Source organism: Azospirillum sp. UENF 111221, from assembly GCF_058780625.1.
On sequence record NZ_JBSNCH010000005.1, the window covers coordinates 1074691 to 1130085 of the forward strand.

Sequence of the window (55395 nt, forward strand, 5' to 3'; positions counted from 1 at the left end):
ATCGCCGCCTTCAGCACCAGGAACTCGCCGATCTTGTCCGGCAGATTGTAATGCCATTTCTGCAAACAGTCGGAGGTCACACCCGGCTTCGCCTGTTCGGGCTCGGGCAGATAAAACTCCTGGTGGTGGTATTGCGAGATTTCCTTCCACGCCTGCGCCACACGGCCCGGCTTCAGGCGCGGCAGCGCCTTCAGGATGCGGACATCGTCATGGAACAGGGGCAGGAAGCCGCGCTTTTCCGCCAGTTCGGTCAGCATCGTGTGAAGACCGGCCATCACGCCGCCCTCCGCACCGCCGCCGCCGCCGTCGCTGCCCGTCTTTTCCTCCCGCCTTCGGCCGAACAAGGCGCTGAAAAAGCCCTTCTTCGGCTTTGACTGGCTGCTGTTGCCGCCATCCTGCCCGATCTTGCGCTCGTCCCACAGCGAGTCCCAGGCAAATTCCCAGGCCGTGAAGATGGCGTTGGAGCGGTCGTCGAGAACGGTCAGCAGATACTCCCGCCCTTCCCGCGCCCAGTCGACGTCGCCGACGATGGCGCGCACCGGACGGCGGCTGAGCACGACCGGCAGAATCCCGACGCGCACCAGTTCCTGATAGAATTCGACAAAGGACGGAGTCTGGATGAAGGGCAAGACCGAGCATGGCTGCTGCTCAGGCGCCAGCAGCTCCATGCTTTTCTTGGTGCGCTCCAACAGTTCGGCTGCCACAACCGCCGCGAACTGATTGAACCGTTCGTTTTCATTCGCGGCCATCGGCGCCTCGACTGTCGTCCCTTTCCTGCCGCCCGCCGGAGCGGGCAAAGGTCCAGCTGGATAAGCGAGCAAAGCGGAAAGCCCCCGGACGGCACAGCCCCCCGGTGGCGATCTGAAAACCCGGCTGAGCGCCCGCACTGGGGAACCCCCGCCACAGGAACTAAGCCGAGCAACGCTACCAAGTAAACCGTTAACGTTTTCTGGACCATCGGCGGAAATTTTCTGTCCCCGCCGCACCGCCCGGTTCCAACCCGCATCGAATGGAAAAGAAAAGGCCGCGCGGCGAATGCGGCGCGGCCTATCGAGTTTAGGGAGGAATCGCCACCAGGCGTCGGAAAGGGGGGAGTATCCCCCCTCGTCACCATAAAAGAGTGGACCCGAGCCGCGATCATGGCAAGCCTAAAACAGAGGCAGAACCCCCTCCTGCACAAAATACTTGCATTTTTGCCCAGCCTTTCAGCGTTTGCCGAGGTTCTGGGCGTACATTTGCTTATTCCTTGGGCTGATAACCATCGTAACCGGCGTCCACTGCGGCTTTCCATGGTGGATTTAGCCCGAGCACCACAGTTTGCACCGGACAGTCGGCCTGATGGGCACCCGGCAGGTACCCCAGGCTCATCAGGAACTCCCCGACGATCTCGCCGCCGGTGAAGCGGAAAGTGCGGCCGAACAACTTCACCCATTCCGCCTTGGACAGCGGATGATGGGCACGCAGCCAGCCGTCGAAGGATCCGTGGGTTTCCCGCAGTGCGACGATGCGCCGGGCATTGTCGATCACCGCATCCACCTTCAGGCGGTTGCGGATGATCCCGGCATCGGCCAGCAGCCGCACCCGCTCCGCCTCGCCATAGGCGGCAACCCGGTCGATGTCGAACCCGTCGAAGGCGGCACGGAAAGCGTCCCGCTTCTTCAGGATGGTCAGCCAGGACAGGCCGGCCTGGTTGATCTCCAGCACCAGACGCTCGAACAGCACCCGGTCATCGCTGCTGGGAAAGCCGTATTCGCCGTCGTGGTAGGGACCGTGGTGGGGATGGCCGGGTGCGGCCGCGCAATAGGTCAGGCTCACCCGCCCTGCTCCTCTGTGTCGTCAGAACATGTCCCGCGCCATGTCGCGGAAGGAAACGATGCCGGATCGCTCGACGCCGAAGATCACCAGCCACACCAGCAGAGCGACCAGCGACGTGATGATGAATTTGCGCAGAATGCGCGGCTCGACCGGTGCGGAGGAGGCCATGCCGGGTTCCGGCGTCTCCGGGGTCCTGACGCCCCAGGGCAGCACCGCGAACAGCACCACCCACCACACGACGATGTAGACGAAGGCCGCAGTCACCCAGTTGTCCATCGCCCTCTCCGCATTTCAGTCGATCAAGCCCGCAGCTGGCCCCTGGCCGGCCAGGATCAGGCCTGTTCCAACTCCACCAGCGTCCCGCAGAAATCCTTCGGATGCAGGAACAGCACCGGCTTGTCATGGGCGCCGATCTTCGGCTCGCCGTCACCCAGCACGCGGGCTCCCTGCTCCTTCATCCGGTCGCGGGCGGCCAGGATGTCCTCCACCTCGTAGCAGATGTGGTGGATACCGCCGGACGGATTCTTTTCCAGAAATCCTGCAATCGGCGATTTCTCCCCGAAGGGATGCAGCAGCTCGATCTTGGTGTTGGGCAGAGTGACGAAGACGACGGTGACGCCGTGCGGTGGCAGGTCCACCGGCTGAGACACCGCGGCGCCCAGCGTATCGCGGTAGAGCGCGGTCGCCGCCGACAGGTCCGGAACGACGATGGCGACGTGGTTGAGCTTCCCGATCATGCGTGTCCTCTCGATGGCTGTCCCTGGCCCGTTGGCGGGCTCTGATAAGCCTGTTATACCGTGTTTCACTCAGACGCGGACCAGATGGACCTCCGTCACCGGCTTCTTGCCGTGGGACGCATTGAAGCAGCGGCGCACGGCAATCCGTGCCGCCTCCTTCACCTGGGCGTCGTCGGCCCGCGCCGATTTGGGCAGCATCGCCACCGACTCGCGCACCGCATCGACCACGTCCAGCAGCAGGTCGCGGTCGGTCGCCTCGTCGATCAGCCCCATCACCGCCACCTGCGGCGCGGTCATCAGTTCACCCGTCGCGCTCATCACCAGCGTCACCACGGCGGCACCGTTGTTCACCATCCGGTTGCGCGCCCGCATCATGCCGGTGTCGAGCGGCACCAGACGCTTGCCGTCGACCGCCATGCGACCGGCCCGGACATGGGCCACCACACGGGCGCCCTCCGGCCCGTCCAGGCGGAGGATCTCGCCATTGGCAGGCACGATGCTGTGGGCGACTTGGCAATCCTCCGCCAGGGCGGCGTGCGCCTGCTGGTGGCGCTGCTCGCCATGGACCGGCACGGCGATGCTCGGACGCACCCACTGGTACATGCGCACCAGCTCGTCCCGCGCCGGGTGGCCGGACACATGGACCGGCGCCTCGTCCGCTGTCACCAGCTCCACGCCCTGGGTGACGAGCTGGTTCTGCATGCGGCCGATGGCGCGCTCGTTGCCCGGAATCTCGCGAGAGGAGAAGATCACCACGTCGCCGCGCGACAGCGTCACCTGCGGATGGTCGTTGGCGGCGATGCGGGCAAGGGCGGAGCGCGGCTCGCCCTGGCTGCCGGTGCAGATCAGCACCAGCTTTTCCCGCGGCAGATAGCTGGCGTCATGCTCCGACAGGAATTTCGGGACGTCCGCCAGATAGCCGGTGGCCCGCGCCGCTTCGTTGATGCGCCACAGTGACCGGCCGACCAGCGCAACATGGCGGTCATGCGCGGCGGCGGCGGCGGCGATGCTCTCCAGCCGCGCCACGTTGGTGGCGAAGCAGCTGACGGCGATGCGGCGGTCGCGGTAGCGGCCGAACAGCTCCATCAGCGCGGCACGGACGGTCGCCTCCGAACCGGACGCGCCGGGCACCAGCGCGTTGGTGCTGTCGCCGACCAGCGCCAGTACCCCCTCGTCGCCGATTGCGCGCAGCCGTTCCTCATCCGCCGTCTCGCCGACCAGCGGATCGGGATCGAGCTTCCAGTCGCCGGTGTGCAGGATGGTCCCGGCGGACGTGCGGATGGCGAGCGCGTTCGGCTCCGGGATCGAATGCGTCATGGTGACATATTCGACGGAGAAGGGACCGACCCCCACCGTACCGCCCAGCGGGATCTCGTGGATCGGCACCGTGCTGCTCAGGCCCTTCTCATGCAGCTTGGCGCGCAGGAAGGCCGCGGTGAAGGGCGTGCAATAGACGGGGCAGCGCAACTCCGGCCACAGATACTGGACGGCGCCCAGATGATCCTCATGCGCGTGGGTCAGCACGAGCCCAACCAGATCGTTGCGCCGCGCCGCGATGAAGGCCGGATCGGGCATGATGACGTCGAGCCCGGGCATGGTGTCGTCGGCGAAGGAGATGCCGAGATCCACCATCAGCCATTTACCCTGATGGCAGTAGAGGTTGAGGTTCATCCCGATCTCGCCGGAACCGCCGAGCGGGAGGAAATACAATGCGCCATCCTCCGGAACGAAGGTGTCCGCCGGGGCTTCGGACGTTCCGGCGGCGGTCTTGGAGGATTGTGTCATTGGACCGTGTTGCGCTTGTGGATCAGGAGGAGACCGCGGAGCGTCAGCTCGTTGTCGGTGTGTTCGATGACATGGGTGGCCTTGGCGAAAAGAACAGCCAATCCGCCGGTGGCGACCACCCGCATCGGCTCGCCGTACTCCGCCCGGATGCGGGAGACCAGCCCTTCGATCAGGCCGACATAGCCCCAGAAGATGCCGGACTGCATGCAGGCGATGGTGTTCCTGCCGATCACCTGGGCCGGCGGCTGGATTTCGACGCGCGGCAGCTTGGAGGCCGCCATCTGCAGCGCCTCCAGCGACAGGTTCAGCCCCGGCGCGATCACGCCGCCGCGGTAATTGCCCTCCGCATCCACCACGTCGAAGGTGGTCGCCGTGCCGAAATCGATGACGATCAGCGGCGTCTTGTAGGTCGTGGCAGCCGCCACCGTGTTCACGAGCCGGTCGGCACCGACCTCCTCCGGCCGGTCGACCAAGGCCTTGGCCCCCAGATCGACGCCGGGTTGGCCGACGATCACCGGCTCGCAGCCGAAATGGTCCTTGCACAGCCGCTTCAGATTAAAGGTGGCGCCGGGCACCACGCTGGCGATGATCGCGCCATGGATGTCGACCGGCTTCAGCCCCTTCAGCGCCATCAGGTGGGTCAGCCACACCATGTATTCGTCGGAAGTGCGCTTGGGATCCGTCGCCGTGCGCCAGATGCCGCGCTGGCGGTCGCCGTCATAGATGGCGAACACCACATTCGTGTTTCCGGCGTCAATCGCGAGCAGCATGGCAAAGTCCTGAAGGCGGTGAGCGTTTGAAATCGGTGATGAACGATCAAGGGTCGGTGTGTGGCGGCGCAAAGAACACGTCGCCGGCAGCGATCCGCTGGCGCGGTCCGCCGTCCGTTGGATCAAGCAACAGAACGCCGTCGCTGTCCAGATCGGCGAAGGTGCCGGGGATCGTCCGATCGGCCAGCCTGACCAGGATCGGCCCGCCCAACCCCTTGGCCCGCGACATCCATGCATCGCGCACGGGACCGAAACCATGGACACGCCAGCGGCCGTACCAAGCCGCCAGATGCTCCGCATAGACCTCGAGCAGCGCTCCGGGGCCCATCGGCGGGGCGCCTTCGGCGATCAGGGAGGTCGCACCGTAATCGGCTGTGGGGGGAAAATGCCGCAGGTTGATGCCAACACCCAGCACCACCCAGGCGACCTTGCCGTCCGGCGCCGGCTCCGACTCGAGAAGGATGCCGGACAGCTTGCGGTCATGCACCAGCACGTCGTTCGGCCATTTGCATCGGACGCCGCCGGGATCGGGCAGCACCGATTCGGCGGTTTCGGCAATGGCGAGCGCGGCGACGAAGGAAACCTGGGCGGCTTCCGCGGGAGGCAGGCCGGGCCGCAGGATGGTCGTGCTGTAGAGGTTGCCTTCCGGGGAGGTCCAGGCCCGGCCCCGGCGGCCTCGACCGCTCTCCTGCCGGCGGGCCCAGACAATGGTGCCTTCCGGTTCCCCGGAACGCGACAAGGCCTTCGCCTCGTCGTTCGTGCTGCCGACGGAGTCGAAGGCCTTGATCTGGAAGCCCGGAGGCAGGCGCAGACGCGCCGCCTCCGCTTCGAGCGATACCATCATCGGTCGGATATTACCCGGCGAACAGGGCCGCCGCGGCAGCCGCCGCACCGTTCAGGATCGGCGCCGGAGCGACGAAGAACAGCAGGGTGAACAGGCTGGTCAGCACCAGGACGCCGGTCATGCCGTCGTCATCGACCTTGTCGACCACCACCGCGGGCTCATCGAAATACATGATCTTGATGATGCGCAGATAGTAGAAGGCACCGACGACGCTGGTCAGTACACCGACCACGGCCAGCGTGTATTCCTGGGCGGCCACGGCAGCCAGGAAGACGTAGAGCTTACCGAAGAAACCGGCCATCGGCGGGATGCCGGCCATGGAGAACATGAAGATCGCCATGGTGGCGGCCAGCATCGGGTTGGTCTTGGACAGGCCGGAGAAGTCCTTGATCTCCTCCAGCATCTGGCCCTTGGCCTTCATGCTGAGGATGACGGCGAAGGCACCGATGTTCATGGCGATGTAGAGCGCCATATAGATCAGCACGCCGCGCACGCCGTCCTGCGTGCCGGTGGTCAGGCCCACCAGCGCGTAGCCGACATGGCCGATGGAGCTGTAGGCCATCAGGCGCTTGATGTTGGTCTGCATGATGGCGACGAAGGAGCCGATCACCATCGACAGGATGGCGGTCGCCACCAGAACCTGATGCCACTGGGCGGCGAGATGGCCGAACGGCTCCATCACCACGCGGGTCAGCAGGGCGATGGCCGCAACCTTCGGCGCCGCCGCGAAGAAGGCGGTCACCGGGGTCGGCGCACCTTCATACACGTCGGGCGTCCACATGTGGAACGGAGCGGCCGAGACCTTGAAGGCCAGACCGGCCATCACGAACACCAGACCGATCACCAGGCCCGGCGAAACATGGGCGCCGCCGGCGAACAGGGCGGCCACCTTGTCGAAGGAGGTCGTGCCGGCGAAGCCGTAGACCAGCGAAGCGCCGTACAGCAGCATGCCCGAGGAGAGCGAGCCGAGGACGAAGTACTTCAGGCCGGCCTCCGACGACTTGGCGCTGTCGCGGCGGAAGGCGGCGATGACGTAGAGCGCGAGGCTCTGCGTCTCCAGCCCGACATACAGCGAGATGAAGTCGTTGGCCGAGATCATCATCAGCATGCCGAGCGTGGCGAAGATCATCAGCACCGGGAACTCGAAGCGGGCCATCTGCTCCCGCTCGTTGAAGCCCAGCCCGAGGATCACCGCGAAGGCCGCGGAGACCAGCACCAGCACCTTCATGAAGACGCCGAAGGCATCCATCACGAACATGCCGTTGAAGGTGACGACGCGGCCGCTGCCATAGCCCATCGCCAGTACGGCGGCGAGCAGCATGCAAACGATCGACAGGTAGGAGACGGGACGGGTGAAGCCGTCGCCACGGAACACGCCCAGCATCAGCAGGGCAACGCCCGAGAGCGCCAGGAAGATCTCCGGCAGGGCCGGCCAGATGTCGGGAAACACTGCGGTCATGTCGAAGAACCCCTTACCGAGCGGCGACCGAGACACCGGACGCGGCGTGCGACGCGGCCAGCTTGGTCTGGTAGGTCTGGATCAGCTGCTCGACCGATGCCGAGGTGACGTTCAGGAAGCTGCTGGGATAGATGCCCATCCACAGGACGACGATGATCAGCGGCACGAACACCGCGATCTCGCGCGGGGTCATGTCGAACATCGCCTTGACGTCCGGCTTGGTCAGCTTGCCATAGACGACGCGGCGGTACAGCCACAGCGCATAGGCCGCACCGAGAACCATGCCGGTGGCGGCCAGGGCGGCAACCCAGGTGTTGTCGCGGAAGACGCCCATCAGCACCAGGAACTCGCCGACGAAGCCGGCAGTGCCCGGCAGGCCGACCGAGGCCATGGTCATGAACAGGAAGACCACGGCGTATTTCGGCATGTTCTTCACGAGGCCGCCATAGCGGGCGATCTCGCGGGTGTGCAGCCGGTCATAGACGACGCCGACGCACAGGAACAGTGCGCCCGACACCACGCCGTGCGACAGCATCTGGAACACCGAACCCTCGATGCCCTGCTGGTTCAGCGCGAACATGCCGATGGTTACGAAGCCCATATGGGCGACCGACGAGTAGGCGATCAGCTTCTTCATGTCCTCCTGGGCCAGGGCGACCAGCGAGGTGTAGATCACGGCGACGACCGACAGGGTGTAGATCAGCGGCGCGAAATACTCGGTCGCTTCCGGCAGGATCGGAATGTTGAAGCGCAGGAAGCCGTACCCGCCCATCTTCAGCAGCACGCCGGCCAGGATGACCGAACCGGCGGTCGGCGCCTCGACGTGGGCGTCCGGCAGCCAGGTGTGGACCGGCCACATCGGCACCTTCACCGCGAAGGAGGCGAAGAAGGCCAGCCACAGCCACAGCTGCATGTTGCGCGGGAACTGGGTGGCGGTGATGGTCGGGATGTCGGTGGTGCCGGCCACGTAATACATGGCCAGGATCGCCAGCAGCATCAGCACCGAGCCGAGCAGCGTGTAGAGGAAAAACTTGAAGGCGGCATAGACGCGACGCGGACCGCCCCAGATGCCGATGATCAGGAACATCGGGATCAGGACGCCTTCGAAGAACATGTAGAACAGCACGAAGTCCAGCGCGCAGAACATCCCGATCATCAGGGTTTCCAGCGCGAGGAAGGCGATCATGTATTCCTTGAGGCGGACCTGCACCGACTCCCAGCTCGCCAGGATGCACAGCGGCATCAGGAAGCCGGCCAGGACGACGAACAGCACCGAGATGCCGTCGACGCCCATGTGGTAGTTGATGCCGAACTCAGGGATCCAGCCCGCCTTCTCGACCATTTGGTAGCCGGGATTGCGCGGATCGAAGTTGGCCCAGACCAGCAGGGTCAGGACGAAAGTGACGAGGGTCGTCCACAGCGAGATGTACCGCACGTTCCGCAGCACGTCCGGGGTGTTGCCCCGGCAGAACAGCAGGATCAGCGCGACGCCCACGAGCGGCAGGAAGGTCGCGAACGACAGGATCGGCCAGCTAGCCATTGTTGTTGTTCTCCTTCGAAACCGCTCAGCCGAAGACCGACAGCCAGGCGACGAACAGGACGACCCCGATCACCATGGCAAAGGCGTAGTGATAGACGTACCCCGACTGCAGCCGGCTGGTGCGTGCCGCGATGTCGCGGGTGGCGGCGGCGATGCCGTCCGGACCCACACCGTCGATCACCGCCCCGTCGCCCGACTTCCACAGGCCGTAGCCCAGGGCCTTGGCCGGACGGGTGAACAGCGCATCGTACAGCTCGTCGAAATACCACTTGTTGTAGAGGAACTTGTGGATGCCGCTGAAGGTGCTGGCGATCCGGCCTGGCAGGCGCGGCATCATCACATAGCCGATGTAGGCCATGGCGATGCCGATCAGGCCGACGACCAGCGGAGCGATCGCGACCCAGCCCGGGGTGTGGTGGTGCGCAGCCTCGATGGCGTCGTGGCCGTGCAAGGTCATGATCGCCTTGCCCCAGAACTCCGCACGGTCGTGACCGATGAAATACTCGTGGAAGCCGACACCGGCGAACAGGGCGCCCAGCGTCAGGACCGCCAGCGGGACCAGCATGACGACCGGCGACTCATGGGCGTGGTCGTAGACTTCCTTGTCCATCCGCGGCGTGCCGTGGAAGGTCATGAACAGCAGGCGCCAGGAGTAGAAGGCAGTCAGCAGAGCTGCGGCGATGCCGAGCGCGAAGGCAAAGCGCCCAACGCCACTGCCGGAGGCGAAGGCCGCCTCCAGGATCATGTCCTTGGAATAGTAGCCGGCGAAGAAGGGCAGACCGGCAAGTGCCAGGTTGCCGATCCACATCACCGCGTAGGTGAAGGGGATCTTGCGCCAGACGCCACCCATCTTGCGCATGTCCTGCTCATGGTGCAGGGCATGGATGACCGAGCCGGCGCCGAGGAACAGCAGGGCCTTGAAGAAGGCGTGCGTGAACAGGTGGAACATGGCGGCGCCGTAGGCGGAAACGCCAGCGGCGAAGAACATGTAGCCGAGCTGGGACATCGTCGAATAGGCGATGACCCGCTTGATGTCGAACTGGGTGAAGCCGATGGTCGCCGCGACGAAGGCGGTCAGGCCACCGACCACCGTCACCACTTCGAGCGCCGTCGGGGCGTATTCGAAGACCGGGGACAGGCGGCAGACCATGAAGACGCCGGCGGTGACCATGGTGGCGGCGTGGATGAGCGCCGACACCGGGGTCGGGCCTTCCATCGCGTCCGGCAGCCAGGTGTGCAGGCCGAGCTGCGCCGACTTGCCCATCGCGCCCATGAACAGCAGCAGGCAGGCGATGGTCAGGCCGTTGAAGTCCCAGCTGAGGAAATGCAGCGTCTGGCCGGTCAGCGTCGGGGCCTTGGCGAAGATCGTGTCGAACTGGACGGAGCCGGTCAGCACGAAGATCGCGAAGATGCCGAGCGCGAAGCCGAAGTCACCGACGCGGTTGACCAGGAAGGCCTTCATCGCGGCGGCGTTGGCCGAGGGCTTCTCGTACCAGAAGTTGATCAGCAGGTAGGAAGCCAGACCGACGCCCTCCCAGCCGAAGAACAGCTGGACCAAGTTGTCCGCCGTCACCAGCATCAGCATGGCGAAGGTGAACAGCGACAGGTAGCCCATGAAGCGCGGCTTCTGCGGATCCTCGGCCATGTAGCCGACGGAATAGACGTGCACGCAGGCCGAGACGGTGTTGACGACGATCAGCATCACCGCGGTGAGCTGGTCGACGCGCAGCGCCCACTTCACGTCGAGCGTTCCGCTCTGGATCCAGGTCATCAGCTCGATCGTGCGCGGATGGCCGTGCACGGCGACGTCGAAGAACAGGGTCCAGGACAGGATCGCCGAGACGATGACGGCGCCCGCGGTCACGAACTGCGCGACGCGGTCGCCCACGGTCGGCGGGCCGGCGACGACATGGTGGTCGTCGTGGGCATCGTCGTGCGCGTGGTTCAACTCGTCGTGCGAGATGTGGTGGGCATGATTGTCATGGGCATGGGCGATCTGGGCATGCCCGTGATCGTCATGGCCATGACCGTGGCTTCCGTGACCCGCGGCAGCCGGCTCGGCCTTCGGCCCGCCGAACAGCGCGATCGATCCGGCGACGAGGAACGCCAGGAGCGGAAGGAATACGACTAGCACTTCCATGGCGCCGCCTCAGCCCTTCATCATGTTGATGTCTTCGACTCGGATCGAGCCGCGGTTGCGGAAGTAGACCACCAGGATGGCGAGGCCGATGGCCGCCTCGGCGGCGGCGACGGTCAGGATGATCATGGCGAAGATCTGGCCAACCAGATCGTGCAGGAAGGTCGAGAAGGCGACGAGGTTGAGGTTCACCGCCAGCAGCATCATCTCGATCGACATCAGGATGATGATGACGTTCTTCCGGTTCAGGAAGATGCCCAGCACACCCAGCGTGAAGATGATGGCCGAGACCGTCAGGTAATGTCCGAGACCGATCTCCATGATCACACGCCCTCCCCGGTCGAAACCTTGCGGATGGCGACCACGTCTTCCCGGCGACGGGCGATCTGGGCGCCGACATTCTGTTTGCGCACGCCAGGACGGTGCCGCAGCGTCAGTACGATCGCACCGATCATGGCGATCAGCAGGACGATGCCCGATGCCTGGAACAGGTAGACGTACTGCGTGTACATCAGCCGTCCCAGCGCCTGGGTGTTCGACACCTGATCGAAGGCCGGGGTCGGCGCGCCGGCGATGGCGGCGACGTTCGGAGCCACGATCCAGCCGCCGAGCACCGCAGCCAGTTCGGCCAGCAGGATCAGCCCGACCAGCGCGCCCAGCGGCAGCGCTTCCATAGCACCCTTGCGCAGCTCGCGGAAATTGATGTCGAGCATCATCACCACGAACAGGAACAGCACGGCCACGGCGCCGACATAGACGATGATCAGGATCATCGCGATGAACTCCGCCCCCATCAGAAGGCAGAGACCAGCCGCCTGGAAGAAGGCGAGGATCAGGAAAAGGACGGAGTGAACGGGGTTCCGCGCCGAGATGACCATCACACCGGAGGCCACCAGCAGCGCGGCGAACACGTAGAAGGCGATGCCTTGGAGTATCATCGTTTTTCTCGCTTCCGCTTACCGGTAAGGAGCCTCGGCCGCGAGGTTCTGGGCGATTTCCGCCTCCCAGCGGTCGCCGTTCGCCAGCAGCTTCTGCTTGTTGTAGAAGAGCTCTTCCCGGGATTCGGTGGAGAACTCGAAGTTCGGCCCCATGACCACCGCGTCGACCGGGCAGGCTTCCTGGCACAGGCCGCAGTAGATGCACTTGGTCATGTCGATGTCGTAGCGCGTGGTGCGGCGGCTGCCGTCGTCACGCGGTTCGGCCTCGATGGTGATGGCGAGAGCCGGGCACACCGCTTCGCACAGCTTGCACGCGATGCAGCGCTCTTCGCCGCTCGCATAGCGGCGGAGCACATGCTCGCCGCGGAAGCGCGAACTGATGGGGCCCTTCTCATAGGGGTAGTTCAGCGTGACCTTGGGCTTGAACATGTAGCGCAAGGTCAGCGCCATGCCGCCCAGCAGCTCGGTCAGGAACAGGCTGCGCGCCGCGCGGTCGAGGAACGCCATGGCCTCTTCGTCTCCTTCCTCGCCGGCGGCCGCTCCCGTTCGATGGGTTGGCTCGCCGGCACTCAAATCGACACGTCAATGGTGGGTTCGGTGCAGGCTGGCTTTGCGGCGATGCCGCTTACTTCGGCAGCCAGCCGAAGGTCACCAGGACGCCGGCGGTCAGCACGACCCAGAACAGCGACAGGGGCAGGAAGACCTTCCAACCCAGGCGCATCAGCTGGTCGTAGCGATAGCGCGGCACGGTGGCGCGAACCCAGACGTAGGTGAACAGGCAGAACGCGATCTTCAGCGCGAACCACACGATGCCCGGCACCCAGGTGAAGGGCGCGAAGGGCAGCGGGGGCAGCCAGCCGCCGAGGAACAGGATGCTCGTCATCGCGCTCATCAGGATCATGTTGGCGTATTCGCCAAGGAAGAAGAGCGCGAAGGGAGCGGAGCTGTATTCCACCATGAAGCCGGCCACCAGCTCCGACTCGCCTTCCGGCAGGTCGAAGGGAGCGCGGTTGGTTTCAGCGAGCGCCGAGATGAAGAACATCACGAACATCGGCAGCAGCGGGATGCAGAACCAGACCTTCTCCTGGGCCCGAACGATGTCGGTCAGGTTCAGCGAGCCGACGCACAGCAGCACGGAGATGATGATGAGGCCCATCGAGACCTCATAGGACACCATCTGTGCCGCGGAGCGCAGCGCGCCGAGGAAGGCGTAGCGCGAGTTCGACGCCCAGCCGGCCATCACGATGCCGTAGACGCCCAGCGAGGAGATCGCGAACAGGTACAGCACGCCGACGTTGATGTTGGACAGCACCACCCCGTAGTCGAACGGGATGACCGCCCAGGCGATCAGCGCCAGGAAGAAGGTCAGCATCGGCGCGACGTAGAACACGATGCGGTTGGCGCCTTCCGGCAGGATCTGTTCCTTGGCGAACAGCTTCAGGCCGTCGGCGAAGGGCTGCATCAGGCCGAAGGGGCCAACGATGCTTGGGCCCTGGCGCATCTGCATCGCGCCCATGATCTTGCGCTCGGCATAGGTCATGAAGGCGACGGCGACCAGCAGCGGCACGGTGATCGCCAGGATCTGCAGGACCATAATGATCAGCGGCAGGAGAAAGCCGCTCCAGAACTCAGCCATGGGTGCCAGTCCTCTCCTGAGCAGGGCCCACCAGCGCTTCCGTGCAGTTGGCCATCGTCACCGACGCCCGGCTGATCGGGTCGGTCATGTAGAAGTTGGTGATCGGCGTCACGAAGGGGGCCGCGTCCACCGGACCCTGCGCGCCGAACGGCGCCCAGCTGGCCGGGGTCGTCTCGCCGACCGCGCCGAAGATCGGGTTCGCCGCCATCAGCCGCTGACGCAGCTGGCCGTGGGTGTCGAAGGGCAGCGTGGTGCCCAGGACTTCCGACAGCGCGCGGACGATCTTCCAGTCCTCGCGCGCTTCGCCCGGCGGGAAGACCGCGAGAACGGGCGAGCTGCGGACGGCCCTCGGTGTTGACGTAGACTGCGTTCTTCTCGGTGTAGGCGGCACCCGGCAGGATGACGTCGGCGCGGTGGGCGCCGGCATCGCCATGGTGGCCCTGATAGACCACGAAGGCATTGCCGAGCTTCGCCATATCGATCTCGTCGGCACCCAGCAGGTAGACGAAGTCGATCTCGCCCTTCGACGCACCGTCGAGGATGCCGTGAACGTCGCGGCCGCCCTCGCCCGGGAGGAAGCCGGCTTCGATGCCGCCGACCCGCGCGGCGGCGGTGTGCAGCACGTTGAAGCCGTTCCAATCGTCGCGGAACATGCCGTAGGCCTCGCCGACCAGACGGGCGGCGGCCTGGACCGCGAGACCGTCGGCGCGCTGGAAGGCGCCCATGCCGACGATGATCATCGGGTTCTTGGCGGCGCGCAGCGTCTCGGAGAACGGGTGGCTGCCGTCGACCAGCTGCTGCAGCGCGTCCGGACCGGCGCCGATCACGCTGTAGGGGTAGGTCAGGTCGCGCTGCTCGCCGATGGAGGCGATGGTAACGCCGCCGGCCATGTAGCGCTTGCGGATGCGGGCGTTGACCAGCGTGCCTTCCCAGCGCGGGTTGGTGCCGACCAGCAGGATGACGTCGGCCTTCTCGATGCCGGCGATGCCCGAGTTGAACAGGTAGCCCGCCCGCACCGAGGTGTCGAACCGGGCACCGTCCTGGCGGCAATCCAGGTTGGCCGAGCCGAGCCGCGACAGCAGCTCCTTGAGCGCGAACTGCGCCTCGACATCGACCAGATCGCCGGCAATGGCGGCGATGCGGTTGCCGGACAGGCCCTTCAGACGCGCCGCGATGGCGGTGAAGGCTTCGGCCCAGCTGGCCGGGACCAGCTTGCCGTTCTGGCGGATGTAGGGGCGGTCCAGCCGCTGGCGCTTCAGACCGTCATAGGAGTAGCGGCTCTTGTCGTTCAGCCACTCCTCGTTGATGTCGTCGTTGACGCGCGGCAGGATGCGCATCACCTCGGGCCCGCGGGCGTCGACGCGGATGTTCGAGCCGACGGCGTCGAGGACGTCGATGGTCTCTGTCTTGCGCAGTTCCCACGGGCGTGCCGTGAAGGCGTAGGGCTTGTGGGTCAGGGCACCCACCGGGCAGACATCGGCGAGGTTGCCCGACAGCTCCGAGCCGATGGCCTTCTCGACGAAGGTGGTGATCTCCATGTGCTCGCCGCGATAGACGGCGCCGACATCGGGAACACCGGCCACTTCGTTGATGAAGCGGATGCAGCGGGTGCAATGGATGCAACGGGTCATGATGGTCTTGATGACCGGACCCATATACTTGTCCTTGACCGCCCGCTTGTTCTCGCCGTAGCGGCCGCGGTCGAAGCCGTAGGCCATGGCTTGGTCCTGCAGATCGCACTCGCCGCCCTGATCGCAGATCGGGCAATCCAGCGGGTGGTTGATCAGCAGGAACTCCATGACGCCCTTGCGGGCCTTCAGGACGGTTTCGCTGTTGGTGCGGACGACCATTCCGTCGCCGCAGGGCATGGCGCAGGACGCGACCGGCTTGGGCGCGCGCTCCATCTCCACCAGGCACATGCGGCAGTTGGCCGGCACGCTGAGGCGCTCGTGGTAGCAGAAGCGCGGAATCTCGATCCCCAGCTGCTCGCAAGCCTGGAGGATCGAGGTGCCCGGCTCGACCTCGATCTCGATCCCGTCGATGGTCAGTTTCGGCATGGGAACGGGAACTCCTTACTCGGCCGCCAGCGGGGCGCTGTTGCGGTAGGCCTGGATGCGCCGCTCCACTTCCGGACGGAAGTGGCGGAACAGGCCCTGAATCGGCCAGGCGGCAGCGTCGCCGAGCGCGCAGATGGTGTGGCCTTCGACCTGCTTGGTGACCTGCAGTAGCATGTCGATCTCTTCCATGCGCGCGTTGCCGGTGACCATGCGCTGCATGACGCGGCTCATCCAGCCGGTGCCTTCGCGGCAGGGCGTGCACTGGCCGCAGGACTTCATGCGCATAGAAGGACGACAGGCGGGCGATGGCCTTCACGATGTCGGTGGACTTGTCCATCACGATCACCGCGGCGGTGCCGAGGCCCGACTGAACTTCGCGCAAGGAGTCGAAGTCCATCAGGACGGTGTCGCAGATCGACTTGGGCAGGACCGGGACCGAAGAGCCGCCTGGGATGATGCCCAGCAGGTTGTCCCAGCCGCCGCGCACGCCGCCGGCATGCTTCTCGATCAGCTCCTTTAGCGGGATGCCCATCTCCTCTTCCACGTTGCACGGCTTGTTGACGTGCCCGGAGATGCAGAAGAGCTTGGTGCCCGAGTTCTTCGGACGGCCGAGGCCGGCGAACCAGGAGGCGCCGCGCCGCAGGATGGTCGGAACGACGGCGATGGATTCGACGTTGTTCACCGTGGTCGGGCAGGAATAGAGGCCGGCCTGGGCGGGGAACGGCGGTTTGTTGCGCGGCTGCCCCTTCTTGCCCTCGATCAACTCGATGAGCGCGGTTTCCTCGCCGCAGATGTAGGCGCCGGCACCGCGGTGGATGTAGACGTCGTAATCGTAGCCGGTGCCGCAGGCGTTCTTGCCGATCAGCCCCGCCGCATACGCCTCGTCGATGGCGCGCTGGACGTTGGAGCCCTCGTTGTAGAACTCGCCGCGGATGTAGATGTAGCAGGCGCTGGCGCCGATGGCGAAACCGGCGATCAGGCAGCCCTCGATCAGCTTGTGCGGATCGTGGCGCAGGATGTCGCGGTCCTTGCAGGTGCCGGGCTCGCCCTCGTCGGCGTTGATGACGAGATAGACGGGCTTGTCGGTCACGTTCTTCGGCATGAAGGACCACTTCATGCCGGTCGAGAAGCCGGCGCCGCCACGGCCGCGCAGCCCCAATTCCTTCACCTGCTCGATGATCCAGTCCCGGCCATTGGCCAGGAAGGATGCCGTGTTGTCCCAATCACCGCGCTTGCGGGCCCCGTCAAGACCGAAGTCCTGGTAGCCGTAGAGGTTGGTGAAGATGCGGTCCTCATCGCGAAGCATCGCTGTCCCCTCCCCCTCAATCGTCCGCTTGCGCGGTGGTGGCGTCCGCTTGCGCGGTGGTAAAGGTCTTCAGCGTCGTCGGGCCGCCGACCGGCTCCGAGGACTGACGACCGGTCTGCGAGCCGGGCTTCGGCGTCTCGCCGCGCGCCAGCGCGTCGAGGATGCGCTCCATATGCTCCGGGGCCACGTCTTCGTAGTAATCGTCACCGATCTGCACAACCGGCGCGTTGACGCAGGCGCCCGAGCACTCGACCTCGCCCAGCGTGAACTGGCCGTCGGCCGTGGTCTCGCCCACCTCGATGCCGAGCTTCTTCTTGCAGGTGTGGACGATGTCGTCCGACCCGCGCAGCCAGCAGGGCGTGGTGGTGCAGACCTGGATGTGGTGCCGGCCGACCGGGTTCTTGTTGTACATCGTGTAGAAGGTCGCGACCTCGTACACGCGGATGCGCGGCATGCCCAGCAGGTCGGCCACGGCGTCCATGGCGACGCGCGGCAGCCAGCCGCCGTTCTGGCGCTGTGCCACGTCCAGCAACGGCATGCAGGCACTGGCCTGCTTGCCCTGCGGGTACTTGGCGATGATGCGCTTCGCCAGCTCCAGGTTTTCCTGGCTGAAGGTGAAGCTGGTCGGCTCGGCGTGGCCGTGATCGGAAGCGGGCGCGCTCATCGATCGATTTCTCCGAAAACGATGTCCATCGAGGCGATGTTGGCGACGGCGTCGGCCAGCATGTGACCCTTCGACATGAAGTCCAGGCCCTGAAGATGGGCGAAGCCCGGCGCGCGGATCTTGCAGCGGTAGGGCTTGTTGGTGCCGTCGGACACCAGATACACGCCGAACTCGCCCTTGGGCGCCTCGATGGCGGTGTAGGTCTCGCCGGCGGGAACGTGGAAGCCCTCGGTGAAGAGCTTGAAGTGGTGGATCAGCGCTTCCATCGAGCGCTTCATCTCGCCGCGCGGCGGCGGGGACACCTTGCGGTCCTCGATCTTGTACGGACCGGCCGGCATCTCCTTGCAGCACTGGCGGATGATGCGCAGCGACTGCTTCATCTCCTCCATGCGGACCAGATAGCGCGCCCAGCAGTCGCCGGTCAGGCCGACCGGGACGTCGAACTCCATGCGGTCATAGACCTCGTAGGGCTGCGACTTGCGCAGATCCCAGGCGACGCCGGAGCCGCGCAGCATCGGACCGGTGAAGGCCCAGTCGAGCGCCTGCTCCTTGGTGACGATGCCGATATCGACCGTGCGCTGCTTGAAGATGCGGTTCTCGGTCAGCAGGCTCTCGAGGTCGTCCATGAACTTCGGAAAACGCTCGGTGAAGGCCCAGATGTCGTCCAGCAGCCCGTCCGGAATGTCCCAGGCGACGCCGCCCGGCCGGAAATAGTTGGCGTGCAGGCGGGCACCCGACACACGCTCGTAGAACTCCATGAGGATTTCGCGTTCCTCGAAGCCCCACAGCGCCGGGGTGATCGCGCCGACGTCGAGCGCACCCGTCGTGATCGACAGGATGTGGTTCAGGATGCGCGTGATTTCCGAGAACAGCACGCGGATGTACTGGGCGCGCAGCGGCGCCTTGATCTGCAGCAGGTTCTCGATGCCGAGCACATAGGCGTGCTCCATGCACATCGGGCTGACATAGTCCAGGCGGTCGAAATACGGCACGGCCTGGATGTAGGTCTTGTACTCGATCAGCTTCTCGGTGCCGCGATGCAGCAGGCCGATGTGCGGATCGCAACGCTCCACCACCTCGCCGTTCAGCTCCATCACCAGACGGAGCACGCCGTGGGCGGCCGGATGCTGCGGCCCGAAATTCATCGTGTAGGGCTTGATCTGCGTCTTGGTCTCCGGACCGGAGGCGCTGATCGCCCCGTTCGGACCCGTCGAGACGACGCCGGTCGCCGAGTCGGTCGAAACGGTCATGCTCACGGCTTCTTGCTCCCGTCCTGGAGGGCCGCCTTTTCATCGCCGGGCAGCATGACGTTGGTCATGCCTTCCCACGGGCTGAGGAAGTCGAAGGCGCGGAAATCCTGGGTCAGACGGACCGGCTCATAGATCACGCGCTTCTGGTCCTCGTCGTAGCGGGCTTCGACGTAGCCGGTCAGCGGGAAGTCCTTGCGGAAGGGGTGCCCCTCGAACCCGTAGTCGGTGAGGATGCGGCGCAGGTCCGGATGGTTCTCGAAGAAGACGCCGAACAGAATCCCACGCCTCGCGCTCGAACCAGTTCGCGGCGCTGAAGACGGAAACGGCCGACGGGACCGGAGTGTCCTCGTCGGTGGCCAGCTTCACGCGCATGCGCCGGTTGTGGGTATAGCTGAGCAGCTGGTAGACGACCTCGAACCGCTCCGCGCGGTCGGGGTAATCGACCGCGGTGATGTCGGTCAGCTGCTCGAACCGGGTGTCCGGGTCGTCGCGCAGCGCGGTCAGCACCGCCAGGATGGCCGGCCGCTCGACCGTCACCATCAGTTCGCCGAGCTTCACCTCGACCTTGAGGACGTCGCCGCCGATCTTGGCGGCGATGACGTCCCCGAGTTCCTTCAACGCCTGTTCGGACATGGGTGGGACCCTGCCTTCCTACTTGTCTTCAGCGCGCTTGTCGTTCGTCCCGCCTCCGGAGGCCGGAGGCGGGACGGTACGCCATGGTCAGCGGGCGATGCGATTGCCGCGCTTGATCTTCTTCTGGAGCTGGAGGATGCCGTAAATCAGCGCCTCCGCCGTCGGCGGGCAGCCGGGCACATAGATGTCCACCGGCACGATCCGGTCGCAGCCACGCACCACCGCGTAGGAATAGTGGTAGTAGCCGCCGCCGTTGGCGCAGGACCCCATCGAGATGACCCAGCGCGGCTCCGGCATCTGGTCGTAGACCTTGCGGAGCGCCGGGGCCATCTTGTTGGTCAGGGTGCCGGCGACGATCATGCAGTCGGACTGGCGCGGGCTGGGACGCGGAATGACGCCGAAGCGATCCAGGTCGTACCGGCTCATATAGGCGTGGATCATCTCCACCGCGCAGCAGGCCAGGCCGAAGGTCATCGGCCACAGCGAACCGGTCCGGGCCCAGGCCAGCAGATCCTCGTACTTCGCCAGCACGAAGCCCTTGTCCTGGATCTCGTCGGAGACCGCGCGGATGTAGGCGTCCTGTTCCGGTCCGGGCGGAATCGGCGCCAGCGGCTTGGCGACCTCTACTCCCATTCCAGAGCTCCTTTCTTCCACTCATAAATGAAGCCGATGGTCAGGATGCCCAGGAACAGCATCATCGACCAGAAGCCGAACAGCCCGATGTCACCGAGGGCGACCGCCCACGGGAACAGGAAGGCGACTTCAAGGTCGAAGATGATGAACAGGATCGAGACCAGGTAGAACCGCACGTCGAACTTGGTGCGCGCGTCCTCGAACGGCTCGAAGCCGCATTCGTAGGGGGAGACCTTCTCGGCGTCCGGGTTCTTCGGGCTGATGACGTAGGATGCCCCAACCATCACCGCGGCCAGCGCGATGCCGATCAGCAGAAACACCAGGATCGGAAGATACTCAATGATCAGCGGAGTCGACACCGCGTTCCTCCCATAAGCCCACGACCACGGGCGCCGTTCCGGCCGGGAAATCGGCGGAAGCGCAAAGCCGTGGCAGCCATGCCTTGGATTAGCCCATCAGACGGGCCGGAATATATGCCGAGACCGTGGGCAAGGAAAGCGCTTTGAATCGCTTTTCACCACGCGGAAGGACAAGCCAGCCCCCGCGCCAGACCCTGGTAATACCACGTTTTTAAAATAGGGGAAAGGGAAGACAATATGCATGCGAAAAAGGACCCGCAATTTGCGAGTCCTTGGAGCATACTGGCGATTGACGCCGAATTTGAAAAAGAAAGTGGCGCGAGTGACGGGACTTGAACCCGCGGCCTCCGGCGTGACAGGCCGGCGCTCTAACCAACTGAGCTACACCCGCGCAGAGCGACTTGTTCCAAACACCTGATCGTCACGCAGCCAAAGGCTTGTTTCGCTTGGTGTTTTTCACCGGAGCCGTTGGAGGCCCCCGTCGTTCGGTGGGCGGTTTGTAGTCGCCCGGGCCGCTGCCTGTCAATCACCAAATTGCAAAAAAATCCCCTCCTCCGGGGCCTGCCGTTCGCTGGCGTTTCACCGGCGCCCTCAGGGCAGGCGATGGGCGGCGCGGCGCAGCTCATCAAGCCGGTTGAAGGCCTGCAACATGCCGGCCGAGAGTTCACGGTGGTCGACGGCATCGGGTCCACCGAAACGGGTCAGCGTTTCCTCGAGCGCGCGGGCCAGATGTTCGGCGACATCGAGATGCTCCTGCTCCAGCGCCAGTTTCAGTGCGGCGAGAATGCGGTCGCCCAGCCGCCGATCGTTTGAAGTCATGCGTTTCCCCACCCTGGTCCTGAACCGCGAGGCAAGGCGCCACCCCGGTCATGATGCGTCGACCATACCAGTTCCGACCCGGCTGCGCGGCGTGATTCGCATCGCTGCGACATTTCGGAGGCAGCCCTTCCGGAGCGTCCTACCCCGTGCGATAGTCGCGCCATGCCGATCCCCAATTCACCCCGTCTCCAATTGACCGCCCTGCTGCCGTCCCTCGTCCTGTTCGCCGCGGGACCGGCGATGGCCGCCGCGAATGTCTCCGCCGCCCAATCCGAGGCCAAGGAAATCGCCAAATCGATGGGCAACTGCACGCCGGCAAAGGTGGAGGTGCTGCGCTACACCGTGGGACGGGAGGGAGCGACCACCTTCAAGGTCGGCTGCACGGAGGACAAGGATGCCTTCGTCGTCGTGCAATGCCGCTCGCGCATCTGCACCTTGTTGCGCTGAGGCCTGCCCCAGCGGTGAATTCACCGCTTGTTAACCGCGTCCGCGTGCACTGTGCAGGATCGGGCGCGGCACATGCGTAGCGATGGGAACTGCTGGATGACGGGCACGGGCATGGTCGCAGGGTTGGGCGCAACGCGAATTGGCAGGATGCGGGGTTGGATCGCCGTTTCCCTTGCGATTCCGGCACTGGCTCTTGCCGGCTGCACCTCCCCGCTCGGGCTGGCGGCGGCGGGTGCGGATGTCGTGACGCTGAACGCCACCAAGAAGACCATCGGCGACCATATCGTGTCGGCCGCCACGGGACGCGATTGCTCGATCCTGAGTTTCGAGAAGACCAGCGACTATTGTCCGGACAAGGTTGAGGTCGACCGGTCCCGTGTCTACTGTTACCGCACGCTGGCAGACGTCGAGTGCCACCACATCCCCGACCCCTACCGCAACGGCAACACCGCGCTTGCCAGCCCGCCGCCGGACATCCGCACCCTGCCACGCAAGAGGGGCTGGTTCGACGACGCGACGCCCTACGCCCCCAACAACGGTTCGTAAAGGGGCTTGCCTCAGCGCACCTTCTTCGCAACGAAAGCCTTGGCAATCGCCATCATCGCTTTTTCATGATTCGGCCCGCCCGCCGGGGCATCGTGAATTTTGGCACCCTTCGCAGCGCCCGGCCCGGCGGACTTGCCGGCAGGGGTGGCCCGTTGCGGGGCCGGCTGCTCGTCCGGTTCGCGGCCCAGCTGGTTCAGCAAATTCTCAAGCGCGTCACGACTGAGACCGGAAGCAGACGGCCGCCCTCCCCCCGCACCGCCCGCGGCAGCCGGGCGCGCGGCCGGCCTGCTGCTGGCCGGACGGCCGGCGCGTTCGATGGCAGCGGCGGCGATGGCCTTCAGGAAGGGTTGGGCAATGCCGCGCAACAGGTCGGGGTCCTCGACGGCCCAAGCCATCAGGAGCTTCTGCGCAGTCATCCGGCTGCCCTTGGCCGCCAGGATCGCTTCGCGCACCTTGCCGTCGACGTAGGAATTGCTCATCGGGAATCGCCCATCGGAATATGTCCGCCGGCCGCAGAATGACGGGCGGAGCCACCCCGGGACTGTCGGACCAACTCGGTTAACAAACGGTTGCGGACAGGAAGGGGGCCGATGTTGACGGGAAGGCACGGAAGAAGCGGTTGCCCGATCCGCGGCACACGCCGATAGTGGCGGGATGCTGATCGAAACCTTCGCCGACCTGATCTGCCCCTGGTGCTACATCGGCAAGCGCCGGCTCGACCGGGCGCTGATGCAACGGCCCAACCTGCGCCCGGAACTCCGCTGGCAACCCTTCCAGCTGAACCCGGACATGCCGCGCGGCGGGATGTCGCGCGAGGACTATCTCGCCGCCAAGTTCGGCGGATCGGAACGGGCGCGGCAAATCCACCGGGTCGTGGAGGACACGGCGGGACGCGACGGGCTGCCGCTGGCGCTCGACCGCATCCAGCGCACGCCCAACAGCTTCGACGCACACCGGCTGGTCCGCATCGCCGGGCGCCAGGGGCTGGGCAATGCCATGGCCGATGCGCTGTTCGCCGCCTATTTCGTCGAGGGCGTCGACATCGGCGACCCGGACGCGCTGGCCAGCGTCGCCGCCGGGCTGGGGATGGATTTCGTCGAGACGCGGCGCCAGCTGTCGAGCGACGCCGAATCGGCCGCGGTGCTCGCCGCCGATGCCCTGGCCCGCCAGATGGGGTTGCAGGCGGTTCCCTGCTACATCTTCAACCGTCGCTACGCCCTGTCCGGCGCGCAGGAGCCGGCAAGCTTCCTGCCGCTGCTCGACCTCGGCAGCGAGGAGCCGGAAAATCTGTCGGTCGTCGCCGGCTGATCCGGCAAGCGGAGCGGGAAAAGGCGGCCCGGAGGCCGCCCCGTCCCTGTCCGGCGCATCAGGCTGGCGTGCTGCTGGTCTTGGCATAGCCCAGCGTCTTCAGCGCATCGGCGATCTCCGGCAGGATGCCCGGATCGTCGATGGTGGCCGGCATCTTGTAATCCTGGCTGTCGGCAATCTTCTGCATGGTGCCGCGCAGGATCTTGCCCGACCGCGTCTTCGGCAGGCGGTCGACCACCAGGGCGCGCTTGAAGTCGGCGACCGGGCCGATCTGCTCGCGCACCAGTTGGACGACCTCCTTGACGATTTCCTCATGCGGACGGGTGACACCGGCCTTGAGGCAGATGAAGCCCAGCGGCACCTGCCCCTTGAGGTCGTCGGCCACGCCGATCACCGCGCATTCGGCGACGTCCCTGTGGCTCGACAACACCTCTTCCATGGCACCGGTGGAGAGGCGATGGCCTGCGACATTGATGATGTCGTCGGTGCGGGCCATGACATAGACATAGCCGTCATCGTCGATGAAGCCGGCGTCGCCGGTCTGGTAATAGCCCGGGTAGTCGGCAAGGTAGGATTTCTTGAAGCGCTCGTCGGCATTCCACAGCGTCGGCAGCGTGCCCGGAGGCAGCGGCAGCTTCACGCAGATGGCGCCGATGTCGCCGCGCGGAACCTCCTTCAGCTCGGCGTTCAGCACCCGCACATCCCAGCCCGGCATCGGGCGGGTGGCGGAGCCGTACTTGATCGGGAACAGGTGGACGCCCAGCGGGTTGCCGGAAATCGCCCAGCCGGTCTCGGTCTGCCACCAGTGGTCGATCACCGGGACGTTCAGATTGTCCTCGGCCCAGTGCAGCGTGTCGGGATCCGACCGCTCTCCGGCCAGGAACAGGGCGCGGAAGTGCGACAGGTCGTACTTTTTCAGGTGGTTGGCGTCCGGATCCTCGCGCTTGATGGCGCGGAAGGCGGTGGGGGCGGTGAACAGCGTGCCGACCTTGTGCTGCTCGATCACGCGCCAGAAGGTGCCCGGATCGGGAGTCCCGACCGGCTTGCCTTCAAAGACCACGGTGGTGCACCCAGTCAGCAGCGGCGCATAGACGATGTAGGAGTGGCCGACGACCCAGCCCACGTCCGACGCCGCCCAATACACCTCGCCGGGCTTGACGTTGTAGATGTTGGTCATGGTCCAGCGCAGCGCCACCGCATGGCCGCCATTGTCGCGCACCACGCCCTTGGGCTGGCCGGTCGTGCCGGAGGTGTAGAGGATATAGAGCGGGTCGGTCGCCTTCACGGCCACGCACTCCGCCGGCTCCGCCGTCGCCACCGCTTCGGCCCAATCGACGTCGCGGCCGGCGATCAGCGTCGCGGTCTCCTGCGGGCGCTGCCGAACGATGACGCTGGACGGCTTGTGGGCCGACTGCTCGATGGCGGCGTCCAGCATCGGCTTGTACTTGACGATGCGATTCGGCTCGATGCCGCAGGAGGCCGAGACGATGGCCTTCGGCTTGGCGTCGTCGATTCGGGTCGCCAGTTCGTGCGGGGCGAAGCCGCCGAACACCACCGAATGGACGGCACCCAGACGGGCGCAGGCCAGCATGGCGACCAGCGACTGCGGGATCATCGGCATGTAGAGGAGGACGCGGTCGCCCTTCTCCACCCCCTGGGCGCGCAGAGCACCGGCGAAACGGGCGACCTGATCCAGCAGTTCGGCATAGGTGATGGTCTGGACGGTCCGGGTGACCGGGCTGTCATAGATGATCGCCGCCTGGGCGCCGCGTCCGCCTTCGACATGGCGGTCCACCGCGTTGTAGCAGGTGTTCAGCTCCCCGCCGGTGAACCAGCGGTAAAAGGGCGCGTTGCTGTCGTCCAGCACCTTGTCCCACGGCTTGAACCAGGAGATGTCCTTCGCCGCCTCGCCCCAGAACCCGGCGGGGTCCGACAGGGAGCGGGCATGCATCTGGTCGAAAAGCTCGGCAGTTGTGGTGCTGGCGGTCGGGCTCATGGCAGGGCGTCCCTCATTCTATTTTGGTACTATTCGGTGCGCATTTCCTCTCGGCCGCGAAACGATCCGTTACGCGACCTCCACAATCTGCGACAAAAGCATAAGTGCAGGCAAATGTCAGAAGGTCGGGGGTGCGACGGGCTGTCGCATTCTACGATCGGTGAAACGCTGTTCCGAAACCTGGAATTCAAAAGGAAACGCAGACCGGCCGAACGACCAGCGCGACCGACTGCTGGTGGAAGCGCCCCTTGTACAGATCGACGATTTCGCGGATGAGGACCAGCGTCGCCGGGTCGCCGTCGGCCAGCAGGGTGAGGATTTTGCTGGGCTCGCGCACCAGCCGCCCGGTCTCGATGTCGCGCCAGTGGCCCGACCCGTCGGTGACGGTCAGGCCGTTGGGAAAGCGCGGCGTCACCTCTCCGTTCAGGAAATCCGTCCAGTCGCGCTCGCTGACGCCGATCTCGTTGCCGATGTTCCGACCAAAGAACAATTGCGCCTCGATCATCGCGCCGGCCGCATAGGTTTCACAAACGATCGCCGTCGGAGCGGGAGCCAGTTGGGCCGCGGCAGGGCCGGCCAGCAGAAACAGCGAAAGCGCGGCGGAGGAGAGGCTCGGGACGATCCGCATGACGGGCCAGGTGACAGGCATGGTGACTGGGCGCATCGGTGTTTCTCCATTCGGACGGGAGAGGGAGCGTGCGGCAGTGCGGTCAGCGACGCTCTGGTCAGGACGCCCCTGGACCGTTATGCATGGATCATGGCCGTCGATCCACCCATCACCGGAATCCGCCCGATCCTGACCGTCGTTCACGGCAACGGCGAGCGGCTGATCGTGGCCCGACTCACCAACCTGGGCGGCGGCAGCCAGTCCAACCGTTTTGTCCTGCGCCGGGCCGACTTCCGCCCGCCCTGGGAGCAGCCGGAGAAGGGCTATTTCGGCTATGCCGAGGTCGCCCGCGCCCTGGACGCCAACGGCTGGCGCGGCTGCGCCATCGAGGCGATGGCGACCACCGACCTGGAGGAACGCCGCGCCCGCCTGCTCGCCCGCAAGAAGCTGCACCTGCAATGCGTCGAGGCGGCGATCCGGCGGGCGCAGGAGGGAGAGTCGCCCAAACCGGGCTAGGCTCCGCGTTCAGCACTTCCCCATCGCCTTCATGCGCCGGTCGAAATCGGCTGCGAGATCGGCGAGCGTCACTTGGCCGAGATGGCGGATGAGCACCGTCTCCGCCTCGCGCAATGCCCCATCAAGGGCAGCATTGACGGCCTGTTCGACCAGACAGCTCGGCTCGTCCGCGGTGGGACCGATGGCGAAGATCCCTGGCTCCCCCAATGCCCGGTGAATGTCCAGCAGGGTGATCCCGTCGAGCGGCCGTGCCAGCCGCCAGCCGCCGCCATGGCCCTTTTCGGACCGCACATGGCCGGCCTCGCGCAGTCCCGCCATGGTCCGGCGGATGACCACCGGATTGGTGTTCAGCATCTCGGCAATCGCCTCCGACGTCAGCGCACCCTCATGCCGGTCCATGTGAATCAACACATGCAGCATGCGGGAAAGGCGGCTGTCCTGTCTCATCGGTGATCGATCCTTTCGGGTTCAGGGCCGGGCGGATGCAGCGCCGGACAGGTGGTCAGCTCCAGCCATCCCAACTCAGGCCACTTCATAAGTTACATGGCACATTGACCGCACCCTTTCATGTAACTTATCGTGTGTCGTGATCAGGCGCAGACAGAGCGTCCGCTCCATCCGTGGAAAGGCACAGGCATGAACGGAAACGACATGACGACCTATGACGCCATCATCGTCGGCGGCAGCTACGCCGGCATCGCCGCCGCGCTGCAATTGGCCCGCGCCCGCCGCCGGGTGCTGGTCATGGATGAAGGGCTGCGGCGCAACCGCTTCGCCAGCCACTCCCACGGCTTCCTCGGGCAGGATGGCCGTCCGCCGGGAGACATCGCCGCCGAAGCCCGCGCCCAACTGATGCGCTATCCGACCGTCACCTGGATGACCGGGCGGGCCGAAAAAGCCGTCAGGACGAGCATGGGCTTCGAGATCACCGATTCGAATGGCACCGGCCACCGTGCGCGTCGGCTGCTGATCGCCGTCGGTGTGGTCGACGAGCTGCCGGCGATTCCCGGCCTGGCGGAACGTTGGGGCCGGTCCGTCTTCCATTGTCCCTACTGCCATGGCTATGAACTGATGCAAGGCCGTATCGGTGTCATAGCGGTGTCAGGGCACTCCATGCACCATGCGCTGATGCTGCCGGATTGGGGACCGACGACGCTGCTGCTGAACGGCACCTTCGACCTCGACGCCGACCAGTCGGCCCATCTGGCGCAGCGTGGGGTCGTCGTCGAGACCACCCTCATCAGCGGGATCGACCGCGACCCGCCGGAGGTCGCGCTCGCCGACGGACGCAAACTGCCGTTCGCCGGACTGTTCGTACTGCCGAGAAGCAGCGTTGCCAGCCCACTGGCCGCACAGCTTGGGTGTGCGAGCGAGGACGGGCCGCTCGGCACCCATATCAGTGTCGATGCGATGCAGGAGACCAGCGTCCCCGGTGTCTTCGCCTGCGGAGACGCGGCACGGGCGGCAGGATCGGTGGCGCTGGCCGTCGGTGCCGGTACGATGGCCGGAACGGCGCTGCACCGCTCGCTGCTGTTCTGCGAGGACGACGCCCTGTTCGCCCGCGCCTAGCCGATCAGCAGGCCGACCGCAATCGCCCACATCACCAGGGCGATGCCCCCGTCCATCGCCCTCCAGGCGCCGGGGCGGGCGAACAGCGGGCGCAGCAGTCGCGCGCCATAGCCTAGCGCGAAGAAGAACAGGAAGGACGCCGTCATCGCCCCCAGGGCGAAGGCGCCCCGCGCCTCGGCGAAGCGGGCGGAGACGGAGCCGACCAGAACCACCGTGTCCAGATAGACGTGCGGATTGAGCCAGGTCAGAGCCAGGCAGGTCAGCAGCGCCGGCAATAGCCCGCCCGCCTCCCGGTCCGCCGGGATCAATCCACCGCTGCTGCCCTGCCAGGCCGACCGGGCGCTGCGCAGGCCATAGACCAGCAGGAACGCGACACCGGCATAGCGCATCAGCGGCTCCAGCCACGGCCAGCGCGCCCCGGCGCTGGCGAATCCGCTGACCCCGATGAGGATCAGCACGGCGTCCGACAAGGCGCAGGTGGCGCAGATCGCCAGCACATGCTCGTTGCGCAACCCCTGGCGCAGCACGAAGGCGTTCTGTGCCCCGATGGCGACGATCAGGCTGAAGCCGAGGAACAGGCCCGGCAGGAAGGCGGGAAGCAGGGCAGCGGTGGAAAGCTCGGTCATCGTGGCGGTTCCGGCGTCGGTGGATGCCAATCCGCTACCACCGGGCCTTCCTTTGCCGTACTTAATCCTTCTTGCCCTGATGAAGCAGAGCTAATCCATGCTGGACTATCCGCTGCTGGCGGCCCTGGCTGCCGTCATCCGCACCGGCAGTTTCGAACGCGCCGCGCGGCAGCTCCACGTCACCCCCTCCGCGGTGTCGCAGCGGGTGAAGCTGCTGGAAGAGCGGCTGGGCGCCGTGCTGGTGGTGCGCGGCCAGCCCTGCACCGGCACCGCCGCCGGCCAGCGCCTGTGCCAGCATGTGGAACAGGTCGCCCTGCTGGAAAGCGAGCTGCGCGGCGCCCTGCCCGGCCTCAGCCCGGCGGACGGGCCGGTCACCCTGCGGATCGCCGTGAATGCCGACAGCCTCGCCACATGGTTCGTCGCGGCGATGGCGGAGGTTCCCGGCTGTCTGTTCGATCTGGTGCTGGACGACCAGGACCACAGCGCCGAGTGGCTGCGCAAGGGCGAGGTGCTGGCCGCCGTCACCGCCAGCGCGGCGCCGGTCCCCGGCTGCAACAGCCATCCGCTAGGCACGCTGCGTTACCGCGCCACCGCCAGCCCGGACTATCTGCGCCGCCATTTCCCTGATGGGGTGACGGCCGAAAGCCTCGTCACCGCCCCCTGCCTGACCTTCAACCGCAAGGACCGGCTGCAGGCGCAGTGGTTGCGTCTGGTGCTGGGCGATCACGAACCGTCGCCGGTGCCCACCCCGCCGACCCACTGGCTGCCCTCCACCCATGCCTTCGTCGATGGCGCGCTGGCCGGGCTGGGATGGGGAATGAACCCGGACCCGCTGGTCGCCGACCATCTGGCGGCCGGCCGTCTGGTCGAGCTGGTGCCCGGCCGGCCGCTGGACGTGCCGCTGCATTGGCAGCAGAGCCGCATCGCCGGCACCGCGCTGGCCGCGCTGTCGCGCGCGGTCCTGCACGCAGGGCGGCAGGCCCTGCATCCAATCGTCGAGAGCAAGGGAAGCCTGCCCGCCGCATGAGGACTTTGCCCGCGCCGCGTGCGCGCTTATATGGATCCGACAAATCTCTGGAGGGATTCGATGACCAGCAGCGCCGCCACGGCCGCAAACGACACCCCCGATCTGGGTGCGCTTCCCACCTGGGACCTGAGCGACCTCTACCCCGGCACCGAGTCGCCCGAACTGAAGGCCGACCTCGACCGGATGGAACGCGAATGCAAGGCCTTCCGCGAGCGCTATGCCGCCAAGCTGGCAGCGCTGAGCGGCGACGACCTGGCCGCGGCGATCCGCCAGTACGAGGACATCGACGAGACGCTGTCGCGCGTCATGTCCTATGCCGGGCTGGTCTACAACGGCAACATGGTCGATCCGACCGTCGCCAAATTCTACCAGTCGGCGCAGGAGCGGGTGAACGACATCTCCGCCCACCTGATCTTCTTCACGCTGGAGATCAACCGGCTGGACGAGAACGATCTGGCGGCCAAGCAGAAGGCGTCGACGGCGCTGCGCCATTACGAGCCGTGGCTGCGCGACGTCCGCCTCTACCGCGACCACCAGCTGTCCGACGAGATCGAGCGGCTGCTGCACGAAAAGCATGTGGTCGGACGCGCCGCCTGGAACCGCCTGTTCGACGAGACCATCGCCAGCCTGCGCTTCCCGATGGGCGGTAAGGATCTCCACCTGTGCCGAGGCGCTGAACCGCCTGTCCGACCGCAATCCCGCCGTCCGCCGCGAGGCCGGCGAGGTGGTGGGCAAGGTGCTGGGCGAGAATGCACGGCTGTTTGCGCTGGTCACCAACACGCTGGCCAAGGACAAGGAGATCGAGGACGACTGGCGCAACTATCCGACGCCGACCTCCGCCCGCAACCTGTCCAACCGGGTCGAGGACGAGGTGGTCGACGCGCTGGTGTCCGCCGTCAAGGGCGCCTATCCCGACCTGTCGCACCGCTACTACACGATGAAGGCCAAGTGGTTCGGGCAGGACCATCTGGACTACTGGGACCGCAACGCCCCCCTGCCGGAGGATGCCGACCGCAGCATTCCCTGGACCGAGGCGCGCGACATCGTTCTGGGCGCCTATGGCCGCTTCTCCCCCGACCTCGCCAGCTTGGGCAAGCGCTTCTTCGACAACCCCTGGATCGATGCTCCGGTCCGTCCCGGCAAGGCACCGGGCGCCTTCGCCCATCCGACCGTGCCCAGCGTCCACCCCTATCTGCTGGTCAACTACCAGGGCAAGACACGCGACGTGATGACGCTGGCCCATGAGCTGGGGCATGGCGTCCACCAAATCCTGGCCGGCAAACAGGGCCATTTCCTGTCCGATACCCCGCTGACGCTGGCGGAAACCGCGTCGGTGTTCGGCGAGATGCTGACCTTCCGCGCCCTGCTGGCGGCCGAGACCGACCCGAAGCGCCGCCGCATCATGCTGGCCGGCAAGGTCGAGGACATGTTGAACACGGTGGTCCGCCAGATCGCCTTCTTCGACTTCGAACGCCGTGTCCACACCGAACGGCGCGAGGGCGAACTGACCTCGGACCGCATCGGCGAGATCTGGATGGCGGTGCAGACCGAAAGCCTGGGCCCGGCGCTGCGCTTCGACGAGGGCTATCGCCATTTCTGGTCCTACATCCCCCACTTCATCCACTCGCCCTTCTATGTCTACGCCTATGCCTTCGGCGACTGCCTGGTGAACTCGCTCTACGCGGTCTACCAGGACGCCGAACAGGGCTTTGCCGAGAAGTATCTGGCGATGCTGTCGGCGGGCGGCACCCTGCGTCACAAGGAGCTGCTGGCCCCGTTCGGCCTCGATGCCTCCGACCCGGCCTTCTGGCAGAAGGGCCTCGGCGTCATCCGCGGCTTCATCGACGAACTGGAGGCGAGCGAGGCGAAGGCCTGACCATCCGGGTGGCTTGACCACCGTCAAGAGACCATGTCGGTTGTGCGGGTATGGTGGCCTTCGGAGCGTCGTCTCCGAAGGCCATCTTTTTTGGAAGCGAACATCATGCTTGCGACCACCACACCCGCCGCCACCGCCACGCCTGCGGCCGCCGGCACCGTCCCCATGCTCGGCCATGCGGTCATGGACTGCGACCATGTCGAATCGGTCGCGCTGCTGCAGGCGGCCTGCGAGGCCCCGGTCGGCGAACTCCGGGCTCCCTTCGCCGCCTTCGCCAAGCATCTTCGCGAGCATTTCGCCCGCGAGAACGCGCTGATGACCCAGCACGGCTTTTTCGCCCTGCATTGCCACACGGAGGAGCACGCCCGTGTCCTGACCGTGGTCGCGACGATGGAGGCCGATTTGGCGGAGGGGAAGGAGAACCGTGCCCGGCTGTATGTGACCGAGCATTTTCCCGACTGGTTCCACACCCATCTGGCGACGATGGACCGGGTGACCGCGGATTTCCTGGCACAGGCGGAGGGGTGAGGAACCGGGAGAGGCATTAGGGGAGTCGCCTCTCCCACACCGAACCGAATTCCGGAAATGGAAAAGGGCCGGAACCTGCTCGGTTCCAGCCCCTTATGGATGGTGGGCGCACAAGGACTCGAACCTTGGACCCGCTGATTAAGAGTCAGCTGCTCTACCAACTGAGCTATGCGCCCATCCGTAGGACATGTTCAAGAGATGGTGGGCGCACAAGGACTCGAACCTTGGACCCGCTGATTAAGAGTCAGCTGCTCTACCAACTGAGCTATGCGCCCATCTCTTGATGCGGTGAACTTGACTGATATCTTTTCAGAAACCAACCGACTGTTCATCGCGCCGGCCAAGCCGTTGTCCCGGCCGGTGTGGCGCGGTTTATAACGAAGGGCTTTTGACCTGTCGATAGCAAAATCGCACCCCATGTGAATTTTTTGGCGCACGCTTTTCAGTGGCCGGACTCCGCCCCTGGCAGCTACACCGGCGCTGTCGAAACGGGGCATCGGAACGGGGGATCGGGGATGGGCGGCTGGACCGAAGGCTATGTCGGCGGCATCGACTATATCCGCGCCGTCTATCGCGACTGGTCCCCGGCCATGCTTTGCTTTGCGCTGACGCTGCGCGGCTGGCGCTCGCCGGAGGCGCTGCGCCGCGGCAACTTCACCATGGCGGAGCCCGGCTGCGGCCATGGCCTGACCAGCGCCCTGCTGGCCGGCGCCCATCCGGCGGCACGGTTCGAGGCAATGGACTTCAACCCCTCCCACATCGCCGGTGTCCGCCGGCTGGCTGCCGATGCCGGGCTGGCCAATGCCGAGTTCCTTGAGGAAAGCTTTGCCGAGTACGCCCGGCGCGACGGGCCGATGCTGGATGCGGTCGCGCTGCACGGCGTCTGGTCCTGGGTGAGCGCCGGGAACCGGGCGATCCTGCTGGAGGTGCTGCGCCGCCGGCTGGCGCCGGGCGGCATCGTCTTCGTCAGCTACAACGCCCTGCCCGGCACGCTGGCCCATATGCCGCTGCGCCGCCTGCTGGTGGAGCGCAGCGCCGAAGGCGACGGCCCCCTGCCCGACCGTATCGCCGCCGCGGTGGAGTTCGCCGCACGGATGGCGGCGCAGGGTGGCGGCTGGTTCGCCAACACCGACGGCGTGGTGGAGCGGATCGAACAGCTTCGCCACAAATCGCCGAACTACATCGCCCATGAATATCTGAACGGCGACTGGACCGCCTTCTACCATGCCGACGTGACGCGCGAGCTGGCCTCCGCCAAGCTGGAGTTCGCCGGTGCCGCCGTCCCGATGGAGCAGTTGGACGATCTCACCCTCTCCCCCGCCCAGCAGGCGCTGGCGGGCGAGGCGCGCGACGCCGCCCAGGCCGAAACCCTGCGCGACCTGATGACCAACCGCAGCTTCCGCCGCGACCTGTTCGTGAAGGGCGGTGAGCGTCTGGGCCGGGCCGAGCGGCGTACCCTGCTGGGAGAGACCCGTTTCGCGCTTCTGGTCGCCGCCGACGACCTGCCGGAAAGCGCCTCCACCCCCGTCGGCCGCCTTTCCTTCCCCCGGGCGCTGTACCAGCCCCTGGGCGAGGCGCTGGCGGAAGGACCGCAAAGCGTGGACACGCTGCTTGCCCGCCCGGCCCTGGCGGCGCAGGGCGAGGACGCGGTGATGCGGGCGCTGATCCTGCTGACCAGCCTGTCGCTGGCGGCACCGGCGATGCCCGAGGATGGAGGCACCGAACGGAAAGTTTCCTGTGACCGCTTCAACGCCGCGGTTCTGGAGCGCCATCGCTTCGACGACACGCCGGGTCAGCTCGCCTCGCCACTGCTGGGTGCCGGGGCGCCGGTGTCGCGGATCGAGGCGCTGTTCCTACTCGCGATGCGACTGGGCGAGGAGCCCGCCGCCTTCGCTTGGCGCCACCTGTCGGCCGACGGCATCGTGCTGGGCCGCGACGGCGAACGCTGCGAGGGGGATGAGGCCAACCGTGCGGAACTGGCACGCCGGCATGCGGCCTTCATGCAGCGGCGGCTGCCGGCGCTGGAAAGGCTTGGGGTGGCCTGACGGACAGGCGGTCTGGCGGCAGAGGTGCCGAATACAGGGCCCTCAGCGCTCCGGCGCCGTCTTCGGCAGCTTCTCGGCGATCCCATAGAGCGCCTCGCGCCGACGGATCTCCGCGAACACGTCGTCGGGATGGATGTTCAGCGTCGCCCACAGGACCGAAAGATTGTAGAGCAGGTCGGCGCTTTCGTTGATGACGCCCTGACGGTCCTCGTTCATGGCGTCCAGCGCCACTTCGACCGCCTCCTCGCCCACTTTCTTGGCGATCTTCTTCGGCCCGGCGGCGATCAGCCGCGCGGTCTTGGAATGCGCCGGGTCCATCTGCTGGCGGTCGAGGATGGCGGCATAGAGGCGGATCAGGTCGTCGGTCATCAGGGAGGTATTGTCTCGTGTGCGGGTGACGAAAGCATCGTTACGCTAACGTGATCACTCCGCAACGCAATTACCATCCCCCATAGGCGCGGTGGAGCGCCGCACAACGGCCTTATGCCATGCGGCGCTCCGCTTTCAGCGGACCGGGTCGTAGGAATGATCGGCCTTGGGACGCTCTTCGAGCAGGGTCTGGCCGGTGCTGACGAAATAGACGACCTCGGCGATGTTGGTGGCGTGGTCGCCGATGCGCTCAAGGTTTTTGGCGATCATCATCAGGTGCATGTGCGCCGTGAACTGGTCCTGCGCCGCCAGAGCTGACCGTTCCACTTCCGCAACGAGGCTGGTGTAGAGTGCATCCACCTCGTCGTCTGTGCGCCAGATCCGCAGGGCGGCCTCGCCGTCATTGTCGACATAGGCGTCGATCACGGCGCTGAGCCGTTCGCGCACCAGCCGGCCGAGCTGCGGCAGCCCCGCCATCGACCCGGAGTCGGGCAGGCTGAAGATGGCGACGGCGCGCTTGGCGGTGTTGGCCGCATGGTCGCCGATGCGCTCAAGGTTGCCGGCGATCTTCAAAGCCGCGATCACCTCGCGCAGATCGTCGGCGACCGGCTGGCGCAGCGCCAGCAGGCGCATGCAGTGGGCTTCGATGTCATGTTCAAAGGAGTCGAGTCGGGCATCCGACTCCACGATCTCCCGCGCAAGTTCGGGGTTGCGCTGGGCCAGGCAGGTCAGGGCCTGGTCGATCTGCGTCTCCGCAGCGCCGGCCATCTGCACGATGGCGGATTTCAGCCGCTTCAGCGCGTCCTCGAACGCGGACACGATGTGCGGAGCGGAGGTCTTCATGGTCGCCAAACCCTTCCCGGCGGTCTCGTTCCAGGCCGCCACCATAGCGCCGGGACGTTACGGTACGATGACAGCGCCTATGACCTAGGGCAGCCCTCCCTCACTTCGCGCATGCGGAAGAAACTGTCCGATTGATTTTGCGGCGCAGCATTGCGACACATGGTCCCTATCCCCCTCCCCAACGACGTGCCGAAACCCGCCATGATCGAACGCCGCTTTGAACAGATCATCTTTGCCAGCCGCTGGCTGCTCGCGCCCTTCTATCTCGGGCTGGTGGTTTCACTGGCCGCGCTGCTGGTGAAGTTCACGCAGGAGATCCTGCACATGATCCCGCATGTGCTGGAGATGAGCGAAAAGGACGTGCTCCTGGGCGTGCTGACGCTCATCGACCTGTCTTTCGCCGGCAACCTTCTGCTGATGGTGATCTTCGCGGGATACGAGAACTTCGTCTCCAAGATCGACGTCGCCAATCATGAAGACCGGCCGGACTGGATGGGTAAGGTCGATTTCGGCGGGCTGAAGCTGAAACTGATCGCCTCCATCGTCGCCATCTCGGGCATCCACCTGCTGAAAGCCTTCATGAACCTAGCCCAGACCTCGCGCGACGAGCTGATGTGGCTGGTCATCATTCATATGACCTTCGTGATTTCCGGCGTTCTGCTGGCTTGCATGGACCGGCTCGAAGGTCATCACGGCCATGCTGCCAAGCCCGAGGAGAAAGTTGGGTCGAAATCCACGGCGGATCATCACTGATAAGTCACGATGTTCCTTCGTCTCGTCTGTCAAATGTCTATTGCGGCGCAGCAACGACAGGGATAGACACTTCACCGTCACGCCGGCCAGCAGGGTTTTCAGCGGATCGGAATGGGCTTTGCCGCAGGGTTTGGGCCCGTTGACGGATTATTAACCCTAACCCGCCACTGTGCCCATCACCAGACGCCATGCCGCGGCGGTCTCCGGTTCGCCGGGGACCCTGTCCACAGCAGGCATCAGGGCTGCCGGGCGCACTCTCCGCTTGAGCGTGCGGGCGCATTCGACTATGGAACCGTTGGCGGGCATGCTATGCCAGTCCGTCGGCTCGGCCGTCTCAACCGCTTTGATAGAGTTCGTCAGCTCCATGCTCTCCAAACTGCTCGGCGTGCTGTCCGCCGACATGGCGATCGATCTGGGGACGGCCAACACCCTGGTCTATGTCAAGGGCCGCGGCATCGTCCTGAACGAACCGTCCGTCGTCGCCATCGCCAACGTGCGCGGCAAAAAGCAGGTTCTCGCCGTCGGTGACGAGGCGAAGATGATGCTTGGCCGCACCCCCGGCAACATCCAGGCCATCCGGCCGCTTCGCGACGGCGTCATCGCCGATTTCGAAGTCGCGGAGGAAATGATCAAACATTTCATCCGCAAGGTTCACAACCGCCGCAGCTTCGCCAGCCCGCAGGTCATCATCTGCGTGCCGTCGGGCTCGACCGCGGTGGAACGCCGGGCGATCCAGGAATCGGCGGAGGCCGCAGGCGCCCGCCGCGTCTTCCTGATCGAGGAGCCGATGGCCGCCGCAATCGGCGCCGGGCTGCCAGTGACCGAACCGACGGGCTCGATGGTCGTCGACATCGGCGGTGGCACCACCGAAGTGGCCGTGCTGTCGCTGGGCGGCATCGTCTATTCGCGCTCGGTGCGCGTCGGCGGCGACAAGATGGACGAGGCCATCATCGGCTACATCCGCCGCAGCCACAATCTGCTGGTCGGCGAAGGCTCCGCCGAGCGGATCAAGAAGGAAATCGGCTCCGCCTGTCCGCCTGAGGACGGCGAAGGCCGCATCCTGGAGATCAAGGGCCGCGACCTGATGAACGGCGTGCCGAAGGAGTTGATCATCTCCGAGCGCCAGATCGCCGAGTCGCTGGCAGAGCCGGTCTCCGCCATCGTCGAGGCGGTGAAGGTCGCGCTGGAGCACACCGCTCCGGAGCTGGCCGCCGACATCGTCGACAAGGGCATCGTGCTGACCGGCGGCGGCGCCCTGCTGGGCAATCTGGACTTCGTCCTGCGCCACGCCACCGGCCTGCCGGTGTCGATCGCCGACGATCCGCTCTCCTGCGTGGCGCTCGGCACCGGCCGCGCGCTGGAGGAGATGAAGACGCTGCGAAACGTCTTGGTCAGCGCCTACTGATTGGTGTATCCCTGGTTGGAAGGCCTCCGGTCCCCTGCCCACCCCTGGCGGTGAGGACCGGAGACGGACCGCGTATCTGGACGGGAATTTCCTGTGAAGCCACGCTCATCCGGCTCCGTCATCCGCCTTGCCGCCCCCTTGCGGGCTCTCGCGCAGCGATTCTCCTTCCTTCTGCTCGTGCTGGCCTCCATCGCCCTGATGATGGTCGGCAAGATCGAGTCCGTCTCGGTCGACAGCGCACGCGCACGCGTGACCGATGCCTTCGCCCCCATCCTGGACGCCATCTCCCGCCCCGCCGCCACCGCGGCACGCGTGGTCGAATCCGCGGTGGAGCTTGAGAACGCCTTCGACGAGAACCAGCGGCTGAAGGCCGAGAACGCCCGGCTTCTGCAATGGAAGCAGGCCGCGTTGCGGCTGGAGTCGGAGAACAACAGTCTGCGCAGTCTGCTGCGGGTCCGCCCGGAACCGTCGGTCAACTACATCGCCGCCCGCGTCATCGCCACCCCCGGCAGTTCCTTCGTCCGCACACTGGTGGTCACCGCCGGCAAGCGCGACGGAGTGCGCAAGGGTCAGGCGGCGCTCGCCGGCGCCGGTCTGGTCGGCCGGGTGATCGAGGTCGGCGAATGGTCGTCCCGCGTCCTGCTGCTGACCGACATCAACGCCCGCATTCCGGTGATCCTGTCGAACACGCGCCAGCGCTCGATCCTCGCCGGCGACAATTCCGATCAGGCCAAGCTTCTCTATCTGCCGCCGGACTCGCCGATCCAGGTGGGCGAGCGGGTGGTGACCTCCGGCGACGGCGGCCTCTTCCCGCCCGGCCTGCCGGTGGGCGTGGTGACCGCGGTCAGCGAGCGCGGCATCCGCGTCCTGCCCAGCGCCGACCTGTCACGCGTCGAGCATCTGCGTCTGGTGGATTTCGGCCTGCCGAGCACCGATCTGGACCCGTCGCCAGATTCGAAGTGAAGTGGATGTGGAAGTGAGCTGGTTTTGGACGTGAGCCGGACGGACGGTCCGCCAACCGGGGGATTGCCGTCATGACGGCGACCTTCTGGCAGAAAGTGGACAAGACCGGGCGCAATCTAGCGCCCTTCGCCGTCACGGTGATGATGGTGCTGGTCGGCATGATCCCGCTGCCGGTCCCCGGCTATGCCCCGGTCGCACCGAACCTGACGCTGGTCTCGGTCTATTACTGGACGATCCACAGGCCTGACCTGATGCGTCCGGGGGTGGCCTTTCTCATCGGACTGCTTCAGGATTTCCTGATCGGCGGACCGCTGGGCGTCAATGCCCTGCTGCTGGTCGTCGCCCAATGGGCGGTCCTGAACCAGCGCCGGGTGTTCCTGGCCAGCACCTTCGCCCTGTTGTGGTTTGGCTTCACGCTGGTGATGGCGGGTGCCGTCCTGCTGCAATGGCTGGCTTTTTCGGTGCTCGACGCCGTCACGCTGTCGATCCTGCCGGCCCTGTTTCAGGGCCTGCTGACGGTGGCGGTGTTTCCTGCGGTGGGTTGGCTGCTGATCCGCGTCCATCGCGCGTTCCTGAACGGGTAAAGGGTCGACGGGTCTCATGAGTTCGATCGATCGCGACACCGACCGTTCCCGCCTGCTGGCGCGCCGCGCCCTGGTGCTGGGCGGTATCAAGCTGGCCGGCCTGTCCGCACTGGTCGGTCGGCTCTATTACCTGCAGGTGGTCGAATCGGCGCGCTACACCATGCTGGCGGAGGAGAACCGCATCAGCCTGCGGCTGATCGCGCCGTCCCGCGGCAACATCGTAGACCGCTTCGGCGTGCCGCTGGCGGTCAACCAGCAGAACTACCGCGTTGTCGTCGTGTCGGAGCGCACCCACAACATCCAGGAGACGCTCGACAAGATCTCCCGCATCGTGCCGCTGACCGATGGCGACCGCCGCCGCGTGCTGCGCGAGTTGCACCGCAAGCGCCGCTTCGTTCCCGTCACCGTGCGCGAGAACCTGACCTGGGAACAGGTGGCGACGCTGGAGACCAACACCCCCGACCTGCCCGGCGTGTCCATCGAGGTGGGCGAACTGCGCTATTACCCGCAGGCGGACTGGACCGCCCATATCCTGGGCTATGTCGGCGCCGTCTCGGAGTCGGAGCTGAGCGGCAACCAGCGACCCCGTCCTGTCGCTGCCCGGCTTCCGCATCGGCAAGGCCGGCATCGAGAAGTTCCACGAAAAGGTGCTGCGCGGCACCGCCGGCACCAGCCAGCTGGAGGTCAATGCGGTCGGCCGCGTCATCCGCGAATTGTCCCGCGACGAGGGCCAATCCGGTCGCGAGGTGCAGCTGACCATCGATATGGCCCTGCAACGCTTCGTTCAGGAGCGGCTGTCGCAGGAGGTCAGCGCCTCGGCCGTGGTGATGGATGTCCACACCGGCGGCATCTATGCCCTGTGCTCGCACCCCAGCTACGACCCCAACCAGTTCACCATGGGCATCAGCGCCGAACTGTGGGAAGAGCTGCTGTCCAACCAGGCGACGCCGCTGAACAACAAGGCGGTGGTCGGACAATATCCGCCGGGCTCCACCTTCAAGATGATGGCGGCGCTGGCGGCACTGGAATCGGGGGTGGTCAGCAACCGGCACACGGTGTTCTGCCCCGGCCATCTGGAGCTGGGCGACCACCGTTTCCACTGCTGGAAGCGCGGCGGGCACGGCACCATCGATTTCGTCGGCGCGCTGCGCCATTCCTGCGACGTGTTCTTCTACGACGTGTCGCGGCGGATCGGCATCGACCGCATCGCCGAGATGTCCAATCGGTTCGGCCTGGGCAGCCGCACCGGCATCGACCTGCCGCACGAGCGCGCCGGCCTGATCCCGTCCATCGCCTGGAAGAAGGCGACGCTGGGCAAGAACTGGGACATGGGCGAGACGCTGGTCGCCTCCATCGGCCAGGGCTATGTGCTGACGACGCCGCTGCAACTGGCGGTGATGACCTGCCGGCTGGCCAACGGCGGCTATGCGGTCAAACCGCACCTGACCAAACAGATCAAGACGGTCAGCGGCGAGCAGACGGCCTGGCCCAGCATCGGTGTGAAGAAGGAGAACCTCGACATCGTGCTGCGCGGCATGACCGAGGTGACCAACGCCCCCAACGGCACCGCCTTCAAGTCGCGCATCACCGAGGTCGGCTATGAGATGGCCGGCAAGACCGGCTCCGCCCAGGTCCGCCGCATCACCATGGCCGAGCGCAACACCGGCGTGAAGAAGAACGAGGACCTGCCCTGGCGCGAGCGCGACCACGCGCTGTTCGTCGCCTTCGCGCCGATCCAGGCGCCGCGCTACGCCTGCGCGGTGTTCGTCGAGCATGGCGGCGGCGGCTCCACCGCGGCGGCCCCGATTGCCCGCGACATCCTGCTGGAAACCCAGAAGCGCGACCCCGGCCGCGCCGCCGTCGCCGAAACCCCGCCGACCGGCTTCGGAGAACCGCGGGGCTGAGGAGCGGATCGGCTCAGGACCGGGAGCGGACAGGGATGGTCATCGCCGCCACCCCCAGCACGACCAAGGCACAGCCGGCAAGCATGGTCGGCTCCAGCGTCTCGCCCAGCATCAGAACGCCAATTCCCACCCCGATCGGCACTCGCAGATAGGCTTGCGCGGTTGTCGGAACCGATCCGATGGTGTGGACAAGCCGGAAATAGAGAACGAAGGCCAGCGCGGTCGAGAAGACCGACAGGCCGGCAAGCGCCAGCAGCAAGTCCGGTGACGGCGACAGGGTCCAGGGGCGGTCGACCGCCAGACTGACCGGCAGCAACAGCGCAGCCCCGCACAGCAACGACCCGGCGGCCGGCATGATCGGATCCAGCCCCTTGAACATACGGCCGAAGATGGCTGCTCCGGCATAGCAGATCGTGGCGAGGACGATGGCTCCTTGTGCCAGCAGATCGTGGCCGATGCCGTCGATGGCCCCCGTCCCGATGATCAGCACCGTTCCACCGAGACCGGCGAACACACCGATCGCCTTCCGCCAGCCCACGGCCTCGTGCCGGGTCAACAGGAGGGTGAGGAGGAAGGCGAAGATCGGTGTGGTCGCGTTGAGAATCGCTGCGGACCCGGCATCGACCGTCTGTTCGGCCCAGGCAATCAGGGTAAAAGGGAGAACGCTGTTCAGACAGGCCTGAAGGAGAAACCGCTTCCACACAGCCCCTTCCCGCGGCAGGGACAGGCCGCGCCAGCGGATGACCGCCAGCAGGATGGCTCCGGCGATCAAGGTCCGCCCAGCGATGAAGGTCAGCGGCGGGATCGTCTCGACGCCGATGCGGATGAAGCTGTAGGACGCGCCCCACAAGGTCGCGAGGGCCAGCAGCAAGGAAAGCTCGACACGCAGATCGGGCCGCGAAGCTGCGGTATCGGGGGCAGGAAGACTGGTCATGATGGCTCCATCGGTCTGCAAGGGGACCACCATGACAGCCGAGCCCTTGAGAGCCCGCCGCAAACGCTTCGGCGGCGGACGAAACGTCGGCGGCTGACGGGGCCGGCGACGGGGCCTAAACTGATGGCCATGACCAGCCCGCCCTTCCCCCTCGCCTCCGCCAACGGCATCGCCACCATCGCCGCGCTGATCGGCGATCCGGCGCGGGCGAACATCCTCTCCGCCCTGATGGGCGGGCAGGCGCTGACCGCCGGCGAATTGTCCTGGCATGCCGGTGTCGGAGCGGCGACCACGAGCGGTCACCTTGCCAAAATGAGCGAGGCGGGATTGCTGGCGATGGAACGCCAGGGCCGGCACCGCTATTACCGGCTGGCCTCCCCCGACATCGCCCAGGCGATGGAGAGCCTGATGGCGGTGGCCGCCGCCGGCCCGCGGCGCCACCGGCCGCCCGGCCCGAAGGACGAGGCGCTGCGGACCGCCCGCACCTGCTACGACCATCTCGCCGGACGGCTCGGCACGAAACTGGCCGACAGGCTGAACGAGCGTGGATTCGTTATCCTTGGCGACGGCGGCGCCCTGGTCACCGACGACGGCCGCGATTTCCTGGGCGGCCTGGGTCTCGCAATTCCCGACGCCGGTGGACGCCACAGGCCCCTGTGTCGGGTCTGCCTGGACTGGAGCGAGCGGCGGCACCATCTGGCCGGAAGGCTGGGCGCAGCCCTGCTGACATGTTCGCTGGAGCGCGGCTGGATCGCACGCAGTCCCGACAGCCGTGCAGTGACGATCACCGAGGCCGGCAGCAAGGAATTCGACACGATTTTCGGCGTCACGCCGGAGCATCTGAAAGCCAAATAAAAAGCGCGCCCCCGAAGGGACGCGCTTTTCATCGAACCGACAGGCTTTCGCCGGATCAGTTCTTCGACTTGTCGACCAGACGGCGCTCGGCGATCCACGGCATCATGGCGCGCAGCTTCTCACCGACCTTTTCGATCTCGTGCTCGGCGTTGCGGCGGCGGATCGCCTTGAAGGACGGCTGGCCGGCCTTGCATTCCAGCATCCAGTCGCGGACGAAGCGGCCTTCCTGGATGTCGGTCAGGACGCGCTTCATCTCGGCCTTGGTCTCGGGCGTGATGATGCGCGGGCCGGTGCGGTAGTCTCCGTATTCGGCCGTGTTGGAGATCGAGTAGCGCATGTTGGCCATGCCGCCCTCGTACATCAGGTCGACGATCAGCTTCACTTCGTGCAGGCACTCGAAGTAGGCCATCTCAGGCGCGTAGCCCGCCTCGACCAGCGTCTCGTAGCCGGCGCGGATCAGCTCGGTCAGGCCGCCGCAGAGCACGGCCTGCTCGCCGAACAGATCGGTCTCGCACTCTTCCTTGAAGGTGGTCTCGATGATGCCGGCGCGGCCGCCGCCATTGGCCGAGGCGTAGGACAGGGCGATGTCCAGCGCGTTGCCCGAGGCGTTCTGGTGAACGGCGACCAGCGACGGCACGCCGCCGCCACGCTGGTATTCGCTGCGCACGGTGTGGCCGGGGCCCTTCGGCGCGATCATGAACACGTCGAGGTCGGCGCGGGCCTCGATCAGGTTGAAGTGGATGTTCAGGCCGTGCGCGAAGGCCAGGGCGGCGCCCTGCTTCATGTTCGGGGCCAGATCGTCCTTGTACAGGTCGGCCTGCAGCTCGTCCGGGGTCAGAACCATCACGACGTCGGCCCAGGCGGCGGCTTCGGCCGGGGTCATCACCGTGAAGCCGGCGGTCTCGGCCTTCTTGATGGTGGCCGAACCCGGGCGGAGCGCAATCCGCACGTCCTTCACGCCGCTGTCACGCAGGTTGTGGGCGTGGGCGTGGCCCTGGCTGCCGTAGCCGACGATGACGACCTTCTTGCCCTTGATCAGGTTGACGTCGGCATCACGATCGTAATAGACGCGCATGGAGATGGTTCCTTGAATTCACAACGAACGAAGACAGAGTGCGTTTCCTGCGGCGGATTACTCCATTGAGCAAAGCCGCGCGTCAAGAGAAACAATCGCTCGATGGAACGGCAAAATGCAAAGCTTCCTTGCGTTTTTGCCGCCCCAATCTTTCGCAGAATGCTGTTCTGCGGGAGCGGCGCCTTAGAAGGCCGCCGGCCCCTTCGACATGGCGACCACGCCGGTGCGGCTGGCCTCCACGAGTCCGAGCTGGGTCATCAGGCCGACGAAGTCGTCGACCTGCTCGGTGGTGCCGGTCAGCTCGAAGACGAAGCTGGTGAGCGTGGCGTCCACCACCTTGGCCTTGAAGATGTCGGCGAGGCGCAGCGCCTCGATCCGCTTGTCGCCGGTGCCGGCGACCTTGACCAGCGCCAACTCGCGCTCCACCGCCGGCCCCTCGTCGGTCAGGTCATGGACGCGGTGGACCGGAACCAGCCGGCTCAACTGCGCCTTGATCTGCTCGATGATCATCCGGGTGCCGGAGGTGACGAGCGTGATGCGCGACAGGTGGTCGGCGTTGTTCACCTCAGCCACCGTCAGGCTTTCGATGTTGTAGCCGCGGCCGGAGAACAGCCCGATGACGCGGGCGAGAACGCCCGGCTCGTTGTCCACCAGCACGGCGATGGTGTGCTTTTCGATCACGTTTTCCATGAGACCCGTCCCTCCTGTTCGTTCGTCGTCAGCCGATCAGACCAGCACCATGCCGTCTTCCGGCGTGGCGTCGGACGGGCTGTCGTCCGGACCGAACAGGATCTCGTTGTGGGCCTTGCCGCCCGGGATCATCGGGAAGCAGTTCTCCTTCGGATCGACGGCGATGTCGATGATGCAGGGGCGGTCGGTGACCGCCAGCATCTTCTCGATCACCTGATCGACCTCGGCCACCGTGGTGGCGCGCAGGCCGACACAACCCCAGGATTCCGCCAGCTTCACGAAGTCCGGCAGGGCTTCGGAGTAGCTCTGGGAATAGCGCGATCCGTGCAGCAGTTCCTGCCACTGGCGCACCATGCCCATATACTGGTTGTTCAGGATGAAGATCTTGACCGGCGCGCGGTATTGCACGGCGGTGCCGATCTCCTGCATGTTCATCAGGAAGCTGGCTTCGCCCGACACGTCGACGACGATGGCATCGGGGTGGGCCAACTGGGCGCCGATGGCGGCCGGCAGGCCGTAGCCCATGGTGCCGAGCCCGCCCGAGGTCATCCAGCGGTTGGGCTGGTCGAAGGGCAGGAACTGGGCGGCCCACATCTGGTGCTGGCCGACTTCCGTCGTGATGTAGTGGTCCTTGCCGCGCAGGGCCTCGCGCAGGCGCTCCAGCGCATATTGCGGCTTGATCACCAACTCGGTGCGATTGTAGTTCAGGCAGTTGCGGGCGCGCCAGCCCTCGATCTTGCCCCACCACTCCTTCAGCGCGGCCTTGTCCGGCGACTTGGCGCGCGCCTTCCAGATGCGCAGCATGTCTTCCAGCACGGCGCCGCAGTCACCGACGATCGGAATGTCGACCGCGACGTTCTTGTTGATCGAGCTGGGGTCGATGTCGACGTGGATCTTCTTCGAGCCCGGCGAGAAGGCCGACAGCTTGCCGGTCACGCGGTCGTCGAAGCGGGCGCCGATGTTGATCATGACGTCGCATTCGTACATGGCGAGATTCGCCTCGTACGTGCCGTGCATGCCGAGCATGCCCAACCACTGGCTTTCGGACGCCGGGAAGGCGCCCAGGCCCATCAGGGTGGAGGTGATCGGGAAACCGGTGGTCTTGACGAACTGGGTCAGCAGCTTGGCGGCGAAGGGGCCGGCGTTGATCACGCCGCCACCGGTGTAGAAGACCGGCCGCTTGGCGTTGGCGATCAGTTCCACCGCCTCTTCGATGCGGGCGATCTCCGGCTTCACCTGCGGACGATAGGTCTTGTGCTTGACCTCTGCCGGCGGGACGTAGGTGCCGTCTGCGAACTGCACGTCCTTCGGAATATCGATCAGCACCGGGCCGGGACGCCCGCTGCGCGCGACATAGAAGGCCTCGTGCAGGGTGCGGGCCAGATTGTCGACGTCCTTCACCAAGTAATTATGCTTGGTGCAGGGACGGGTGATGCCGGTGGTGTCGGCTTCCTGGAAGGCATCGTTGCCGATCAGGTGGGTCGGCACCTGGCCCGACAGGCAGACCAGCGGGATGCTGTCGCACAGCGCGTCCAGCAGGCCGGTCACCGCGTTGGTAGCGCCGGGGCCGGAGGTCACCAGCACGCAGCCGACCTTGCCGGTCGAGCGCGCGTAACCTTCGGCCGCGTGAACCGCGGCCTGCTCGTGGCGTACAAGGACATGCTTGAGGTCGTTCTGCTGGAACAGCGCGTCGTAGATGGGAAGTACGGCGCCGCCGGGATAGCCGAAGATGATGTCAACGCCCTGATCCTTCAGGGCCTTGATGACGATCTGGGCGCCGGTCAGCTTCTGTTCGGACATCGCTCACGACCTTCTCATGTGGGCGCCTCCTCTAAGGCACCCGGTTCCTTGGACTTGTCACCGACCGAGACTGCTGGGCTATGCCGCCGGAACAACGGCTTAGCCCCGCTGGCGGGGGCCGGGAGCGGCAAATTAGTCAAAAGCTCGGTCGCAGGTCAACCCATTTTGCGAATGTTCGCAAAGTTTTTTTGCCGCAGTTTTTCCAAATGTTGCGCACTGGCTTTGCAACACCGGCTCTGCGCCGCTTGGTTTCCACCGGATACGGAAACGGCGGCCGCACCGAAGCGCGGCCGCCGTTCCGAAGAGGCGACGATGAAAAGCCGGAGCCGTCAGGCGGCGGTCTTCAACAACCCGCACAGACGGCGGATGCCCTCGCGGATCTGGGCCGGCTTGGTGACGGAGAAGGCCAGCCGCAGCGTGTTCTTACCCGACCGGTCGGCGTGGAAGGCCGAACCGGGGACGAAGGCGACGTTGGCCTCCTTGATGGCGCGGGCCAGCAGTTCGGTACCGTCGACACCCTCCGGCGCCTCGATCCAGACAAACAGGCCACCCTCCGGCTTGGTCCAGGTGACGCCCGGCGGGGCGTATTCCTCAAGCGCCGCCAGCATGGCGTCGCGGCGCTCCTTATACTGGGTGCGCAGCAGCTTGAGGTGGCTGTCGAAGATCTGCGAGACGACGTCATGCATGACGATCTGGTTGATCGTGCTGGCATGCAGGTCGGCGGCCTGCTTCATCAGGACCAGCCGGTTCACCACCTCGGGCGCCGCGTTGACCCAGCCGACGCGCATCGCCGGAACCATCGTCTTGGAGAAGGTGCCGCCGAAGATGACGTTGGTCAGCTTGCCGCCGTTGCGCTCGCAATCCAGCGCCGCCAGCAGCGGCAGATGCTCGCCGTCATAGCGCAGCTCGCAATAGGCGGTGTCCTCGATCACCGGCACGCCGGCCGCCTCGCAGGCGTCCAGGATGGCGTGGCGGCGGGCCAGCGTCACCGTGGTGCCGTTGGGGTTCTGGAAATCGGGGACGAGGTAGAAGAACTTCGGCTTCTGCGCCAGCGCCTCGGTCAGCGCCGTCATCTCCGGGCCTTCCTCGTCCATCGGGATGGAAAGATAGGTCGGCTCGTAGGGCGAGAAGGCCTGGAGCGCGCCGAGATAGGTCGGGCGGGTCACGACGATCTTGTCGCCGGGGCCGATCAGCAGCTTGCCGACGAACTCCAGCACCTGCTGCGAGCCGTTGGTGATGAGAACGCCGTCCAGCCCGATGTTGACGCCCTTGCCGCCCATGTAGTTGCAGATCCACTCCCGCAGCGGCGTGTAGCCTTCGGTGATGGAGTATTGCAGGGCGGCGCCGGCACCGGAGTTGGACTGGAAGATCTTCTCGTAGGCGCGGGCGATGGCCGAGCTGGGGAACAGGTCCGGATCGGGGATGCCGCCGGCGAAGGAGATGATCTCCGGACGATCGATCAGCTTCAGCAGTTCCCGGATTTCGGACGCCGTCATGCCGCCCACGCGGCCCGCGAACACATGACCCCAATCAACCGACACGGTGCTTCTCCTTCGGATCAGTAATTTAGTATCGTTCTCAGGCGGTCGAGCATTGCATTTCGTACCGCAAGCGAACAAGGCAGATCGATGGTATGGCAGCTATGCTGTCCTGTATGACTTACCAGCATATCGGGTGATTTGCCAACAATCTGATGCCGGAACCACGTGACCTGCCGTTTGGCATAGCGGCGGGTCGACTGCTGGGCCAGCGCTATGGCCTCGTCGAGCGGGATTTCGCCGTGCAGAACGCGGCGGAGTTCGGGCACTCCCAGGGCTTTCAGCACCGGCAGGTCGGGGGCGAGGGCCTGTTCGCGAGCCAGAGCGTCCAATCGCCGCACCTCCCCCAGCGCCCCCTGCTCCATCATCATATGGAAGCGCCTGTCGCACTGGGCATAAAGGTCGGCCCGCGGCGGATCGAGCACGAGAATGGTGAAGCGCAGATCGGCCGGCGCGCCCTGGGCGGTCCGGCTCTGCCAGTGCGACAATGGATGACCGGTGGCCTCCAGCACTTCCCAGGCGCGGGTCAGACGGGTGGTGTCGCCGGGGTTCAGCTTTGCCGACGCCGGGTCGCGGGCGACCAGTTCGGCGCGGAAGGTCTCGCCGCCGATGGCGGCCAACCGGGCATGGGCGGCGGCACGCACCTCGTCGGGGATAGGCGGCACTTCGCTCAACCCCTGCATCAGCGCGCGCAGATAGAGGCCGGTGCCGCCAACCACCACCGGCAGCCGGCCCTCGACCCTGGCGGCGGCGATCTCCGCCAGAGCCATGTTGCGCCAGCGCGCCGCCGATCCGCGTTCCGCCGCCGGCAGCACGCCGTAGAGCCGGTGGGGCGCCCGCGCCAGATCCTCAGCCGGCGGCCGGGCGGTCAGCACATCCAGGTCGGCGTAGAGCTGCATGCTGTCGGCATTGATGACGGTGCCGCCGAACGCCTCGGCGATGGCGAGCGCCAGCCCCGACTTGCCCGACGCGGTGGGGCCGCCGATGACGATGACGTCAGTCAGAGAGGTGGCCAAAGGGGCGGTGAGGTCGCTCATCGCCCTTGCATGGCGTTCCGGCGCCCGCTTTGCAACACCCAACCGCGTGCCCCAACCGCAAGCCGACGCCGAAGCTTCGTTGGACCCGGCCCCCTTGGCTGTGGTAGGCAGCGCGCAAAGGCCCTCTTTTCCTCGGGATACCCGCCGATGAACGCCGTCGCCACGCTGATCGCCCCCCGCACCGCCACGCTCGACGAGGCCGCCGTCCAGACCGCCAAGGCGGCGCTGGTCGGGCTGGGCGCCGATGCCGGCGCACCGGACTGGCTGGCGCCGGGCACCGCCTGCGACCTGCCCTTCGGCAATCTGGCACCCGAACAGGCGGAGGCGGCGATCCGCCATGCCCTGACGGCGAATGGGACCGGCGTGGCGCTGGACATCATCGCCCAGCCGGCGGCGACGCGGCGCAAGCGGCTGCTGGTTGCCGACATGGAATCGACGATCATCGAGCAGGAGATGCTGGACGAGCTTGGCGATTATGTCGGGCTGAAGGACCACATCGCCGACATCACCGCCCGCGCCATGAACGGCGAGATCGACTTCAAGGACGCGGTGCGCGAGCGGGTCGCCCTGTTGAAGGGGTTGAGCGAGACGGTGATCGACGAGGTGTGGCAGCGCGCCACCCTGATGCCGGGTGCCGCCCAGCTGGTCGGCACCATGCGCGCCAACGGCGCCGTCTGTGTCCTGGTGTCGGGCGGCTTCCGCTGCTTCACCGGCCGGGTGCGCAGCTGGATCGGCTTCGACGACGATCGCGGCAACGAGCTGGAAGTCGTCGACGGCGTGATGACCGGCAAGGTGATCGAGCCGATCCTCGACAAGGACAGCAAGCTCCAGGCGCTGATGGCCTATGCTGGCGAGCATCGCGTGCCGGTGGCGGAAACCATGGCCGTCGGCGACGGCGCCAACGACCTGCCGATGCTGCTGGCCGCCGGGCTGGGCGTGGCCTTCCATGCCAAGGCGGTGGTCGCCGCCGAGGCCCGCGCCCGCGTCGATCACGGCGATCTCACCGCCCTGCTCTACGCCCAGGGCTACCGGACGGCGGAGTTCGTGGGGTATAAGGGACGGCCCCTTCCCCCTCACGCCCACACGCCACGCACATAGGGCGTCAGCTGCGTGTCCATCAGGATGATGTGGCGGACCAGCCAGTCGGCGGTGAATTTGTAGAGCTGCTCCGCATTCTCGTGGGTAGGGTCGATCGAAAAGCGGTTGGACAGCTCGCTGACCATCTTCACCGCGGCACGGTGCATGGCGACGTGCTCCTCGAATTTCGGGTAGTGTACGATCTGCATGATCCGCTCTTCGCGGGCGAAATGCTCCTTGGTGTATTCCAGCAGCTTGACCAGGATCTTGGCGACGCGTACCGGCTGGAACCGCTCAGCAGCCAGCGCTGCGTCGAGTTCATTCAGATACTCGATCAGATGCTTGTGATCGTCGTCGATGGACGGTTGGCCGACGCTCAACTGCCGTCGCCACGTTATGGCGCCCATGACCCTGCCGCCTCCCCCCTTGCCGGCACCCCGTTAGCCCGGATTATGGCTGGTGTCACCATTGCGCCAAAACAGTCGGCGGCGTCACACGGCAATATGACGCACCCGCCAGGAGACGGGCGGAGGGGAGGCCCGGAACGAAACAGGGCGGATGCGTCGCCGCACCCGCCCCATCATGCAATCCGATCCCCGCCGCCATCGGGCAGGGATCGGGATCTGCCATCGTCAGCCGACGATGGAATAACCGCAGTCGACATAGGTGGTGTCGCCGGTGATGCCCTTCGCACCATCGGTGGCGAGGAAGGCGGTGGTGTAGCCCACCTCCTCGATGGTGACCAGACGGCCTTCCGGCGCACGCTCGGCGGCCTTGTTCATCAGCTCGTCGAAATGGGCGATGCCGGAGGCGGCGCGGGTCTTGATCGGGCCGGGGGAGATGGCATGGACACGGATGCCTTTCGGGCCCAGCTCGGCCGCCAGATAGCGGACGCTGGCTTCCAGGGCGGCCTTGACCGGACCCATGACGCCGTAATTGTCGATGACGCGGTTGGCGCCGAAATAGGACATGGTGAACAGCGACCCACCGTCCTTCATCAGCGGCTCGGCATACTTGGCCATGCGGATGAAGGAGTGGCAGGAGACGTCCATCGCCTGCTGGAAGCCCTCGCGCGAGCAATCGACGACGCGGCCGTGTAGATCCTCCTTCGGGGCGAAGGCGATGCTATGCAGCGCGAAGTCGAGCTTGCCCCACTTCTCGCCGATCTTGTCGAAGATGGCCTTCAGCTCGCCCTCGCCGGTGACGTCCACCGGTTCGAAAATCTCGGCCTCGAGCTGCTGGGCCAGCGGCTCGACGAACTTCTTGGCCTTGTCGTTCAGATAGCTGACCGCGAGGTCGGCACCCATCGCGCGGAAGGCGCGGGCGCAGCCCCAGGCGATCGACTGGTCGTTGGCGATGCCAAGAACGAGCCCCTTCTTGCCTTCGAGCGTGGCGGCGGCGGGAATGATCGTGGTCATGCGGACTGTCCTGCGGTCGATGTGACGGGAGGAGCGGCCGCAACCGTGGCGGCCTTTCGCCGTGTGCACAGACGCGGCGTTCCTTGTGCAGTGCACCATAAACGAACCGCCGCGGGTCCGCAACGTGCAATGGGCGCGAACCGCACATGCGTCTCAATCATTGCGCAGCATTGCCGCAGGAACGATCAGTAAAAGCCGAAGTCGTCCGAATTCTGTCTTTCATTGATCCATATCAAAAACGGCCTGCCAGCGTGGGACTGGCAGGCCGTTTCTTGATGACATTTCTGTTATGGCATCAGGCCGCTTGGCTGATTGCCCGCTTACCGCGCAACGCCCGGGCTGAAGGAGGGCGGATCGCTCGCCGGGAAGGATTCCTGGGAAGCCTCGTCAACGATCTCCTCCTCGCAGCTCTCCTGATAGATGTCGCCGGGATGGCGGGAATAGGGGTCGATGCCATGCTCGACATCCTGCGCTGGAAACGCGGCCCGGTCATTGTGCGACCAGTCGGCCAGCATCGCCTTGCCGGGGCAATAGCCGGTCAGGCCGCGCGCGACCAGGGCACCGCCGGCCAGCGCCATGGCGGCGCCGGTCCAGTTGGGCCGGCGCAGGCCCAGCACCGCCAACACCACGCCGCCGGCCAGCGACGCCAGCCGTTCGTTGTGGCCGACATTGATGCCGTGGCTGCCGGTGGGTCCGGGCAAGCGGTCGGCCATGGTGTCGGCAATGCCGCGCAGGTTGCGCTGGGCCGTATCGGTGATCGAAGAGAGTTCCATGTCGGTCCTCCTGAATGCGGGTCCCGGTCAGACGGGTCCCAATCGGGGATCGTCCGCCATCGGATCGTTAACGCGTCACTGTTGGGAAACCGGCGGCTGGGGGCTGCCGTTCCCGGACGGCGTCTGCGCGGCGGCATCCGGCGCCGCCTGTGGCGCACCGCCCTGCCCCATTCCGGCACCGGGCGTCGCCCCGCTGGAACCGGCGGCGCCGCGCGCCTGCTGCAATTCGCCATTCAGCCGCGCCACTTCCTGCGACAGGCGCTGCACCTCCTGGCGCAGCGGTGCCGCCGAGATATCGCCATTCCCGCCGGCGGCGCCGGCAATGGCGGCCAGCGTAGCGGAATCGCGCATCCAGTAGGGGGCGACGCCATAATAGGTGTGAACCGCCATCGCCCACTGGCGGTCGTTCATGTTCGGGCGGTTCTTGTCGTCGAAACGCGGCGCGTTGGTCAGCTTGTCCTTCGGCACATTCAGGACATAGCCCTCGCCCGACGGGGCGAACAGCGCCCACGGAACCGCGAAGTCGGCCTCGCCGATGCCAAGGAAGCCGCCCAGCTCGACCACGGCATAGGCGACGCGCCCGGTGCCGGGATCGATGATCAGTTCGGAGATGCTGCCGAGATCCTTGCCGTCCGGGCTGCGCAGCTTGGCATTCTCAAGATCGTCGGCCGCGATGGCGCGCGGACGGGCGATGGAATCCTGCAATGCCGTCGCCTCGCCCAGGATGGCTTGGCAGGCGGGGGCGTTGCCCTTCTGCGCGGCGGCCTGGGCCGCCTGCTGAAGCGCGCGCAGCTGGGCGGTTTCCTGCTGGGTCACCGGTGCGGCGGAGCCGGGGCCGGCAGCCTCGAGAGCCGCCGCCTGCTGTCCCAGCCGGTCGAGCCCAGCCGCGCAGTCGTCGGCCGCCAACGCGGGCGCGGCGAAGGACAGGGTTCCCAGCGCGGCCAGCAGCAGGGCCGTTGCAGGGGTGGGGCGCGTCATCAGGGCATCCTCCGGCTTGAATCGTCTCATGCTGCATGAACAGCATGGTCAAGCCGGAGGTTCCATCGGCCAGAGAATCCCGGGCGCCGATCTTCCCCCAGTTGTGAACGGTCAGCCCGGAAGGGGCAATCCACCGCGCTGGACGATGAAGGACTGGATGGCATCGACCCCCTCGCCCGCCTTTACGTTGGCGAAGACGAAGGGACGGTCGCCGCGCATCTTGCGGGCGTCGCGGTCCATCACCTCCAGGCTGGCACCGACCATCGGCGCGAGATCGGTCTTGTTGATGACCAGCAGGTCCGACCGGGTGATGCCCGGCCCGCCCTTGCGCGGGATCTTGTCGCCGGCCGACACGTCGATGACGTAGATGGTGATGTCCGCCAGTTCCGGCGAGAAGGTCGCCGCGAGGTTGTCGCCACCCGATTCGATGAAGATCAGGTCGAGGTTGGGGAACTTGACGTTCATCTGGTCGACGGCGGCGAGGTTGATCGAGGCGTCCTCGCGGATCGCGGTGTGCGGGCAGCCGCCGGTCTCCACCCCCATGATCCGTTCCGGCTTCAGCGCGCCGGAGCGGGTGAGGAACTCCGCATCCTCCTTGGTATAGATGTCGTTGGTGATCGCCGCGACCTCCCAATCCTCGCGCATGCGCTTGCACAGCGCGTCGGTCAGTGCGGTCTTGCCGGAGCCGACGGGACCGCCGATGCCGACGCGAAGCGGGCCGGCGTGGCTCTTTTCGATAGCGGGGAGAGCGCTCATGAGCGGAACAGCCTCGTATATTGGGTTTCGTGGATCATCGAGGTCCAATCGACGGCCATCGCCCGGCCGCCGAGAGCGTCGAGCGGGGCCGCCAGCGCCGCGTCGGCCGCCCGGTGGGTGATGGGGTCGAGGGCGGCCAGCGCCCGCTGTCCGTCGGTCTGGCCCAGCGGCACCAGCCGCACGCCGGCCGAAACGAGGTTGGCGGAGAAGGCATGCAGATAAGCGGTCAGCGCCGGCCCTTCGGCCACACCGATCAGGGATGCCGCCAGCGCCACCGCAACCGTATAGGCGACCGGCCGCCCGGTGCCGGCGATCACCGCATCCCAGCGCGCCAGCCCGTCGAGCGGCCATGCGGCGCGGATCGCCAGCAGGAAGGCCTGCCCCTGTGCCCGCGATTCCAGCCCCATCTCTGCCGACGCACGCAGGATGTCGGCCCGTTCCACCGCCCAGGCGAACCCGGCCTCGTCACCGGCCAGCACGGCCCGGTGGGCCGCGGCGAACAGCATGCCGTCGGTCCGCCCGGCGCCATGGCGCAGGATGCCGTCGAGCCAGACGATCATCGTCGCCCGGTCGCGCACCAGCCCCTGCTCCACCGCCGCCTCGATGCCATGGCTGTAGGAAAAGCCGCCGACCGGAAAGCTGGGCGACAGCCACGCCAGAAGGCGCGTCAGGGCGTGGGTGGAGACGCCATCCACGTCAGTGCGAATGACCATGCCCGCCGCCATGCGAATGCCCGCCATAGGCGCCGCCTTCCGGCATGAAGGGTGCCGACACGTCGCGCACCTCGGCCCCCAACCCGCGCAGCATGTCCTCGATCACATGATCGCGGCGCAGCCGGATGGTGTCGCCGACGATCTGCACCGGCAGGTGGCGGTTGCCGAGATGCCAGGCGACGCGGGCGAAGGCCTCGACCGGGCCGGGGACACGGACTTCCATCAACTCCTCAGGCGCGGCGACCACGCGGAGGAAGCTGCCGTCGCCCAGTTCCAGCCCGTCGCCGTCGTCCAGCGCCACCGCCCGCGGCAGGTCGAGCAGGAAGGTGCCGCCGGCATCGTCGGTCATCGCCATGCGGCGGCGGAAGCGGTCGTCGAAGGCGAGCGTCACGGTGCCGGCCGCCTGCTCGACCGGCCAATGGCCGCGGGCGTGGACTCGGGTGGCACGGCGGGCGGG

General features: G+C 66.2%; 53 protein-coding genes, 3 tRNA genes and 5 pseudogenes (2 of these 61 cut by a window edge). 16 read left to right on the forward strand and 45 right to left on the reverse strand.

Translation table 11 applies throughout. The features are described from left to right. The 23 genes and pseudogenes from ACWPN3_RS19510 to ACWPN3_RS19620 all read right to left on the reverse strand — a co-directional run. A protein-coding gene (locus tag ACWPN3_RS19510) for a hypothetical protein (protein WP_109096505.1) crosses the window boundary here: on the reverse strand, nt 1-749 show its 5' portion. Its footprint begins 154 nt before the window's first position; the window shows 749 of its 903 coding nt (coding positions 1-749); its start codon is at nt 747-749; its stop codon lies off the left edge, out of view. Between the two features lie 490 nt (nt 750-1239). Next, complete coding sequence (locus ACWPN3_RS19515) at nt 1240-1815, reverse strand: DNA-3-methyladenine glycosylase I (protein WP_492240855.1); 576 nt, start codon at nt 1813-1815, stop codon at nt 1240-1242. Nucleotides 1816-1836: 21 nt separating this feature from the next. After that, nucleotides 1837-2091: a DUF1467 family protein gene (locus ACWPN3_RS19520; protein WP_109096503.1), complete on the reverse strand. Its 255-nt coding sequence runs from the start codon at nt 2089-2091 to the stop codon at nt 1837-1839. A 56-nt stretch (nt 2092-2147) separates the two neighbouring features. Continuing rightward, nucleotides 2148-2552: a methylmalonyl-CoA epimerase gene (gene mce / locus ACWPN3_RS19525; protein ID WP_492240856.1), complete on the reverse strand. Its 405-nt coding sequence runs from the start codon at nt 2550-2552 to the stop codon at nt 2148-2150. A 69-nt stretch (nt 2553-2621) separates the two neighbouring features. After that, nucleotides 2622-4337 carry a ribonuclease J gene (locus tag ACWPN3_RS19530; protein ID WP_492240857.1) on the reverse strand — a complete coding sequence of 572 codons (1716 nt, stop codon included), beginning with the start codon at nt 4335-4337 and terminating at the stop codon, nt 2622-2624. Further along, complete coding sequence (locus ACWPN3_RS19535) at nt 4334-5107, reverse strand: type III pantothenate kinase (protein ID WP_492240858.1); 774 nt, start codon at nt 5105-5107, stop codon at nt 4334-4336. Before ACWPN3_RS19535 ends, ACWPN3_RS19530 begins: the two co-directional genes overlap by 4 nt. Before the next feature lie 46 nt (nt 5108-5153). Beyond that, nucleotides 5154-5951, reverse strand: a complete 798-nt coding sequence (locus ACWPN3_RS19540) for a biotin--[acetyl-CoA-carboxylase] ligase (protein WP_492261690.1) — start codon at nt 5949-5951, stop codon at nt 5154-5156. Between the two features lie 10 nt (nt 5952-5961). After that, nucleotides 5962-7410 (reverse strand): NADH-quinone oxidoreductase subunit NuoN, encoded by a 1449-nt coding sequence (gene nuoN / locus ACWPN3_RS19545; protein WP_492240860.1) that lies wholly within the window; start codon nt 7408-7410, stop codon nt 5962-5964. A gap of 13 nt (nt 7411-7423) precedes the next feature. After that, entirely contained in the window at nt 7424-8950 is a 1527-nt protein-coding gene (locus ACWPN3_RS19550; protein ID WP_492240861.1) for an NADH-quinone oxidoreductase subunit M, read from the reverse strand. Between the two features lie 25 nt (nt 8951-8975). Beyond that, a complete protein-coding gene (gene nuoL / locus ACWPN3_RS19555; protein ID WP_492240862.1) occupies nt 8976-11090 on the reverse strand; it encodes an NADH-quinone oxidoreductase subunit L in 2115 nt (704 codons plus the stop codon). A 9-nt stretch (nt 11091-11099) separates the two neighbouring features. After that, a complete protein-coding gene (nuoK, locus tag ACWPN3_RS19560; protein ID WP_014248409.1) occupies nt 11100-11408 on the reverse strand; it encodes an NADH-quinone oxidoreductase subunit NuoK in 309 nt (102 codons plus the stop codon). 2 nt (nt 11409-11410) lie between these two features. Next, nucleotides 11411-12025, reverse strand: a complete 615-nt coding sequence (locus ACWPN3_RS19565; protein WP_109052070.1) for an NADH-quinone oxidoreductase subunit J — start codon at nt 12023-12025, stop codon at nt 11411-11413. 18 nt (nt 12026-12043) lie between these two features. Beyond that, on the reverse strand, nt 12044-12532 hold the full coding sequence (nuoI, locus tag ACWPN3_RS19570) for an NADH-quinone oxidoreductase subunit NuoI (protein WP_042693501.1): 489 nt from the start codon (nt 12530-12532) through the stop codon (nt 12044-12046). Nucleotides 12533-12650: 118 nt separating this feature from the next. Then, complete coding sequence (gene nuoH, locus ACWPN3_RS19575) at nt 12651-13661, reverse strand: NADH-quinone oxidoreductase subunit NuoH (protein WP_109096496.1); 1011 nt, start codon at nt 13659-13661, stop codon at nt 12651-12653. Continuing rightward, nucleotides 13654-15718, reverse strand: a pseudogene (gene nuoG / locus ACWPN3_RS19580) (NADH-quinone oxidoreductase subunit NuoG). The gene nuoH and the pseudogene nuoG overlap by 8 nt, the downstream one beginning before the upstream one ends. Nucleotides 15719-15733: 15 nt before the next feature. Further along, nucleotides 15734-17024 (reverse strand): annotated as a pseudogene (nuoF, locus tag ACWPN3_RS19585) (NADH-quinone oxidoreductase subunit NuoF). 16 nt (nt 17025-17040) lie between these two features. Next, on the reverse strand, nt 17041-17688 hold the full coding sequence (nuoE, locus tag ACWPN3_RS19590; RefSeq protein ID WP_492240864.1) for an NADH-quinone oxidoreductase subunit NuoE: 648 nt from the start codon (nt 17686-17688) through the stop codon (nt 17041-17043). Next, on the reverse strand, nt 17685-18833 hold the full coding sequence (locus ACWPN3_RS19595) for an NADH-quinone oxidoreductase subunit D (protein WP_244560922.1): 1149 nt from the start codon (nt 18831-18833) through the stop codon (nt 17685-17687). The genes nuoE and ACWPN3_RS19595 overlap by 4 nt, the downstream gene beginning before the upstream one ends. Nucleotides 18834-18940: 107 nt before the next feature. Beyond that, nucleotides 18941-19571: pseudogene (locus tag ACWPN3_RS19600) on the reverse strand (NADH-quinone oxidoreductase subunit C). Nucleotides 19572-19658: 87 nt separating this feature from the next. Beyond that, nucleotides 19659-20204, reverse strand: a complete 546-nt coding sequence (locus ACWPN3_RS19605; RefSeq protein WP_174470176.1) for a NuoB/complex I 20 kDa subunit family protein — start codon at nt 20202-20204, stop codon at nt 19659-19661. Next, nucleotides 20195-20563, reverse strand: coding sequence for an NADH-quinone oxidoreductase subunit A (locus ACWPN3_RS19610; protein ID WP_045580751.1), 369 nt, complete (start codon nt 20561-20563; stop codon nt 20195-20197). Before ACWPN3_RS19610 ends, ACWPN3_RS19605 begins: the two co-directional genes overlap by 10 nt. Nucleotides 20564-20877: 314 nt before the next feature. Beyond that, nucleotides 20878-20954: transfer RNA gene (locus ACWPN3_RS19615), tRNA-Asp, on the reverse strand. Nucleotides 20955-21154: 200 nt separating this feature from the next. After that, nucleotides 21155-21382 (reverse strand): hypothetical protein, encoded by a 228-nt coding sequence (locus tag ACWPN3_RS19620; protein WP_492240865.1) that lies wholly within the window; start codon nt 21380-21382, stop codon nt 21155-21157. 162 nt (nt 21383-21544) lie between these two features. Between ACWPN3_RS19620 and ACWPN3_RS19625 the strand changes: the two genes are divergently transcribed. Both ACWPN3_RS19625 and ACWPN3_RS19630 read left to right on the forward strand, forming a co-directional pair. Then, the gene (locus tag ACWPN3_RS19625) at nt 21545-21829 is read left to right on the forward strand and encodes a hypothetical protein (protein ID WP_492240866.1); all 285 of its coding nucleotides are present in this window, start codon (nt 21545-21547) and stop codon (nt 21827-21829) included. A gap of 147 nt (nt 21830-21976) precedes the next feature. Then, complete coding sequence (locus ACWPN3_RS19630) at nt 21977-22375, forward strand: hypothetical protein (RefSeq protein ID WP_492240867.1); 399 nt, start codon at nt 21977-21979, stop codon at nt 22373-22375. Nucleotides 22376-22386: 11 nt separating this feature from the next. Here ACWPN3_RS19630 and ACWPN3_RS19635 read toward each other — a convergent pair whose 3' ends face one another. Then, complete coding sequence (locus ACWPN3_RS19635; protein ID WP_109447266.1) at nt 22387-22854, reverse strand: hypothetical protein; 468 nt, start codon at nt 22852-22854, stop codon at nt 22387-22389. Nucleotides 22855-23029: 175 nt separating this feature from the next. Between ACWPN3_RS19635 and ACWPN3_RS19640 the strand changes: the two genes are divergently transcribed. Beyond that, entirely contained in the window at nt 23030-23683 is a 654-nt protein-coding gene (locus tag ACWPN3_RS19640) for a DsbA family oxidoreductase (RefSeq protein WP_492261691.1), read from the forward strand. 58 nt (nt 23684-23741) lie between these two features. On the opposite strand, the gene ACWPN3_RS19645 is transcribed toward ACWPN3_RS19640, so the two are convergent. Both ACWPN3_RS19645 and ACWPN3_RS19650 read right to left on the reverse strand, forming a co-directional pair. Next, nucleotides 23742-25679, reverse strand: coding sequence for a propionyl-CoA synthetase (locus tag ACWPN3_RS19645; RefSeq protein ID WP_492261692.1), 1938 nt, complete (start codon nt 25677-25679; stop codon nt 23742-23744). 187 nt (nt 25680-25866) lie between these two features. Next, entirely contained in the window at nt 25867-26343 is a 477-nt protein-coding gene (locus ACWPN3_RS19650; RefSeq protein ID WP_492240870.1) for a DUF3574 domain-containing protein, read from the reverse strand. A 93-nt stretch (nt 26344-26436) separates the two neighbouring features. Between ACWPN3_RS19650 and ACWPN3_RS19655 the strand changes: the two genes are divergently transcribed. After that, nucleotides 26437-26802, forward strand: a complete 366-nt coding sequence (locus tag ACWPN3_RS19655) for a hypothetical protein (RefSeq protein WP_109447258.1) — start codon at nt 26437-26439, stop codon at nt 26800-26802. Nucleotides 26803-26811: 9 nt separating this feature from the next. On the opposite strand, the gene ACWPN3_RS19660 is transcribed toward ACWPN3_RS19655, so the two are convergent. Further along, entirely contained in the window at nt 26812-27249 is a 438-nt protein-coding gene (locus ACWPN3_RS19660; RefSeq protein ID WP_109447256.1) for an Rrf2 family transcriptional regulator, read from the reverse strand. Nucleotides 27250-27438: 189 nt separating this feature from the next. Here ACWPN3_RS19660 and ACWPN3_RS19665 point away from each other — a divergent pair, with 189 nt between their 5' ends. Beyond that, nucleotides 27439-28371: an NAD(P)/FAD-dependent oxidoreductase gene (locus tag ACWPN3_RS19665; RefSeq protein WP_492240871.1), complete on the forward strand. Its 933-nt coding sequence runs from the start codon at nt 27439-27441 to the stop codon at nt 28369-28371. Here ACWPN3_RS19665 and ACWPN3_RS19670 read toward each other — a convergent pair. Next, on the reverse strand, nt 28368-28997 hold the full coding sequence (locus ACWPN3_RS19670) for a LysE/ArgO family amino acid transporter (RefSeq protein ID WP_492240872.1): 630 nt from the start codon (nt 28995-28997) through the stop codon (nt 28368-28370). The genes ACWPN3_RS19665 and ACWPN3_RS19670 overlap by 4 nt on opposite strands. A 97-nt stretch (nt 28998-29094) precedes the next feature. On the opposite strand from ACWPN3_RS19670, the gene ACWPN3_RS19675 reads away from it, so the two are divergent. The 3 genes and pseudogenes from ACWPN3_RS19675 (at nt 29095) to ACWPN3_RS19685 (ending at nt 32428) form a co-directional block, all read left to right on the forward strand. Further along, nucleotides 29095-30024, forward strand: coding sequence for a LysR family transcriptional regulator ArgP (locus tag ACWPN3_RS19675; protein ID WP_492240873.1), 930 nt, complete (start codon nt 29095-29097; stop codon nt 30022-30024). Between the two features lie 60 nt (nt 30025-30084). Further along, nucleotides 30085-31900 (forward strand): annotated as a pseudogene (locus ACWPN3_RS19680) (M3 family oligoendopeptidase). 105 nt (nt 31901-32005) lie between these two features. Continuing rightward, nucleotides 32006-32428, forward strand: a complete 423-nt coding sequence (locus ACWPN3_RS19685; protein ID WP_492261693.1) for a bacteriohemerythrin — start codon at nt 32006-32008, stop codon at nt 32426-32428. 100 nt (nt 32429-32528) lie between these two features. On the opposite strand, the gene ACWPN3_RS19690 is transcribed toward ACWPN3_RS19685, so the two are convergent. Next, nucleotides 32529-32604 (reverse strand) — tRNA-Lys (locus tag ACWPN3_RS19690). Nucleotides 32605-32627: 23 nt separating this feature from the next. Beyond that, nucleotides 32628-32703 (reverse strand) — tRNA-Lys (locus ACWPN3_RS19695). A gap of 240 nt (nt 32704-32943) precedes the next feature. On the opposite strand from ACWPN3_RS19695, the gene ACWPN3_RS19700 reads away from it, so the two are divergent. Further along, on the forward strand, nt 32944-34473 hold the full coding sequence (locus tag ACWPN3_RS19700; RefSeq protein ID WP_492240876.1) for a class I SAM-dependent methyltransferase: 1530 nt from the start codon (nt 32944-32946) through the stop codon (nt 34471-34473). A 42-nt stretch (nt 34474-34515) separates the two neighbouring features. Here ACWPN3_RS19700 and hisE read toward each other — a convergent pair whose 3' ends face one another. Both hisE and phoU read right to left on the reverse strand, forming a co-directional pair. Next, complete coding sequence (hisE, locus tag ACWPN3_RS19705; protein ID WP_109096137.1) at nt 34516-34842, reverse strand: phosphoribosyl-ATP diphosphatase; 327 nt, start codon at nt 34840-34842, stop codon at nt 34516-34518. A gap of 135 nt (nt 34843-34977) precedes the next feature. After that, nucleotides 34978-35685: a phosphate signaling complex protein PhoU gene (gene phoU / locus ACWPN3_RS19710; RefSeq protein ID WP_109452377.1), complete on the reverse strand. Its 708-nt coding sequence runs from the start codon at nt 35683-35685 to the stop codon at nt 34978-34980. 201 nt (nt 35686-35886) lie between these two features. Here phoU and ACWPN3_RS19715 point away from each other — a divergent pair, with 201 nt between their 5' ends. The 5 genes and pseudogenes from ACWPN3_RS19715 to mrdA all read left to right on the forward strand — a co-directional run bounded on the left by ACWPN3_RS19715 (nt 35887) and on the right by mrdA (nt 41294). Further along, nucleotides 35887-36438 carry a TIGR00645 family protein gene (locus ACWPN3_RS19715; protein ID WP_109096138.1) on the forward strand — a complete coding sequence of 184 codons (552 nt, stop codon included), beginning with the start codon at nt 35887-35889 and terminating at the stop codon, nt 36436-36438. Between the two features lie 364 nt (nt 36439-36802). Further along, nucleotides 36803-37843 carry a rod shape-determining protein gene (locus ACWPN3_RS19720; protein ID WP_012974729.1) on the forward strand — a complete coding sequence of 347 codons (1041 nt, stop codon included), beginning with the start codon at nt 36803-36805 and terminating at the stop codon, nt 37841-37843. A 93-nt stretch (nt 37844-37936) separates the two neighbouring features. After that, complete coding sequence (gene mreC / locus ACWPN3_RS19725) at nt 37937-38806, forward strand: rod shape-determining protein MreC (protein ID WP_109050853.1); 870 nt, start codon at nt 37937-37939, stop codon at nt 38804-38806. Nucleotides 38807-38877: 71 nt separating this feature from the next. Continuing rightward, a complete protein-coding gene (mreD, locus tag ACWPN3_RS19730; protein WP_109050854.1) occupies nt 38878-39390 on the forward strand; it encodes a rod shape-determining protein MreD in 513 nt (170 codons plus the stop codon). Nucleotides 39391-39406: 16 nt separating this feature from the next. Then, nucleotides 39407-41294: pseudogene (gene mrdA, locus ACWPN3_RS19735) on the forward strand (penicillin-binding protein 2). 13 nt (nt 41295-41307) lie between these two features. Here the strand turns inward: mrdA and ACWPN3_RS19740 are convergent. Beyond that, nucleotides 41308-42228, reverse strand: coding sequence for a DMT family transporter (locus tag ACWPN3_RS19740; protein WP_492261694.1), 921 nt, complete (start codon nt 42226-42228; stop codon nt 41308-41310). Nucleotides 42229-42351: 123 nt separating this feature from the next. Here ACWPN3_RS19740 and ACWPN3_RS19745 point away from each other — a divergent pair, with 123 nt between their 5' ends. Beyond that, nucleotides 42352-43083: an ArsR/SmtB family transcription factor gene (locus ACWPN3_RS19745; protein ID WP_492240880.1), complete on the forward strand. Its 732-nt coding sequence runs from the start codon at nt 42352-42354 to the stop codon at nt 43081-43083. A 55-nt stretch (nt 43084-43138) separates the two neighbouring features. On the opposite strand, the gene ilvC is transcribed toward ACWPN3_RS19745, so the two are convergent. The 5 genes from ilvC to miaA form a co-directional block, all read right to left on the reverse strand. Next, nucleotides 43139-44158: a ketol-acid reductoisomerase gene (gene ilvC, locus ACWPN3_RS19750; RefSeq protein WP_098739341.1), complete on the reverse strand. Its 1020-nt coding sequence runs from the start codon at nt 44156-44158 to the stop codon at nt 43139-43141. Between the two features lie 183 nt (nt 44159-44341). Beyond that, nucleotides 44342-44848 (reverse strand): acetolactate synthase small subunit, encoded by a 507-nt coding sequence (gene ilvN, locus ACWPN3_RS19755; RefSeq protein WP_109096143.1) that lies wholly within the window; start codon nt 44846-44848, stop codon nt 44342-44344. Between the two features lie 36 nt (nt 44849-44884). Next, a complete protein-coding gene (locus ACWPN3_RS19760) occupies nt 44885-46648 on the reverse strand; it encodes an acetolactate synthase 3 large subunit (protein ID WP_492240881.1) in 1764 nt (587 codons plus the stop codon). 329 nt (nt 46649-46977) lie between these two features. Next, a complete protein-coding gene (locus ACWPN3_RS19765) occupies nt 46978-48189 on the reverse strand; it encodes an aminotransferase-like domain-containing protein (protein WP_492240882.1) in 1212 nt (403 codons plus the stop codon). A 17-nt stretch (nt 48190-48206) separates the two neighbouring features. Further along, complete coding sequence (gene miaA, locus ACWPN3_RS19770) at nt 48207-49223, reverse strand: tRNA (adenosine(37)-N6)-dimethylallyltransferase MiaA (protein WP_492240883.1); 1017 nt, start codon at nt 49221-49223, stop codon at nt 48207-48209. 147 nt (nt 49224-49370) lie between these two features. On the opposite strand from miaA, the gene serB reads away from it, so the two are divergent. After that, a complete protein-coding gene (gene serB / locus ACWPN3_RS19775; RefSeq protein WP_492240884.1) occupies nt 49371-50321 on the forward strand; it encodes a phosphoserine phosphatase SerB in 951 nt (316 codons plus the stop codon). Here the strand turns inward: serB and ACWPN3_RS19780 are convergent. From ACWPN3_RS19780 to ACWPN3_RS19810, 7 genes are all read right to left on the reverse strand, one after another. Continuing rightward, nucleotides 50297-50707, reverse strand: a complete 411-nt coding sequence (locus ACWPN3_RS19780; protein ID WP_109096147.1) for a bacteriohemerythrin — start codon at nt 50705-50707, stop codon at nt 50297-50299. The genes serB and ACWPN3_RS19780 overlap by 25 nt on opposite strands. A gap of 225 nt (nt 50708-50932) precedes the next feature. Further along, nucleotides 50933-51718: an enoyl-ACP reductase FabI gene (gene fabI / locus ACWPN3_RS19785; RefSeq protein WP_109050864.1), complete on the reverse strand. Its 786-nt coding sequence runs from the start codon at nt 51716-51718 to the stop codon at nt 50933-50935. A gap of 320 nt (nt 51719-52038) precedes the next feature. Continuing rightward, the gene (locus ACWPN3_RS19790) at nt 52039-52491 is read right to left on the reverse strand and encodes a YgaP family membrane protein (protein WP_109096148.1); all 453 of its coding nucleotides are present in this window, start codon (nt 52489-52491) and stop codon (nt 52039-52041) included. A 75-nt stretch (nt 52492-52566) separates the two neighbouring features. Continuing rightward, complete coding sequence (locus ACWPN3_RS19795) at nt 52567-53469, reverse strand: PRC-barrel domain-containing protein (RefSeq protein WP_492240885.1); 903 nt, start codon at nt 53467-53469, stop codon at nt 52567-52569. Nucleotides 53470-53580: 111 nt separating this feature from the next. Beyond that, the gene (ureG, locus tag ACWPN3_RS19800; RefSeq protein ID WP_109096150.1) at nt 53581-54225 is read right to left on the reverse strand and encodes an urease accessory protein UreG; all 645 of its coding nucleotides are present in this window, start codon (nt 54223-54225) and stop codon (nt 53581-53583) included. Continuing rightward, nucleotides 54222-54938, reverse strand: a complete 717-nt coding sequence (locus ACWPN3_RS19805; RefSeq protein WP_492240886.1) for an urease accessory protein UreF — start codon at nt 54936-54938, stop codon at nt 54222-54224. The genes ureG and ACWPN3_RS19805 overlap by 4 nt, the downstream gene beginning before the upstream one ends. Further along, nucleotides 54922-55395, reverse strand: the 3' portion of a protein-coding gene (locus tag ACWPN3_RS19810) for an urease accessory protein UreE (protein WP_492240887.1). Its footprint extends 9 nt past the window's final position; only the last 474 of its 483 coding nucleotides appear in the window; its start codon lies beyond the right edge, outside the window; its stop codon occupies nt 54922-54924. The genes ACWPN3_RS19805 and ACWPN3_RS19810 overlap by 17 nt, the downstream gene beginning before the upstream one ends.

Bases quoted from the DNA above. Each gene is read 5' to 3' on its own strand.
- ACWPN3_RS19605 (WP_174470176.1), bottom strand. From the start codon at position 20,204: ATGGGAGTAGAGGTCGCCAAGCCGCTGGCGCCGATTCCGCCCGGACCG.
- ACWPN3_RS19720 (WP_012974729.1), top strand. From the start codon at position 36,803: ATGCTCTCCAAACTGCTCGGCGTGCTGTCCGCCGACATGGCGATCGAT.
- nuoN (WP_492240860.1), bottom strand. From the start codon at position 7,410: ATGACCGCAGTGTTTCCCGACATCTGGCCGGCCCTGCCGGAGATCTTC.
- nuoE (WP_492240864.1), bottom strand. From the start codon at position 17,688: ATGAGCGCGCCCGCTTCCGATCACGGCCACGCCGAGCCGACCAGCTTC.
- ilvC (WP_098739341.1), bottom strand. From the start codon at position 44,158: ATGCGCGTCTATTACGATCGTGATGCCGACGTCAACCTGATCAAGGGC.
- ACWPN3_RS19780 (WP_109096147.1), bottom strand. From the start codon at position 50,707: ATGGGCGCCATAACGTGGCGACGGCAGTTGAGCGTCGGCCAACCGTCC.
- nuoH (WP_109096496.1), bottom strand. From the start codon at position 13,661: ATGGCTGAGTTCTGGAGCGGCTTTCTCCTGCCGCTGATCATTATGGTC.
- ACWPN3_RS19535 (WP_492240858.1), bottom strand. From the start codon at position 5,107: ATGCTGCTCGCGATTGACGCCGGAAACACGAATGTGGTGTTCGCCATC.
- ACWPN3_RS19540 (WP_492261690.1), bottom strand. From the start codon at position 5,951: ATGATGGTATCGCTCGAAGCGGAGGCGGCGCGTCTGCGCCTGCCTCCG.
- ACWPN3_RS19620 (WP_492240865.1), bottom strand. From the start codon at position 21,382: ATGACTTCAAACGATCGGCGGCTGGGCGACCGCATTCTCGCCGCACTG.
- ACWPN3_RS19790 (WP_109096148.1), bottom strand. From the start codon at position 52,491: ATGGAACTCTCTTCGATCACCGATACGGCCCAGCGCAACCTGCGCGGC.
- mce (WP_492240856.1), bottom strand. From the start codon at position 2,552: ATGATCGGGAAGCTCAACCACGTCGCCATCGTCGTTCCGGACCTGTCG.
- ACWPN3_RS19795 (WP_492240885.1), bottom strand. From the start codon at position 53,469: ATGACGCGCCCCACCCCTGCAACGGCCCTGCTGCTGGCCGCGCTGGGA.
- ilvN (WP_109096143.1), bottom strand. From the start codon at position 44,848: ATGGAAAACGTGATCGAAAAGCACACCATCGCCGTGCTGGTGGACAAC.
- miaA (WP_492240883.1), bottom strand. From the start codon at position 49,223: ATGAGCGACCTCACCGCCCCTTTGGCCACCTCTCTGACTGACGTCATC.
- ACWPN3_RS19640 (WP_492261691.1), top strand. From the start codon at position 23,030: ATGCTGATCGAAACCTTCGCCGACCTGATCTGCCCCTGGTGCTACATC.
- fabI (WP_109050864.1), bottom strand. From the start codon at position 51,718: ATGACCACGATCATTCCCGCCGCCGCCACGCTCGAAGGCAAGAAGGGG.
- ACWPN3_RS19595 (WP_244560922.1), bottom strand. From the start codon at position 18,833: ATGAATTTCGGGCCGCAGCATCCGGCCGCCCACGGCGTGCTCCGTCTG.
- ACWPN3_RS19530 (WP_492240857.1), bottom strand. From the start codon at position 4,337: ATGACACAATCCTCCAAGACCGCCGCCGGAACGTCCGAAGCCCCGGCG.
- ACWPN3_RS19685 (WP_492261693.1), top strand. From the start codon at position 32,006: ATGCTTGCGACCACCACACCCGCCGCCACCGCCACGCCTGCGGCCGCC.
- ACWPN3_RS19700 (WP_492240876.1), top strand. From the start codon at position 32,944: ATGGGCGGCTGGACCGAAGGCTATGTCGGCGGCATCGACTATATCCGC.
- hisE (WP_109096137.1), bottom strand. From the start codon at position 34,842: ATGACCGACGACCTGATCCGCCTCTATGCCGCCATCCTCGACCGCCAG.
- ACWPN3_RS19630 (WP_492240867.1), top strand. From the start codon at position 21,977: ATGCGGGGTTGGATCGCCGTTTCCCTTGCGATTCCGGCACTGGCTCTT.
- ACWPN3_RS19650 (WP_492240870.1), bottom strand. From the start codon at position 26,343: ATGCGCCCAGTCACCATGCCTGTCACCTGGCCCGTCATGCGGATCGTC.
- ACWPN3_RS19565 (WP_109052070.1), bottom strand. From the start codon at position 12,025: ATGATACTCCAAGGCATCGCCTTCTACGTGTTCGCCGCGCTGCTGGTG.
- ACWPN3_RS19805 (WP_492240886.1), bottom strand. From the start codon at position 54,938: ATGGTCATTCGCACTGACGTGGATGGCGTCTCCACCCACGCCCTGACG.
- mreD (WP_109050854.1), top strand. From the start codon at position 38,878: ATGACGGCGACCTTCTGGCAGAAAGTGGACAAGACCGGGCGCAATCTA.
- ACWPN3_RS19760 (WP_492240881.1), bottom strand. From the start codon at position 46,648: ATGTCCGAACAGAAGCTGACCGGCGCCCAGATCGTCATCAAGGCCCTG.
- ACWPN3_RS19745 (WP_492240880.1), top strand. From the start codon at position 42,352: ATGGCCATGACCAGCCCGCCCTTCCCCCTCGCCTCCGCCAACGGCATC.
- ACWPN3_RS19655 (WP_109447258.1), top strand. From the start codon at position 26,437: ATGGCCGTCGATCCACCCATCACCGGAATCCGCCCGATCCTGACCGTC.
- ACWPN3_RS19670 (WP_492240872.1), bottom strand. From the start codon at position 28,997: ATGACCGAGCTTTCCACCGCTGCCCTGCTTCCCGCCTTCCTGCCGGGC.
- ACWPN3_RS19660 (WP_109447256.1), bottom strand. From the start codon at position 27,249: ATGAGACAGGACAGCCGCCTTTCCCGCATGCTGCATGTGTTGATTCAC.
- nuoK (WP_014248409.1), bottom strand. From the start codon at position 11,408: ATGGAGATCGGTCTCGGACATTACCTGACGGTCTCGGCCATCATCTTC.
- ACWPN3_RS19715 (WP_109096138.1), top strand. From the start codon at position 35,887: ATGATCGAACGCCGCTTTGAACAGATCATCTTTGCCAGCCGCTGGCTG.
- ACWPN3_RS19625 (WP_492240866.1), top strand. From the start codon at position 21,545: ATGCCGATCCCCAATTCACCCCGTCTCCAATTGACCGCCCTGCTGCCG.
- ureG (WP_109096150.1), bottom strand. From the start codon at position 54,225: ATGAGCGCTCTCCCCGCTATCGAAAAGAGCCACGCCGGCCCGCTTCGC.
- nuoL (WP_492240862.1), bottom strand. From the start codon at position 11,090: ATGGAAGTGCTAGTCGTATTCCTTCCGCTCCTGGCGTTCCTCGTCGCC.
- nuoI (WP_042693501.1), bottom strand. From the start codon at position 12,532: ATGGCGTTCCTCGACCGCGCGGCGCGCAGCCTGTTCCTGACCGAGCTG.
- ACWPN3_RS19635 (WP_109447266.1), bottom strand. From the start codon at position 22,854: ATGAGCAATTCCTACGTCGACGGCAAGGTGCGCGAAGCGATCCTGGCG.
- phoU (WP_109452377.1), bottom strand. From the start codon at position 35,685: ATGAAGACCTCCGCTCCGCACATCGTGTCCGCGTTCGAGGACGCGCTG.
- serB (WP_492240884.1), top strand. From the start codon at position 49,371: ATGAACGCCGTCGCCACGCTGATCGCCCCCCGCACCGCCACGCTCGAC.
- ACWPN3_RS19645 (WP_492261692.1), bottom strand. From the start codon at position 25,679: ATGAGCCCGACCGCCAGCACCACAACTGCCGAGCTTTTCGACCAGATG.
- ACWPN3_RS19675 (WP_492240873.1), top strand. From the start codon at position 29,095: ATGCTGGACTATCCGCTGCTGGCGGCCCTGGCTGCCGTCATCCGCACC.
- ACWPN3_RS19740 (WP_492261694.1), bottom strand. From the start codon at position 42,228: ATGACCAGTCTTCCTGCCCCCGATACCGCAGCTTCGCGGCCCGATCTG.
- ACWPN3_RS19550 (WP_492240861.1), bottom strand. From the start codon at position 8,950: ATGGCTAGCTGGCCGATCCTGTCGTTCGCGACCTTCCTGCCGCTCGTG.
- ACWPN3_RS19520 (WP_109096503.1), bottom strand. From the start codon at position 2,091: ATGGACAACTGGGTGACTGCGGCCTTCGTCTACATCGTCGTGTGGTGG.
- ACWPN3_RS19665 (WP_492240871.1), top strand. From the start codon at position 27,439: ATGAACGGAAACGACATGACGACCTATGACGCCATCATCGTCGGCGGC.